Source organism: Microbulbifer agarilyticus S89, assembly GCF_000220505.1.
GTDB lineage: Bacteria > Pseudomonadota > Gammaproteobacteria > Pseudomonadales > Cellvibrionaceae > Microbulbifer > Microbulbifer agarilyticus_B.
On sequence record NZ_AFPJ01000030.1, the window covers coordinates 57,672 to 107,439 of the forward strand.

Below are 49,768 nucleotides of genomic sequence, written 5' to 3' on the forward strand. Positions count from 1 at the left end.
CCCCTGCGGTTTCGCCCACGGCCTGCCCGTCGGCCTGCAGATCATTGGCAACTACCTAGACGAGGCGCGCATGCTGAACGTGGCGCACCAGTTCCAGCAAGCCAGTGACTGGCATCAACAAACCGCCCCGGCAGCAGAATAAGTAGGAACAAGGAGAAGCGACGTGGAATGGGAAGTCGTAATCGGGCTGGAAGTGCATGTGCAGCTGGCCACCCAATCAAAAATTTTCTCCGGTGCCAGCACCGCATTTGGTGCCGCCCCCAACACCCAGGCCTGCGCGGTAGATCTGGCCATGCCCGGCACCTTGCCGGTGCCCAATGAAGAAGCCTTCCGCTTCGCGGTCATGTTCGGCCTGGCGATGAATGCGGAAATCGGCAAGCGCTCCGTATTCGAGCGCAAAAACTATTTTTATCCGGACCTGCCCAAGGGCTACCAGACCACCCAGCTGGAACAACCGATCGTTGGCGAAGGCCAGATCGAGATCCACCTGGAAGATGGCAGCAGCAAGACCGTGCGCCTGCACCACGCGCACCTGGAAGAAGATGCGGGTAAATCCCTGCACGAAGACTTTCATGGCATGTCCGGTATCGACCTGAATCGTGCCGGCACCCCGCTGATCGAGATCGTGTCCGAGCCGGACATGCGCAGTGCCGCCGAGGCCGTGGCCTACCTGAAAAAGATCCACAGCATCGTGACTTACCTGGGCATTTCCGACGGCGATATGTCTCAGGGCTCCCTGCGCTGTGACGCCAACGTTTCCGTGCGTCTCAAGGGCGAGGAAGAACTGGGCACCCGCACCGAGATCAAAAACCTGAATTCCTTCCGCTTTATCGAGAAGGCCATCAAGGTAGAGGCCCAGCGCCAGATCGACCTGATCGAGGATGGCGGCAAGGTGGTACAGGAAACCCGCCTGTACGATGCGGACAAGAACGAAACCCGCTCCATGCGCAGCAAGGAAGTGGCCAACGACTACCGCTACTTCCCCTGCCCGGACCTGTTGCCGGTGGTACTGTCGGACGAATATATCGAACAGGTGCGCGGCGACCTGCCGGAACTGCCCGACGCCAAGTGCGCACGCTTTGAAAAGGAATACGGCCTGTCTGCCTACGACGCAGACCAGCTAACCCAGGAGCGCTCCACGGCAAACTACTTTGAGCAGGTTGCGGCAAAAAGTGGCGAAGCCAAACTGGCGGCCAACTGGGTGATGGGCGAGCTCGCGGCTCTGCTCAACCGCGAAGAAAAATCCATCGAGCAGTCCCCGGTAAACGCCGAGCATTTGGCGGGCCTGATCGCGCGCATCAAAGACGGCACCATTTCCTCCAAGATCGCCAAGCAGGTGTTTGAGGCTATGGCGAACGGTGACGGCGATGCGGATACCGTGATTGAGGCCAAGGGCCTGAAGCAGGTTTCTGACACCGGCGCGATTGAGAAGCTGGTTGACGACGTGATCGCGGCCTCTTCTGCTCAGGTAGAAAACTACCGCAATGCCGACCCCGACAAGCGCCCAAAAATGATGGGCTTCTTTGTCGGTCAGATCATGAAGGCCTCCAAAGGCCAGGCGAACCCGCAGATGATCAACAAGGTCCTGAAAGAGAAGCTGGACGCCCTACTCTGAGGTTGAGACTGGGGTTGAGACTGGGGCTGAGACCGGAGGCATTGGTGGTATCACCCCACCTCCGGTGGCGCCCGGACAAGAGCTACAACAGACCACGCAAGGAATTAACAAGTGAGCCTGAAAAAAGACAAGCAAAAAGTTCTCGGTGAAGTGTTCGACGATGCACGTATCGCCGGCTTTCTCGAAGGTGAAGCCCCGGAAGGGTTTAACCGCGACTTCTACCTGCTGGAGCGCGCATACCGCGGCATGAAAGCAGAAAACTTTGCAACCTTCGTGCGCCTGTTCAAGGAACAGGGCCTCGACCTGAACAGCCAGAGCCCGGAAGGCCAGACTCTGCTGGCGCGAATTGGCGAGCACGAACAAGGTGCCGAGTATGCCGACATCCTGAAGGCCGCGGGAGCGCAGTAAGTCATGGCTTCCAACCCGGCACATGGCGTACACGCACTGATCCGGGGGGCGCAGCTGCTTACCCGGAAAGAGCTGCGCCCGTTCATCATTATTCCCCTGCTCATCAACCTGGTGCTGTTTATCGCGCTGGGCGCCCTGATGATCAGCCAGTTCGACGACCTGGGCCGTTATATCGGCAGCCTGCTGTCCGACACCCCGGTAGACACCTCCAATATGTCCTGGTGGCGTGCCATTCTCGCTACTGGCGCAGACTGGGCAGCGAGTGTTTTCCAGTGGCTGGCCTGGTTGATCGCCATCGTGGTCGTACTGCTGTTCTTCTTCGTCTACGGCTACCTGTTCGGCATTATCACCAACATCATTGCCGCCCCATTTAACGGCCTGCTGGCAGAGAAAGTCGAAGAACTGCTGACCGGCCACCCGCCACCCCCGGAAGCCTTGCACAGCATGATCTTCCGCACCCTCGGTCGGGAGCTGCGCAAGCTGATGTACTTTATTGGCTGGGGTATCGTGATCTTTGTAATCGCCCTGCTCACCAGCTGGACCGTATTTATCCCCGCCCTGCTCGGCGCGCTCTGGGGTGCCTGGTGTATGGCGATTCAGTATGTGGATTACCCGCTGGATAACCATCAGCGCTCCTTCAGCGAACTGAAGAGCGTGCTGATGCGCAAGAAATTCACCACCCTCGGTTTCGGGGGCAGTGTAATGCTGGCGAAGATGGTGCCGATCCTGAATATCTTTGTGATGCCGGCGGCGGTTGCCGGTGGCACGGCGTTATGGGTGGAGCGCATCTGGTCCGATGGCGATCCCGGCAAGGGGCCAAACGGGCGGAGTTTCCCCGTCGATCAGCCAGCGGTCGCCGCAACGAAGAAATGGCCGAAAGGTATTGAAGGGCCGAAAGACAGCAAGTAAGCAGGCATAAAAAAAACGCGGGTATCACCCGCGTTTTTTATGAGCAAAGCGCCGCTGAAAGATCAACGACGCGAGCGGTGTCCACCACCACCGCGACGACCACCGCGGTGGCCACCACGGTCATTGCGATCGCCACCACTGCTGCGCTTCACTTCCACCTTGGGCGGCGCAACCAGCAGCTCTTCCGGCGGCACTTCGCACTTCAGCTTGTTGCCGAGCAAGGTCTCGATCGGCTCCAGACGCATCGCATCGTCTTCACAGGCAAAGCTGATGGAGGTGCCCTTCTTGCCCGCACGCCCGGTACGCCCGATACGGTGTACGTAATCTTCCGGCTCTTCCGGCAGGGTGTAATTCACTACGTGACTGATACCGTCGATGTGAATGCCCCGGCCGGCCACATCGGTGGCCACCAGCACTTTGGATTTACCGGTTTTGAAGTCTTCCAGGGTGCGCACGCGCTTGTTCTGCGCCACTTCACCAGACAACAGCCCGGCCTTGATGCCGTGCGCAATCAGGTGGTCGTGCAGGCGACGGCACTGGTCGCGGCGGTTGGCAAAGACGATCAGGCTGTCCACATCATCCTGCTGCACGATGTTGTACAGCAGCGGGTATTTTTCGTCACCGGACACCAGGTACACATGCTGGGTAACCGTATCGGTTGCCACGCGCTCCGGCTCAATTTCCACGATGGTCGGCTCGGTGGTCCACTGCTCCACCAGGTCATCTACCTCGGGGGTAAATGTGGCGGAGAAGAACATGGTCTGGCGATGGGTCTTGCGCGGGGTCTGACGCACAATACGACGGACATCGGGGATAAAGCCCATATCCAGCATGCGGTCCGCTTCGTCGATCACCAGGATTTCGGTCTGGTCGAGGTAACAGTCGCGCTTGTTAACGAAATCCAGCAGGCGGCCCGGTGTGGCCACCAGAATGTCTACCAGGCGTTCGTTCAGCGCCCGCTGCTGTTTCTCGTAATCCATGCCGCCGACCAAGGTGTGAATTTCCAGGTCGGTGTACTTACACAGGTTCTTGGCATCGTCGGCGATCTGCATCACCAGTTCACGGGTCGGCGCGATGATCAGTGCGCGGGCTTCACCGGCGTAGCGCTCGCCATCGAACGGATGCTTGAGCAGGTCGTCAATCACGGTAATCAGGAAGGCGGCCGTTTTCCCGGTACCGGTCTGTGCCTTGCCCACCAGGTCGTGGCCGTTGAGCGTGTGCGGGAGAGACTGTCCCTGAATCGGCGAAGCGTACTGGAAGCCGAGGTCCGCGATTGCGTGCATTAACGGCAGCGGCAGATCCAGATCGTGGAAGCGCACTTTGCCTTCCTGCTCCGGCACCGGGAAATCGTCCAGCGTCCACGGCTTCTGCGGAACCTTAGCGCGAGTATCCTTGCGACTATCTGTGCGCTGATCACGGCGGCGGTTGCGCTGACGCCCGCGGGAACGGCCATCCTTTCCGGAAGTGGACTTGCCCTCCGCTGAGCGCTTGTCGGCACCCGGGCCGGCCTTCTGGCCCTTAGCCTGCTCTTGGGATGCATTTTCAGATTTGTCGGAGGAACGACGGAAAAACTTGCCTATCAAAAGATTGCTCGCTCAATTGCCCCGGTACGGCCGCAGACCGGCTGTTCCGGGTAGCTCCTGTGACCAACAAGCCACAGGAACGGGTTAAATAATCGGCGAGTATATCATTTATGTGTGAACGGCGCGGGAAGCAGCGAGCAAGCGCCGTAAATCGTGCGTTCGGTGCCTGGCGCGCGCTTAATCCTGCAGCAAGCCGCGGCGACGCGCGATCCAGTAGTCGAGGCTTACAAAGCGCCCGCCACCGGTAAACAACAGTGCCAGCAGCATAATGAAGTAAGTGGCCGCAAACTCGATGCCATTCTTCAACACGGTGAAGTTGCCGGCTTCGGTCAACCACTCGTAATGCCCGTATTCCTTGAGCAACTCCACCGCCTTTTCCTTGCGCACTGCGGCTTCCGCAATCAGGTCCTTGCGCCACTCCCACGGCATAGTGAGCGTTTGCTCCGGCAGCGCGTGCCAGCCATATTGCCAGTGGGCCGCCACCGCGGCGACCACCATGGTGAACATCAGCGGGATTGCGGCAAGGCGCACCCCCAGGCCCAGCACCAGGGCAATACCGCCGAAAAACTCGGTGAGTGCGGCCAACCAGGCCAACAGCGTGGGCGCGGGCAACCCCAGGCCCCAGTCCGGGTTACCGAACCAGGCCGCAACATCACCGATCCCCATCAACTTGTTCCAGCCGGCGAGAATAAAGATCGGCCCTAAAAATAGCCGCAACGCCAGTGGCCCCAAGCCATCCAGCGGCCGCAGAAAGCGCAAAAAACCCTCATAGAATCGATTGAACCCGCTGTGCGCCCCATCCATAATCCGCTCCCGTTTTGGTGTATTGCGACTGAACCCGTTTGATCCAACCTGTTTAGTAGTCGCTGAGGGCGTGGAATGCTTACATTTCGCCCGCCAATTTGGTCCCGAACAGTTTAGCCCCCAACGCATTTGCCGAGCAGACTTCGCTTACACCCATGCTTCGAATCTATAAACGCGCCACAGCCACCGAGCTACGCCACCTCACCAATCTCGGTGGGCCGCTAGTAGTGAGCAACCTCGCGGTGGTGAGCATGGGGGTTACCGACACCATCGTCGCCGGACGCTCCGGCGAAGTGGATCTGGCTGGTCTCGCCCTCGGTTCGAGCATCTGGGCGGTATGCGCGGTGACCCTGATCGGTATGCTGGCGGCAGTGTCACCGGTGGTGGCCAATCTGCGCGGCGCCCGTGACGAACAGGGGTGCGCGCAGCAGATGAGCCAGTCGGTGTGGATTGCGCTGGTAGGCGGTTTGCTGGTGGCCGGCGCTTTACTCGCCGCGCCGCTGTGGAGCCACTGGATCCAAACCGAGGAACCGGTGCGCAAAATCATGGTGCAGTACCTGCTGGCCCTGGCCACCGGGGTACTGCCGTTTGCCTTTGGCAGCGCCCTGCGCGGGTATTGTGAAGGCATGGCGCAGGTGCGCCCGGTGATGCGTATTTATCTTGCTGCGGCGGTCCTCAATGTGCCGCTGGATATCCTGTTTGTGTTTGGCTGGGGACCGATTCCCGCCATGGGTGGTGCAGGATGTGGCTGGGCCACCAGTCTGGTTTGCTGGGCGATTGCCATCGCGCTGTACTGGCATGCGGGTAACGATCCCGCATACCGGGCGTTGAAGTTGCGCCTGTTGCCAGAGCGGCCGCACTGGCCCACCCTGAAGCACCTGTTGGCAGTGGGCATGCCAATCTGTGTTGGCGCCGCCGGTGAAGTAACCTTCTTTGCCAGCCTTACCCTGCTGCTCGCCTCCTATGGCGCCACCATCGTATCCGCACACCAGATTGGCATGAGCATCGGCTCCGTTTTTTATCTGGTGGCACTGGCGCTGGCGCAGGCCGTCAGTATCCGCACCGCCCAGGTACTGGGCCAGGAACGCCCGAAACGTGCGCGCTTTGTCAGTATGGTGGGCGTGGGCAGCGGCCTGATTTACGCTCTCGGTACCGGCGTGGTGCTCATTAGCCTGCGTAATTTGTTGGTACTCGCTTACACGAGCAACGCGGAAATCATTGCGGTAGCCACCAATCTGCTGCTGCTCGCGGCGGCGTTCCAGCTGGTGGATGTGGCCCAGGCCATGGCTTGGGGAGCGCTGCGCGGATACAAGGACACGCGGGTGCCCATGTACATCCAGCTCTTCTCCTACTGGTTAATTGGGCTGCCCTCCGCTTACTGGCTGGGCGAGCAGTTCTGGGGGGTTTACGGCTACTGGGTCGGGATCTGCATCGGTCTGGGCACCGCATCGGTGCTGTTGCTCTGGCGACTCCAGCGGACCAGCAACAAGGCACTGCCTGCCGCCCACCTCACCCCTCTATAACCTAGCAACAGGCGGGCGCGCTGACCGGCCAGAATCGCAGAATCGCCAAGTGCCGCGCAATTCGCCGGGAACCGATTAGCTATACTCGCGCTCTCAGTTTCCAGACATCCGAATCATCGCGCGCGGCCACCTCGCCCTGGCCGCCGCGGTATTTCCAGTAAAACGGAGCTTTTCATGCGTCATCGCGCTCTGCGCCCCTCCCTCCTGCTTGCCCTGTACTGCCTGGCGGCACCCTCGCTGGCCCTGGACGAATCAAACCAAAGCGACAAGACCCCAGAGCCGGAGACATCCGCCCAGCAAGCCCTGCCGGTTGAGCCCTCACCGGAGACCAGCGCGCTACAGGAAAGCGACCAGCGCAGTGCGGGCGACCAGGCGGAAAAGCCGATCCCCAAGGCAAAAAGCGTCGAGCTCGACAAGCCCGTGAGCGAGAGCGAGCTGGTCGTACCGCCGGCGGCCAATAAAGAGTCTGCTCCCGCCGAAGAAACCGCTGCGCCCGAAGCGCCAATTGAAGCTCCAGTTATTGAGCAAGAGGAGCCCGTCGGTCGCCCACTGCAATTACTGGGCGCGGAAGTGCCTCCAGCAACCACCACGCGTCTGGCCTGGTCGCCGCGCCAGCATTTCGAGGGCGTGTACAGTGCCACGCCTGTGCTGGTGGTAAACGGTGCGGAAACGGGGCCAACCCTGTGTTTGTTTGCCGCGATTCACGGTGACGAACTGAACGGTATCGAGACCGTGCGCCGGGTGATGTACAACCTGGACGAGGACACTCTGAAGGGCGCGGTTATCGGTGTACCCATCGTGAACCTGCAGGGGTTTCACCGCAGCTCGCGCTATCTCACCGACCGCCGCGATCTGAATCGCCACTTCCCAGGCGATAACCGCGGTTCCTCGGCCTCACGCATTGCGCGCTCGTTTTTTGATGAAGTGGTGGTGCACTGTAACGCCATCGTCGACCTGCATACCGGTTCGTTTTACCGCACCAACTTGCCGCAGCTGCGTGGCGATCTGAAGGACCCTAAAGTCGTCAAACTGACCAAAGGCTTTGGCTCCACCGTGGTGCTGCACAGCGACGGCGCCAAGGGCACCCTGCGACGGGCCGCGGTGGAAGCGGGCATCCCGACTGTCACCCTGGAAGCGGGCGCCCCCATGGTGCTGGATGAGCTGTCGGTCAGCCACAGTGTGAAAGGTATTCGCACCCTGCTCAATCAGCTCGGCATGATGAGCAAATTCAGCCTGTGGGGTGACCCGGAGCCGGTGTACTACAACTCCACCTGGCAGCGTGCGACCACCGGCGGCATTATTTTCAGCAACGTAAAGCTGGGCTCGACCGTGCGCAAAGGTGACCTGCTCGGCACCGTCACCAACCCGATCACCAACGTGCGCAAAGAAATTCGCTCCCAGTACAACGGGCGCATTCTCGGCATGGCCATGAACCAGGTGGTGCAACCGGGCTTTGCCGCTTACCACATTGGTATTCAGGCCCCGGAAGAGCAAATTTCCGCACCACAGGAAGTGACCGTAGAAGCTGAGCCTGCGCCCACCGCACCTGAAACGGCTACCAAGAAGCAGCCGCAGCAAGACTCTGGGGCAGCCAAAGATCAGCCAATATCAGGCGCGGAGTCCAAACCTTCCGGCGATCCTGAGGAGCAAAGCGAAGAGGACGAGTGAAGAAAGCAGAGGCTAAGGCAGCAGTAGAAAAGGCAGTAAAAAAGAAAGCTTTCTGCGAAACAAAGATCAGGAAGGCGGTGTATTACTCACCCGGTCGATTACCGGTGTGGGGTCAAGGTGTAATGGCTCGGGTTGCAAGGTGATGTGTTGAATCCCGAATCGCTTGTTCAAGGTATTGCTCAGCCTTTCCAGCACCCGCGGCCAGGCCACCAGATCATCGACAATGATGTGCGCAGACAGCAGAATCGTGCTGCTGTCGAAACGCCAGATATGCAGGTCGTGCACGGACCGCACACCCTCCTCTAATGCCATGGCTTCCGCCACACTGGGTAAACTCAATTCACGGGGCACACGTGCCATCAATACATCGACCGCATCCCTGATTAGCCGCGCGCTGGCTATCAGGATCAGGATGCAAATCAACATGGAAAGCAACGGGTCGATCGGTGTCCAGCCGGTGAAATAAATCACGCCCCCTGCCACCAGCGCCGCCACCGAGCCCAGCAGGTCGCCCATAACATGCAGTAACGCGCCGCGAATATTCAGGGTTTGCTCGCCGCGGTGCAGCACCCAGGCCACGGCCACATTCACCAGCAAGCCAATCGCGGCGATCAGCATCACCACGCCACCGGCAACCGGCTGCGGGTTTCGCAGGCGATCAAACGCGGCCATTGAAATACCCACCACGATCAACAGCATCAGTAGCGCATTGACCATCGCGGCGAGTACTTCCGCACGCCCCCACCCAAATGACATCACCCGGCTTGCGGGTTTGCGCGCAATCAATGCCGCCACCGCGCCGAGAGCGAGAGAGAACGAATCGGTAATCATATGGCCGGCGTCCCCCAATAACGCGAGGGAGCCGGAAAGCCAGCCGCCGATGGCCTCAACGATGGCGAACAGAAAGGTAATAACAAGCCCCCAGACGAGGGGCTTCAGGCGTCCGCTACCGTGTTGCTGGTGGGCATGGTCATGCATGCGTAATGTCCTAGCCGGTTTCCTTACTGGCCACCCCCACTGCGATCACATCGGGGGCATATTGCTGTGACTATATACGTCCCAGCGTAATACGGTCCCGCCCAGCATAATCGCGGCGAGTTTCGACGTTGTTGTATCCATACTCGGAAAACAGTTCGCGCACAGCCTTGCCCTGCTCCCAGCCATGCTCAACCAGCAGCAGGCCATTTTCAGAGAGGTGACCGCTTGCCTGAGCGGCGATCGTACGAATATCGGCGAGCCCCTTTTCACCCGCCACCAGTGCTGACACAGGTTCAAAGCGCACATCCCCTTCGCGCAAGTGCGGATCCTGCGTATCGATATAGGGAGGATTGCTGACGATAACGTCAAAGGTGGCATCAGCCAGAGCAGAAAACCAGTCGCTCTGCAGGATGTGTACGTTGCCAAGGCCGAGCGCATCGCGGTTTTCTTCCGCCAGCGCAACTGCTGCGGGCATGGTATCCACCGCGGTAATTTGCCAGTGCTTTTTTTCACTCGCCAGGGCCAGGGCGATGGCGCCGGTACCGGTACCGAGATCGAGTAGCCGCGCCGATTCCTGCGGACAGAGGGAAAGCACGGTTTCCACAAGCACTTCCGTGTCGGGACGGGGGATCAGGGTAGAGCGATTCACCTTGAACGGCAGCGACCAGAATTCCCGGCTACCGGTCAGGTGGGCTACCGGCTCACCGGCCACACGCCGCTTGAGGAGCTGCTCAAATTCCGCTTGCTGGTCGTCGTTTAGCAACTGTTCCGGCCAGGTATACAGCCAGGCGCGCGACTTGCCCAACAGGTGACACAACAGCACCTCGAGATCCAGCCGCGGGGTGTCGCTGTCGATCAGTTCTATCGCGCGTTGCAGGTTTTCCTTAACCGTTGCCATACCGATTAGCTCTGCCCCAACGCCGCCAGCTGATCCGCCTGATACTCGGTGCGCAACGGGCCGATCACCTCATCCACAGCGCCCTGCATCACTTCATCAAGCTTGTACAGGGTCAGGCCAATGCGGTGATCGGTCACGCGCCCCTGCGGGAAGTTATAGGTGCGAATACGCTCGGAGCGATCACCACTGCCCACCAGGTTGCGGCGCGCATCGGAGATTTCCTGGGCGGCGGCAGATTCCTGGGCGCTGTTGAGTTTTGCCTGCAGCAGCGCCATCGCTTTGGCCCGGTTCTTGTGCTGGGAACGTTCATCCTGACACTCCACCACAATACCGGTGGGGATATGGGTAAGGCGCACCGCGGAATCCGTCTTGTTCACGTGCTGACCACCGGCACCGGAGGCGCGGTAGGTATCCACACGCAGGTCCGCTTTGTTAATTTCGATCGCGTCGCGCTCGTCCGGCTCCGGCATCACCGCCACGGTACACGCGGAAGTGTGAATACGCCCCTGGGATTCTGTTTCCGGCACCCGCTGCACGCGATGCGCGCCGGATTCGAATTTCAGTTTTGCATAGACATCTTCACCGGCAACACGGGTGATGATTTCCTTGTAGCCGCCGTGTTCACCGGCGTTCTCACTGATAATTTCAATGCGCCAGCCCTGCTTCTCCGCATAGCGCGAATACATACGGAACAGGTCACCAGAGAAAATCGCCGCTTCGTCGCCACCTGTACCGGCACGAATTTCCAGGTAAACATTCTTGCGATCGTTGGGGTCGCGAGGTAGCAGCAGTGTCTGCAGTTCTTTTTCCAGCGGCTCCAGTTGCGCTTCCGCTTCGCGCAGCTCTTCCTGAGCCATCTCGCGCATTTCCGGGTCGTTCTCCTCCAGCATTTCACGCGCGCCGGCCATATCGTCCAACAGGGTCTTGTAGCGCCCATAGCAGCCGACGACTTCTTCGAGCTCGGAATACTCCCGCGAAAGGTCACGGAATTTATCCTGGTCACTGATGATTTCCGCATCGCCCAACAGGGCGGACACTTCCTCGTGGCGCTCCACCAGGTTGTCGAGTTTGCTTTGTACCGAAGCTTTCATTACTTGAGTTTCTTCTTGTCCTGCTTGTCCGGGGAATTTTCGCTTCCCGCGGACGCGTCCATGCCCGTTTCGTCCGCGCTCAACCCGATGATCTGTCGGGCCAAGCGCAAGCGTTCCAGGTCACCCTCCGCGGTGGCCTGCCGCAAAGCCACGGTGGGGGCATGAATCAGTTTGTTGGTTAATGTGCGTGCGAGCTGTTCCAGCAATTGCTCTGGTTCACTGCCCGCGCGCAATTGAATCAGTGCTTTTTCCAGTTCATCTTTGCTGATTGCCTGGGCCTGCTGACGGTAACTGCGAATGGAATCCACGGCGCGCAGGCTGCGGTGCTCGCGCATAAAAGCCGAAGCAGCCACATTCACAATCTCATCCGCGGCCTGTGCCGCCTGCTCGCGCAGACGCTTGCCTTCATCAATCACACCGCGCAAGTCGTCCACGGTGTAGAGGTAGATATCGTCGAGCTCGCCGACTTGCGGCTCGATGTCCCGCGGCACCGCAATATCCACCATAAACACGGGGCGGTGGCGACGGGCTTTGAGCGCGGTCTCCACTGCACCCTTGCCAAGGATCGGCAACTGACTGGCGGTCGAACTGATAACGATGTCCGCGCGCGGCAAATGCTCGGGGATATCTGCCAGCAGAATCGCCTCCGCACCAAAGTCTTCCGCGAGAGATTGGGCCCGGTTCAGGGTCCGGTTTGCCACGATCAGTCGCTTTACGCCTTTATCAAGCAAGTGGCGGGCCACCAGCTCGATGGTCTCACCGGCACCGATCAGCAGGGCGGTCTGTTCAGCCAGGTCGGTAAAGATACGCGAGGCGAGCGACACCGCAGCAAAGGCAACCGATACCGGGTTCTCACCAATGGCGGTCTCGGTACGCACCTTTTTGGCCACCGAGAACACCTGCTGAAACACACTGTGCAATGTGGGGCCGACACTGCCGGACTCACGGGCCACCGCATACGCAGACTTGATCTGTCCGAGGATTTGCGGCTCGCCCAGTACCAGGGAGTCCAGCCCGCAGGCCACCCGCATCATATGCCGCACCGCCGCTTCATCAGTGAACTGGTAATAGCAGCTGGTGAGTTCCTCCAGGGAGACCGAGTGGTACTCGGCGACCCAGGCCAATACGGCCTCCGGAGCGACCTCCCCGTAGATTTCGGTGCGGTTACAGGTGGAAAGAATGGCCAATTCTGGGCATTCCAGAGCGATGCGCGCCTCAGCAAGGGCACTGGGCATCACTTCGGGAGCAAACGCCACCCGCTCGCGCACGGCGACCGGCGCGCTGTCATGATTGATTCCCAGGGCAAGGATTGGCATAGATTCTCGTCACTACTGCCGCACGCCAGCACCACAAGCGGGCACGCGGGGCAAAAAATGGCCGCATATTGTCCGGGCCCACCGCAGCTGGTGCAAGCGGAATCCGGCGACGCACAAAATCTTCCTAGTTTAAATAGATGCTGACTTTGTCACTGGACCCGGCCTGCCGGCTACGGGGGGCAAATTCAGAACTAGAATTATACGGCGATAACCCGGAAAAATACGCCAATAGGCGCCTTCTTAGCCAAATTGCCACGGTTTCCCGCGTATCTGGCCAAATGCCCGCTGCGCGCCCCGCTTACCACGCGCGGCCCGACTGACCTCGAGAGAAACACGCAATTGATGAGGCGCGAACGTACGGACACGTTTCTATGCAGCTGCTCCTTCCCTTTTTGCTCGCCTGCCGCCAACCCCACAAGGCCCTGAAAACCGCGCTGGCGCACGGCCACCCGGCAAACTTCAGGCCCCACATGCGCGGGGTGCGCAGGACCGCCATGGTCTCCTCGCTTGCCATTCTCTGTGCCTGCGCACAGCAACCAGAGGTCGCCAACGGAGATCAGGGCGATTGGCGTGACCAGTGGGAGGCGGAAGCCGTCAGTGAGGCCGACAACCAGACGCGCGCGCCGGGCAACAAGGACGACCGTGCGCCCGAAACTACAGAGCCCGCAGAGCCCCCGGCAACAGCCGACGCACCCGACCAACCAGACACAGCTCCTGCCACGGCAGAGGCGAAGGCCAAACCCTTCCCCATCGAAACGCTCTACACACTGCTGGTCGCCGAGGTTGCGGGCAATAGAGAGCAATACGATTTGGCCCTGGCCAACTACTACTTTCAGGCCGAGCGCACCAAAGATGCAGGCATTGCTGCCCGCGCCACTCGCATAGCCCGCTATCTCAATGCCCGTCGTGCCGCGCTGCGCTCGGCGCAGTTGTGGGTAAAACTGGCACCGAACAGCGCCGACGCACAGTTGGCAGTCACCGCCGAACTCACCCTCGCCGGCAAATTGGATGAGGCCCTGCACCACGCGGAGCTCGCGCTGGCACTGGGCGGCAATGCCCCCCTGCAATCGGTGGCCGCCACGGCGGTAGACAATGAAGAACTCGCGGCAAAAGTGCTGCCCGAATTTGAGCGCCTCCACCTAAAGCACCCGAGAAACTCGGAAGTCGCTCTGGCCTACGCCATGTTGCTGCGCGCAAACAAGCGCCCCCAGGAGGCACTCAAGATCACCCGCCAGGTACAGGAGCGCGACCCATCCAACCTGGATGCACCCCTGCTGGAGTCCCACGCGCTCATCGACATGGGCCGTGAGAACGAGGCCCGGCGCCTGCTGGAAAACCTGGTAGAGCTGTATCCCAAGGAGAGCCGGCTGCGTCTGCAATACGCCCGGCTACTGATTCGGCAGGACCTGGATATGGCGCAGCAACAGTTTGCCGAGCTGGTGAAACAGCGCCCCAATGACGGCAACCTCATCCTGTCTCTGGCACTTATCCACTACGAAACCAAGCAGTTCGATAAGGCCATACCGCTACTCAACCAACTGCTCAAGCAGGAAGATCACGAATCCATCGCGCACTTTTATCTGGGCGGAATCGCCGAGCAAACAAATAATCCACAGCAGGCAGTTATCCACTACCGTCTGGTACGCCCGGGTAGCGACTATGTGCAGGCCATCACCCGCGGTACAAGTTTGCTCGGCAAGCTCGGAGAAACCGAAGAGGTGCACAAATGGTTCTCCGAACTACGCCAGCGCCACCCCAACCAGCAGGAACAGTTTTATCTAATGCAGACCGACCTGCTGACAAAAAATGGCTACTTGGAAGAAGCGCAGAGCCTGCTGGCTGACGCGATAAAAGTAAACGAGGACAGCAATCGGCTGATCTATGCCTATGCCATGGCCAGCGAGCAAATAGGCGATGTGGAAAACTTTGAACAGGGTTTACGCAAGCTATTGTCCCGCGACCCGGATAATGCGAACCTGCTAAATACGTTGGGTTACAAACTGCTTTCTTACGACGAGCGCGTGGAGGAAGCCATGGAGCTCATCGCCAAGGCCATTGAACTGAGCCCCGATGATCCCGCGATCATCGACAGTATGGGCTGGGCACACTATCGCCTTGGCAATTACAGCGAAGCGGTCACCTACTTACGCAAAGCATTGAGCCTGCTGCAAGACCACGAAATTGCTGCACACCTGGGAGAGGCCCTGTGGGCACTGGGTGAGCGACAACAGGCTATGCAGGTTTGGGAGCAGGGATTGCAGCAAAACCCGGAAAGTAAACTTATCCCGGAAGCCATGCAGCGGCTACAGGATCAACAAAGACTGGAACAGCATGTTACGGAAAGCTGACGTTCTCTCTTTCACCTCTTATCAAGCAACCACGCGCTGTGCCCTGAGAATTTTGGGCGCAGCTTTACTGTTTACTCTGGCCGCGTGTAGCGCGCAGAAACCGCAACCACAACACCCCCCCTCCCACACCGCGCAGCAGCAGTCGGCGGCGGCGCTTCAGCGCTGGGAAGTGAAAGGGAAACTGGGCGTGCGCTCACCGAGGGAAAACGGCAGCGCCAACCTGGTTTGGCAGCAGGCCAACGCCAACTATCGCATTCACCTGAGCGGCCCTCTCGGTGCCGGCTCCACCACCATCACCGGCGCACCGAATGGTGTCAGCCTGCAGAAAGGCAGCGACCCCGCCGTTTTTGCATCCAACCCGGCGCAACTCACCGAGCAGATTATGGGCTGGCCGCTGCCGGTCTCGGAAATGTTTTACTGGGTGCGCGGCCTGGCCGCGCCCGGCGCGGTGAGTGGCCAGCGAAAGAATGCCGAAGGGTTACTGCAAAGCCTGCAGCAGGCTGGCTGGCAGTTGAACTTCAGCGATTACCAGGTAGTAGGCCCGTACAAGTTGCCAAGCCGTATCAAAGCGGCGAGCTCGAACCCCGCCGGCCCGGTGAGCGTTACCGTTGTGGTCAAGGAGTGGATTCCGAAGTAATCGCCGGTACCGGCCTTTGAGGCCCTGCTAAAAAAACCGGCGGCTGGTAAACTGGCCGCCGGTTTCTACATCCCCTCTAGCGCAATGAATACGCCTCCTGTCACTCTGACTCTCACCGCACCCGCAAAGCTGAATTTGATGCTGCGCATCCTGGGGCGCCGCGAAGACGGTTATCACGAACTGCAGACGGTATTCCAATTGCTGGATGTGGGTGACACCCTGAGCTTTACCCCCACTCATGACGGGCAAATTCATCTCCACTGCCCCGGCGTCGACGTTCCGCCGGAGCAAAATCTGATTGTGCGCGCCGCCCGGTTAATTCGAGAGGCAGCCTTGCGAAAGAACAACCGTTCGCAAAACGCTGGGGTGAAGATATCGGTCGACAAGGTACTGCCCGCTGGCGGTGGTATCGGCGGGGGCAGTAGCGATGCCGCCACTACCCTGCTCGCACTGAATCAATTGTGGCAGTGCGAACTCAACCTCGACGCGCTGGCGGAGCTGGGGCGGCAACTGGGCGCAGACGTTCCCGTCTTCGTGCGCGGTACTTCCGCGTTTGCCGAAGGCGTTGGCGAAAAACTCACCGCCGTATCCATCGAGCCGCGCTGGTACCTGATACTCAAACCCGCCTGCCATGTCAGCACCGCAGCGCTTTTTTCCAATCCACGTTTGACAAGAGATTCCGCCGCAATTACATTAGCGGCCCTTCGCGACAGGCAGCTGAACAGCGACTGGCTAAACCAATATGCCGGTAACGATTTTCAGCCGCTCGTTGAAGACCTCTACCCAGAGGTGCGTGAAGCTAGAGAGTGGCTTGCGCAATATGCAGACGCATTTTTGACCGGAACCGGCGCTTGTGTTTTTGCCGGATTTGAGTCGGAAACCGCTGCCCGGGAAGTGCTAGCAGCACGGCCGGATGGGTGGGAAGGTTTTGTTGCCAAAGGTGCTGATGAATCACTCACACACCGGCAACTCGCGAATTTTGCAGCAACTGTCTAAATTGACTAACTGCAACATTGCTGGGGTGTAGCCAAGCGGTAAGGCAGCGGGTTTTGATCCCGTCATGCGAAGGTTCGAATCCTTCCACCCCAGCCATTTCCTTATTTATAGGTATCCCTACCACCTTGGGGTACAGACGGAGCCTCCGGCGCAGCCGGAAAAATTGGCAGCCACGCCACAACACTTGCACAACGGTCGCCCAATGAATCGGCAATACAACACCCTGCAAGCAGTTCCCGCTCCGCATTCCACCTAATTTTTACTACTATCTTCTATCCCGACGAAAAAGGTACTCGCAGTGGCTGACTTAATGGTCTTCACCGGCAACGCAAACCCGGAACTGGCACAAAAGATTGTTGAGCATATGGCGATACCACTGGGGGAAGCCGTGGTTAAGCGCTTCTCCGATGGTGAGATTGCCGTGGAGATCACCGATAACGTGCGCGGTCGCGACGTATTCGTTGTTCAGTCCACCTGCCAGCCGACCAACCGCAACATCATGGAACTGATCCTGCTGGTTGACGCACTGCGCCGCGCCTCCGCCGGCCGGATTACCGCGGTAGTCCCCTACTTCGGTTACGCCCGTCAGGATCGTCGCGTTCGCTCCCAGCGTGTACCGATTTCCGCCAAGGTTGTTGCCGACATGATGGTGAGCGTGGGCATCGACCGCGTTCTGACCGTTGACCTGCACGCAGAGCAGATTCAGGGCTTCTTCGACGTACCGGTGGATAACGTGTACGGCTCCTCCGTGCTGCTCGACGATATCGAGCGCCAGAAGTATGAAGACCTGGTGGTTGTTTCCCCGGATATCGGTGGCGTAGTACGCGCGCGTGCGGTAGCCAAGAGCCTCGACTGCGAGCTGGCGATCATCGACAAACGTCGCCCGGCAGCCAATGTGGCGGAAGTGATGAACATCATCGGTGAAGTCAGCGGCCGTACCTGCCTGCTGGTGGACGACATGGTCGATACCGCTGGCACCCTGTGTAACGCGGCCAAGGCCCTGAAAGATCATGGCGCCAAGAAGGTTGTTGCCTACTGTACCCACCCGGTACTTTCCGGCAAGGCCATCGACAACCTGAACAACTCGGTAATGGATGAACTGGTAGTCACCGACTCCATCCCGCTGGGTGACAAAATGGAACAGGCCCCCAAGATCCGCCAGCTCACCCTGTCTGCCATGCTGGCCGAATCCATGCGCCGCATCAGCAACGAAGAATCGCTGTCGGCGATGTTTAGATCTTAAGGCCTCCACTCTTAAGGGCTTCCCGCTCAAGCACCTATTAAGAGTCGCCCCGACCCCCCGCGATCTTCTCTCCATAAGCGCTGGCATTCACCGGCGCTTACACTTAGAATACGCGCCCGCCCGGCACTGCCGGGCGTTTACTATTGGGCGTGTCAATAGATTTCGCCTGACTTATAGCAACGCCAGAAGGTTCCGGTCGCAGGTCCCTTCTGGACAGACAACCTGAGGTTTACCCCATGTCTGATTTCAAACTGAATGCCAGCCTCCGCTCCGACGAAGGGAAAGGTGCGAGCCGCCGCCTGCGTCGCCTGGAAGCAAAAGTGCCGGCCATCATCTACGGTGGCAAAGCTGAGCCGCAGTCCGTTTCTCTGCTGCAGAAAGACCTGTTCAAGGCTCTGGAAAGCGAATCCTTCTACTCTTCCGTAATCACCCTGAGTGTTGAAGGCAAAGACGAAACCGTGATCCTGCGTGACCTGCAACGTCACCCGGCCAAAGCGATCCTGCTGCACGCTGACTTCCAGCGCGTATCTGCCAACACCAAAGTACACGTAAAAGTACCGCTGCACTTCCTGAACGAAGAAAGCAGCAAAGGCGTTAAGGCCGGCGGTATCGTATCCCACACCCTGAACGAGCTGGACATTACTGCACCGGCTTCCAAGCTGCCTGAGTTCATCGAAGTTGACCTGGCGGACCTGGAACTGGACGGCACTATCCACATTTCCGACATCAAACTGCCGGCGGGCGTTGAGTCTGTGGATCTGGCCCACGGTGAATCCCACGACCTGGTTGTTGCCTCTGTACACAAGCCGCGTGGCGCTGTTGAAGCCGACGCTGAAGCTGCAGAAGGCGAAGAGTCCGGCGAAGAATAAGCCGACTCTCCAAGTCGACTTCTTCTCAGGATAAGCACCTTGAGCAAGGCTCCGGACACGCCCATCCAGTTGATTGTTGGCCTGGGTAACCCAGGCCCGGAATACGACCGGACGCGACACAACGCCGGAGCCGACTTTGTCTCCGAGCTGGCCCGTATTCACGGTACCCAGCTCGCGCCAGACAGCAAGTATCACGGCCACTCCGGCCGTGTGCGGATCGGCGGGCAGGATATCCGCCTGCTGATTCCCACCACCTATATGAATCGCAGTGGCCAAGCAGTGGGCCCACTGGCGAACTTCTTCAAGATTCCCGCCGAAGCTATTCTGGTCGCTCATGACGAGCTGGACCTGCCCTGCGGTACCGCGCGCCTGAAAAAAGGTGGCGGCCACGGAGGCCACAATGGCTTGCGCGATATCATCGCGGCACTGGGAAACAACCGTGAATTCATGCGCCTGCGCCTCGGCATTGACCACCCGGGTAACGCCCGCGATGTGGCCAAGTACGTGTTGCAGCGCGCGCCCCGCACCGAGCAGGACCAGCTGGCGGAAGCCATCGATCGCGCGGTGGACGTACTGCCCACCGCCGCCACTGGCGACTGGAACGGGGCCATGAAAACACTGCACACCAACTCCAAGTAGCAGCCCCGTGCTGCGAAACGTATTCAACGAAAGGCGGCACGCGCAGACGTACCAGCCATACCAACAGGATTCAGACCATGGGTTTTACTTGCGGCATCGTCGGCCTGCCCAATGTGGGCAAATCCACCCTGTTCAATGCCCTGACCAAAGCGGGCATCGACGCAGAGAACTTCCCCTTCTGCACCATCGAACCCAACGCGGGTATCGTGCCGGTACCGGACACGCGCCTGGACAAGCTGGCGGAAATCGTTAAGCCGCAGAAGCTGATTCCCACCACCATGGAATTCACCGATATCGCAGGCCTCGTGGCTGGCGCCTCCAAGGGTGAAGGCCTGGGTAACAAGTTCCTCGCCAACATTCGTGAGACCGACGCCATCGCCCACGTGGTGCGCTGCTTCGACAACGACAATGTTATCCACGTAGCCAATCAGGTAAATCCGGTGGCTGACATCGAGGTGATCAACACCGAACTGGCGCTGGCCGACCTGGATACCGTGGAAAAAGCGCTGCAGCGCTACACCCGCGCCGCCAAAGGTCAGGACAAGCACGCAATCAAAATGAAAGCGCTGCTGGAAAAGATCCAGCCGCACCTGGATGAAGCCAAGCCGCTGCGTTCCTTCGGCCTCAGCGAAGACGAACTGGCAGACCTGCGCGAGCTGAGCCTGCTGACCGTTAAGCCCACCATGTACATCGCCAACGTGGATGAAGACGGGTTTGAAGGTAACGCACATCTGGATGCTGTTGCGAAAATCGCCGAGGAAGAAAACGCAGTTCTGGTACCCATCTGCAACAAGCTGGAATCCGAGATCGCCGAACTCGACGACGATGAAAAGCTGGAATTCCTGGAAGAACTGGGCATGGAAGAGCCCGGCCTGAACCGCGTAATCCGCGCCGGTTACGAACTGCTGGGCCTACACACCTACTTCACCGCTGGAGTAAAAGAAGTGCGCGCCTGGACTATTCCACTCGGTGCAACCGCACCGCAAGCCGCCGGCAAGATCCATACCGACTTCGAAAAGGGCTTTATCCGCGCGGAAGTCGTCAGCTACACCGATTTCGTGGATAACAACGGTGAAGCCGGTGCCAAGGAAGCGGGCAAGTGGCGTCTTGAGGGCAAGGAATATATCGTTGCCGACGGCGACGTCGTTCACTTCCGCTTCAACGTTTAATTCCCGTCTCTCCGGCTAATCCCACTAGCCGATTTCCGGCGGGCGCTGAGCGACCAAGCGCGAGCGCCTGTCGGGATTACCCGCCACCCGCAGCCCCGACGGCAATAGCCGCAGCATAACCAACACCGAAGGTTGCCATGCACCAATCCAACTGGAGAGTTGGCCTTCCACTCGCCCTCACCACCGCCTTCCTCTGGGGCCTATTACCCATCGCCATGAAGGGGCTGATCGAGGACATGGATTCCACCACGGTCACCTGGTACCGGTTTTTCGGCGCCGCGCTGTTTGCCGGGGTCTGGTATGGATGGCGCCAGGAGCTAGAACTAAAAACCCTGTTTAGCGGCAAGCTGCTGCCTTATACAGTGCTGGCGGTGGGCGGCCTGCTGGCCAACTATATCGCCTATGCCACCGGCCTCAATTACATTACGCCGGGCGCACTCCAGGTGCTGATTCAGCTGGCGCCACTACTCCTGGTGATATTCAGCGTATTCTGGCTCGGCGAGCGCTTCTCGCCGCGCCAGTGGCTGGGGGTCGTGCTGGTCTGCAGTGGCCTGCTCATGTTCTTCAACCAGCGCCTGGGTGAGCTCTGGGCCGGCGAGGATCGTGAATACCTGATTGGCGTGGGACTGGTGGTGATCGCGGCAATTACCTGGGCGGTGTATGGGCTGTTCCAGAAAAAGATCGTCGCGCAGTCACGTCCGCAGAACCTCCTGATGCTGATCTACGTAGCTGGGACCCTGTGCTTCCTGCCGGTCTCCCACCCGGGTGCAGCCCTGCAGCTGGACTGGCTAGGCTGGGGGCTGCTGCTGTTCCTCACCGCCAACACCCTCATCGCCTATGGCGCCTTCGCCAAGGCCATGGAGGTGTGGGAGGCCTCCAGAGTCAGCGCAACCCTGGCCCTGGTACCGCTGATGACGCTCGGGCTGAGCGCGGTTATTGGCGCAATATGGCCGGGATACATCGACATGGAGCCAATGAACTGGATCAGCTGGGTTGGCGCGATAACCGTCGTGCTGGGCTCGCTACTGGCCGCCATTGGCCGTGGCCGCTGATCCACCCCAGAGAATCTGCGGCAAAAGCGCATTGCGCGCTAAGCTACTGATTAATTTACTAAAAAGGTGTTGACAGCCCCCCTAGGTCGCCCGATAATGCGCGCCCTCGGTTAGCCGAGATTGTTTGTGGCAAGGTAGCTCAGCTGGTTAGAGCGCAGCACTCATAATGCTGAGGTCGGGAGTTCAAGTCTCCCCCTTGCTACCATTTTCTTCTCGTGGTTCCAGCATCACGAAAGCACCACTGGGGTGTAGCCAAGCGGTAAGGCAGCGGGTTTTGATCCCGTCATGCGAAGGTTCGAACCCTTCCACCCCAGCCATATTTGTAAAAAAGGCGATTCCCTCGGGAATCGCCTTTTTTATTTGCCGCCCACCTAGCCGACCCTCAGCCCTGCCCGCTGCTCATCCGGACCCGCCAGGTTCACCTCTATCAACTTGCAGCCACAACACCCTCAGCCTCGGAAGAAGCGGCAACATCGCGCTTGCGCAACTGCTCCCTGCGCAGCCCGAGGGACCTGAGCGCCTCGAAGCCGGCCAGGCACGCAACCATGCCGAGGAGCGCCAACGCCACCCCAGATGTGCCCAAAGAGCCCCATTCGGACACGCAGGTCCAAACAAACTGCACCACACACAGCAGCGCCACTACCAGCAGCGTGGGCGTGCGACCTATCAAGCCCACCACAAACACTCCCAGCGGCGCGCCAAGGGCCACCACAGGGGCTGCAGCGAGCCAATTGCCCAGCACCCCCGGCTGCCAGTCGCCGGCAACGCTCTTTACCGCCACACCGACCACAGAAGAAAACGCCATGATGACCACAGAAGTGGGAATGGCCACCTTCAGGTCCACGCGAGACAGCAACACCAGCGCCGCATACACCACCATATCAATACCAACACCGGTTACCGACACCGCGACAAATCCGGATGTGGCACCAAGTAGCACGCCGATGCGGAAGTCCTTGGGACAGCGGGGATCGCCATGATGGTCATGGGCGGTAATCTCGCGCAGGCGGTAGAGATGCAGAAGACCAAAGCTTCCCCAGATCACCGCAAAGGTCAGCTTTACCCACAGATCCGGCACCAGTGGCGCAAAAAACAATATGCCGAGCGGCGTGGCGATCAGACTGCCAAGCAAGGCACCACGCAACATCGCCCAGGCAAGTGCCTGCCGACGACAAAATATATAGATACTGGCGCTGACCATGCCGATGGACTGCACCGCAAAACTGAAATCTCGCCCGAGACTCGCGGGCATATCAAACAGCAGCACCAGCACCGGAAATCCCACCGTACCGCCCCCCATGGGGGTAGAACCGGCAGCATAGCTACCAACGGCCATCGAGAGAGCCATGGGCCAGTGCTCGGTGACGAGAGGCCAGAAATTTTGAGACAGCACCACAAGCCCCCACAGGGCATAAAACAACCCAAGAAATACGAGCCAGGGGAAATAGCGCTTGAAGAACATCATAAAGAAAGGAATGTGTAGAGCCCCAAAACCGGGGCTCTAGCAGGCCGGGCGGCAACACCGCCCAGCGCAAACCAGCTTAGGCGCCAGCCTGCATCTTCGCCAGACGGGAGAACTGGTGCATAGAGCCCAGCTGCGCGTACAGCGGCGGCAGGAAGCCACGCTTGCGGAAGTCTGCAAAGTCTTCTTCGCTCAGCTCGTTCAGTTTCTTCTCGTCGATCATGTAAATACCGGTCAGGTTGATCTTCTCACCACCCGCGTTAACCGCAACGTTCTGAGTGGTCAGCAGGTCCTTCTCGGCCAGAATGGCAACGAACGCCTTAGTCATCTGATCGCTTTCCAGGTAGCCCACCAGGGACTCTTTCTTGGCTTTCAGGTACTCGGATTCTTCACCAGACTCCTCGAACAGGGCATTACCCTCTTCTTCACCAACTACCGGGCTGTTCTCAACCAGGCCAACCATCAGCTTCTCTTTGTCTTCGCCGGCAGGCGCCAAAACGAAAGGATGGTTGCGCACAGCGCCCGGAACGAAAACGCCTTTCCAGTTTTCGCCGTCAACAAACAGGTTTTCGCCTACTTTCAGGCTCAGCAGTGCAACAGACTGGAATTGTTCGGTATCGGAATTCTTCACGAATACGATCGGGTATTCGGCACCCAGGCGGGAAAATTCATGGGCAGTTACCGGCACCATGTGAGCTTCTTTCACGTGCTCAAAGGTCCCCAACTCACGGACTTTCAGCTTACCGTGAACGTCACTGCGCAGTGGTACGATTTTTGGGGCTTCTACAGTGGCCATACAACACCTTATTCAAATTGAAGTTATTCTAAAAAAACCCGCTTAGTATATTTTTTATACTTGAAAAGGGAAGCGAAAAGTTACCTCAGGAAGCCTAAAGATTCCAGCATTTATATGCCTATGAAGCCATTTTTCCGATAATAACCAGCCCGGCGTTAGTGAGAATCTAAAACCGACCGTTACTCAACTGGACTCCGAGAGCTGCTTGATAAGCCAAGCCTTAACAGTTTTGACTTGCTCCTCGTCAATATCACCGAGAAGCCCCTTGCTTGCATTGGGGATATGCTCGCCTACATCGCCATTCTGCTCAAACACGTAGTGGTCAAACAACGCCTTCCAGGCTTCTTTCACAGGCCCAGATCGACTTTTTAGGGCAATCATGCCAAACAGCATCGCATCCAGGGCGCTGGGGCCAACTTCACCGCCGATCGCACCCCCCTGCCAATAATTGACCAGCACATTTACAGCCTCAAGTGACTCTACGTGATGCCACCAAAGAGCAGGGATATAAATAACGTCGCCCGGCCCCAGCTCTGCTACCCAGGCATGCCTCAGCGCCTGCTCAAACTTAGGAAACCTATCGAAATCAGGGTTTGCCAACGACACCATACTCACCGGGGCACCTGCGGGTGTATTATCAATCGGACCAATATACAAGTTCCCCACTTGCTCAGGTGGAAACAGCACAAAGCGGCGTCTTCCGGCGACACAACACGCCAAATTCTCAGCGTCATCGTAATGGGTCGCAACGATCGACTTACCACCGATCCAGATCCTAGGGCGAACAGTATCCCCCATCAATTCAAGCGTGTTCTCTTCGTGAACGCCTGAAAAATACTCGTCGACGTAAGCGCTTTGCAGAGATAGGACCGGGGCATCCTCCTGCCTTTTGGTTCTCAATAACTTATCTGAAAAATCAAAAAATGTGGTCTGGATGCGTCTGAAATTAAACCCAGACATCGCATCATCGTAGAAAAAATAGCCCTTGGACTCCTTCGACCCCTCCACGATTTTCACTGGGCCTGGTATCACTCTCTTGTTGAGATATTTAATCAATAGTTCATCCGACTGCTTTGCCAGCTTAACCAATTCCCAGTCAGCGACTCCTCCACGAAAGATAACCGGGGTATGCCCGGCAACGACCTCATCCTGAAACCTTCGCCTATCGACCATCTTTACGGATGGAATTTTCTTCATGTTCTCAAACAAATCGGTATCCAATTCAAACCTCCAGGCCAAGGGAGACATGTACGATAAAACTCAAAGTAAAAAGCGCTCGTGTGGCGGCATCGATTCTACAGAGCTAAAAATCAAAGACTTCATTCCCTGCATGAATGCCCGCAATTGTTTACTCGTCATGTTACCCGCTGCAGGGTGATAATCTCCCGGATACACCCCTTGACCAATCAGCACCTGCAACCAGGCAGTTTCAGAAAACAAACTGCCAGGCTCGCTCACCATTTTCCCCGACACCCGGAACAACTCGACCTTTTTATGTAGTGACTCTGGCACATCCATGGCCGCACAGTCACGCCAAAATTTGCTATCAACGCGCTCGTTAAGCTTGTAATGCAAAATAATAAAGTCGCGCACAGCTTCAAGTTCGAGACGGCTCAACCGATTAAATTCTGCTACTTCTTCCTCGCATATCTTTTGATGCGGAAAGAAATTAATCAGCCGGGTCACACCCGTTTGAATCAGATGGATTGAAGTAGACTCCAACGGTTCGAGAAAACCACTTGAAAGGCCAATACTCACTACATTGCCGTGCCACTGTTTTTCTCGACACCCTGTTTCAAACGAGATAATTCGCGGCTCAGCCAATTGCTCACCAGGAAGGTTTTCAGTTAATGATGAGAGGGCCTGAGCATCATCCCAATAAGCACTGGAAAACACCAAGCCATTACCAGTTCGATGCTGCAGCGGAATCTGCCATTGCCACCCCACGTCATGTGCAATTGAGCGGGTATACGGAGGGATTGGAGCGATACCTTTACTAGGGACGGCTATCGCGCGATCACATGGAAGCCATTTACTCCAACTTGAATACTTAACTCCCAATGCCTTTTCTATCAATACTCCTGCAAAGCCCGAACAGTCAACAAAGAGATCGCCTTGGATCTCGCGCCCATCTTCTAGCCGTAAACTATCTAGGAAATCACTACGCTCGGCTTTACGCACCACTCCGACTTTACCCTCAACCCGCTGCACACCGTTGGCTTCAGCACGACGTCGTAGCAACTTTGCATACAGTCCTGCATCGAAGTGATATGCATAGGAAACACCAGGAAGATTAGTGGCTGCGACTCTTTTCAGTGGTGAAAACTTGCCGGCAATCGCGGCTTGATAGTTCAAAGAATAATCCCAATAGTCACTGGTATCACCCTCGACTCGCGCGCGAGACCAGTAATGATGAAAATCGCAAAATGGGAAATTTTTACCGACAGGACCAAAGGCATGCATATAGCCCTCACCCTGAACTCGCCAGCCCTCAAACATTATCCCGAGCTTTGCAGTGCCTTGAGTTTCCCGCAAGAAATCCTGCTCATTGATACCAAGCACTTGGTTCAACTGCTGTATCGGGGGGATCGTCGCTTCACCCACGCCAACAGTGCCGATCTGATCCGACTCGACCAAAGTGATAGAGATGTTTTCAGGAAGCGCCCGCTTCAATAACGCGGCAGTCATCCATCCCGCAGTTCCCCCACCCAGAATCACAACTTTGTTCACGCTGCCTGCTTTCAACGTTGCCTCCTATCGCGAAACACGCCAGACACCCCGAGTCATCCATAGTTCAAGATAACCCTCAGACAATCCTGCGTCCATACACCTTTCCAAAGGCAAAAAAAAACCGGGTCAAAGACCCGGTTTTCTCAGCCACTATGCCTTAGAAGCTCATACGAGCGCCCAAAACAAAACGGCGACCGTTTTCGTAAGCAGACATAATACGTCCACTATCGGTATTGAACTCAACCAACTCTTCGTCAGTCAGGTTCACCGCTTCGAAAACAAGATCAATGTTGTCGGTAACAGCAGCAGAGATGCTGGCGTCCCACTGACCGTAAGAATCGTTCCAAAGCTCATCACCGTTGAAGTGGAGACCTTTGTACCACTCGGTACGGTAGTTATACATCAGGCGAGCACCCACCCAGTCGTTTTCATAGTAACCGGTCAGGTTGTACATGTGCTCGGATGCACCTTCAACAAGACCAGAGCCTACTTTGTCCGCCTCACGCTTCTGGTCAGACTTGGCATCGGTGTAGGTATAGTTCGCCTGAACACCAAAGCCATCGAAGTCGTGCTGCCAGCTCACTTCCAAACCAGTGGTAGTACCACCTTCACCAGCAATTTGCTGAGTAAAGGTTACATCAACCATCTCATCGGTCTGCTCGTTGTAACGTGCATCAACGGTTTCTTCACCGTAAATGTAGCTGTCAATATCCTTGTAGAAGAAGGTAGCGGCCAGCAAGGAAGCGTCCTGGTAGTACCACTCATAAGATGCGTCAAACTGGTTTGCCAGCATCGGCGGCAACATCGGGTTGCCCTTCTGACCAGTCGGGTTAGCCTGGTTCAAGGAGCCGTAGGTCTCGAAAGGAGACAGTGTGCTCTGGTTACGACGCGCCATTACACGGGCAGCACCCAGTTTCAGCTGAGTCTCATCGTCCAATTCGTAGATGAAGTTAGCGCTAGGAAGTACCTCGCTGTAGTTGTTATCCACAACTACCCAGTCCAGCTCAGCTGGTGCCAGCCAGTCGCGATCAACAGTGTAGAAGCCCCAGGAAGGAGAGGCACCGTCCAGCCACTGGTAACCGCCAGAAGCCTGCTTGGTATCAACGTAGCGCAGACCGACGTTACCGCGGAAGCTTTCACCTTCGAAATCACCCTGAACATAGAATGCAGTAATTTCTTCGCCAACCGCCCAGTTCTGAGCCAGCTCCAGAGAGCGAGCGTAATCAGCAGGCACACCGTTCAGACCAACAAATGCCATTTCTTCCATTGCAGCACGGTTCTGCTCAATTTGACTCAGCAGGCTGCCGGAAGCAGGAGCATCAACGTTAACAGTGCCATTCGCATTCAGACCACAATCTGCCAGAGTCGGGCATGTATCGAAGATGTACTGCAGGTATACAGGCCAGCCCGGTGCAAGACTCGCATCGTCCAGAGTATTAGGACCATGCCAGCTATACACGGTACGCTCTTGCGCACGCTCTGCGTCGCGGAACTTCAGACCAGTTTTGATGTTGGTAAATACGGACAGCTCGACCGGAATATCGAGATCCAGCTGTGCGTAGGACTCTTCGTCGGTAGTCGGACGCTCACCACCCCAAATCCAACCAGCACCAAAGGCGGCCGCATCGGTGGTTTCTGGAGAAGTATTTACTTCACGGCTGTTCAGGTCGTAAGTGTAGTTAGCGGTACCGGTCACGTATTCCCAAGAGGTCTCACGGTAAGTACCACCAGACGCTTCTGTCTTACCGATAACACCAGTAAGGGAGAATGCGTCAGTTTCGTAGTCCACGGACAAGTCGTAGGATTCAGTCTTGGTGCTGGATACGCGGTTAATGAAATCCAGGAAAATTGCACCAGTGTTGTCAGTTACCGCGGAAGAAGTAACGTTGCCACCGGCAATTCCACTGTTGGCGATGATCGCGTCGCGCGTGTTGTTCGGCAGCAACAGGAAGTTCTGGTTCTGGTTATCCGCGTCCATTTCAGAGGACAGCGCATTAAAGGTGAAGGTCAGCTCTTCAGTCGGAGCGGCTTGCGCGGACAGGAAGAAGGTTTCACGCTCACGCGCCTGTTCGAACTTAGCGATACCAATATGGCTAGGTACGCTGTAGTCATCTGCGTCAGACTCGTTCCAGCCGAGTACCTCTAGGCCTTCACGCTGCATGGTGCGGTCTTGCTTCACAGCAGATACCAAAACACCAAAGGTTTCAGAATCATTCTTCCAAGAGTACTGTGCAGCCAGCTGCGGATCATTTTCGCCGGACTTGTCGGAGTACTGACTCTCGACCGCAAGATTGATGGTGTTTGCCTCAAGATCCAGCGGACGGCGAGTCTTAACAATAACGGTACCACCGATAGAACCTTCATCGATGGAAGCTACCGGAGATTTATATACTTCCACTCCGCCAATCAGGGTAGAAGGCAACAGCGTGTAGTTAAAGCTACGAGCGGGATCATCTAGAATGAACCAGTCTGCGGTAGCAACTGTTTGACCGTTGAGCAGGGTGCGGTTCAGGTCGGGGCCCGCACCACGAATGCTGATTTTTTCGCCTTCACCAAACTCGCGACTTACCGCCAGACCTGGTACACGAGACAGAGATTCTGCGACGTTTTTGTCGGGGAACTTACCGACATCTTCCGCAGAGATAGCATCAACGATGGCATTAGCATCGCGTTTGGTGCTCAGAGCATCCTGCAAAGATGCACGAATACCCGTAACAGTTACTTCTTCGAGAGCTTCAGTTTGCTGAGCTACTGCCAGAGGAGCCATCAGGCCTCCGCTGAGTACAGCCGCACTGATAGAGATAGCGAGTTTATTGCGCTTAAGCATCGATTTCCCCTTCCTTTTTTATTTATATAAAGGTTTGGTTAGAAATTTTTTATTCACCTTGTACCGCCAAATGATAGCGCTGTCATTTGATAGCTGTGATAGCGCTGTCATTCTCACGATCGACAATACACACTCTGTGAAGAAAAAGCTACTGCCCTGAAGGGAAAAAATCTGGGTAATTGCTGTATTTCTGTACTCCCAATCTGCCACTTGGTACAGATCAAAGAGCCATTTACTCAAGCTCCGGCCCAGAACAGTACAAAATTCATACAACTGCAGGCAAAAACCTACATACAAAAAACCCCGGCAAGGCCGGGGTTTCCAAACATCAGCGTGATCTCAACTCTACTCGATTTCCTTAATGCGCATAGAGCTGGTTCCGCCGCCCATGTTCAGGCGCTCGCCCTGGGTAATCAGGATACGCTGGCCTTTTTCCAGATCGATCCGCGAGCTCAGCACCTCAACGATCGCGTCGGTCAGATGGCCGAGCGGCACCGAAGCTGGGTCAAACTCGATCGGCTCGACACCACGTAGCAGTACCAGCTGACGGGCAACACGCGAGTGACGGGTCATGGCAAAGATTGGCAGCTGGCTGGTGGCACGCGACATAATCCGCGGTGTACGACCGGACTCGGTCAGCGCCGCAACTGCACACAGGTTCTCAACCCGCGCCGCAGACTCAATTGCCGCCTGCGCAATCACGGTATCGATAGTCTCGGAGGAAGAGCGATCTGCAGCTGGCCTGGAGGTAGTACCCAGATACTGCTCCGCGCCCACAACCACTTCCGCCATGGATTCGACGGCCGCTACCGGGAAGTCGCCTGCTGCGGTTTCCGCAGACAGCATTACCGCGTCGGTGCCGTCCAGAACCGCATTGGCCACATCCATTACCTCGGCGCGGGTCGGGGTCGGATTGGTAATCATGGACTCCATCATTTGAGTCGCGGTAATGACGCCGCGATTCAGTTCGTTGGCGCGGTTGATCAGTTTCTTCTGCACACCAACCAGGGCCGCATCACCAATCTCCACACCCAGGTCACCACGGGCCACCATGATCACATCCGATGCCAGGATGATACCGTCCATCTGCTCGTCATTGTTGACCGCTTCGGCACGTTCCACCTTGGCGACGATCGCGGCATTGCTACCCGCTTCACGCATCGCCTTGCGGGCAATCTCCAGGTCTTCGCCACTCCGCGGGAAGCTCACAGCGAGGAAATCCACATCCAACTCAGCGGCGAGCTTGATATCACCGTAGTCTTTTTCGGTAAGGGCTGGTGCGGACAGACCACCACCAAGCAGGTTGATGCCCTTGTTATTGGACAATTTACCGCCCTGCAGCACTCGACAGAAAAGCTTGCTATTGGTGCCACCGGTCACTTCCAGGCGGATCTTGCCGTCATCCAGCAACAGGATATTACCGGGCTTACAGTCTGCGATCAGTGAGGGGTAGTCCACGCCAACGCGCTGCTGGTTGCCACCCTCTTTCGGGCAGTCGGCGTCCAGCGTAAATTCCGCGTTGTTTTCAAGAAAGATGCTGCCTTCCGCAAAACGCGCAATTCGAATCTTGGGGCCCTGCAAGTCGCCCAGTACGGCAACCAGTTTGTTTTGCTCTGCAGCGGCGCGACGCACCTCTTCCACACGCTTGCGATGGTCATCGGCACTACCGTGGGAAAAGTTCAGGCGCACGACGTTGACTCCAGCGCGGATAATCTCGTCAATTACGCGCGGCTTGTCAGTGCCCGGGCCGAGTGTGGCAACAATTTTTGTATGGCGAATCATAGTGGTGATTTTTGTGTTTGAGTGTGAAGTGAGACCAATTCATTGAAGTCGCAGTCGCCGTTGACTGCGCACCCTGCTAAATAACCGCTAGCAGGGTCAAAATAAGCCCGGGCGAGTCTTGCACGCACCCGGGCTGGATAACGAAACGTTATCAGGCTGTTATTACAGACCTTGCGCTTTGGCCATGGCCAGGCTGGTGTCGAGCATACGGTGAGAGAAACCCCACTCGTTGTCATACCAGGACATCACCTTCACCAGATTTCCGTTCACACGGGTATGGTTGGCGTCGAAGTGGCTGGAAGCTGCAGTGTGGTTAAAATCCACTGAAACCAGCGGCTTATCGCAGTAAGACAGCACACCACCTTTCATGGTGCCGGCAGCATCCTGCAGAATCGCGTTGATTTCGTCTGCGGTCGTTTCGCGGCTAGCAATAAACTGGCAGTCGACCAGGGACACATTGTTCACCGGTACACGCACTGCCATACCATCCAGTTTGCCCTGTAGTTCCGGCAGCACCAGACCTACCGCGGCGGCCGCGCCAGTCTTGGTCGGAATCATGTTGTCTGCAGCGGCGCGTGCACGATAGATATCTTTGTGCACCGCGTCCTGGGTATTCTGGTCGTTGGTGTAGGCATGTACGGTGGTCATAAAGCCACGCTCAATACCAATCGCTTCGTTCAGTACCTTGGCAACAGGTGCCAGGCAATTGGTGGTACAGGAAGCGTTGGACACAACTTTGTGCTCCGCGGTCAACTTGTCGTCGTTTACGCCGTACACCACGGTCAGGTCCGCGTCCTTGGAAGGAGCCGAGATCAACACCGCTTTTGCGCCCGCTTCCATGTGCTTGGAGGCGGCGGCTTTGTCGGTGAACAGGCCGGTACACTCGAGTACCAGATCCACTTCCAGCTCTGCCCATGGTAAGGCAGCAGGATCACGCTCCTGGCAAACTTTTACCGTATCACCACCAATAACCAGGTTCTCACCATCAACGACAACTTCGGTATTAAAGCGGCCATGCACGGTATCGAAACGCGTCAGGTGGGCGTTGGCTTCCACCGGTGCCAGGTCGTTAATCGCGACCAGTTGAACACGGTCGTTATAGCCAGACTCGTAAATTGCACGAGTGACATTACGGCCAATACGTCCGTATCCGTTAATAGCAATTCTGAGTTTCATATCGCTACACCCTTTGTCTTGTAAAGTTTATGAATTTTCTATCGCGACGCTGAGTGCAAATCCCCCCCAGCGCTTTACCTCAATGCAGGACTTCTCAAGTCCGCTCAGGCTAAATCAGCCTTTTAACTGGGAGGCCTCTTTCGCGAGACGCGTGATCTCGGCCCAGTTCTTTTCAGCTACCAGTTTCGGGGCTGCCATCCAGGAGCCACCAACACAAACGACGTTGGACAGGTTCAGGTAGTCCATTGCATTCTTTGGCCCAATGCCGCCGGTGGGGCAAAACTTAACCTGGCCCAACGGGCCACCGATGGACTTCAACATCGGCACACCACCGGCCGCTTCCGCCGGGAAGAATTTCTGGTAGCCATAGCCACGCTCCAGCAAGCGCATCACGTCTGAAGGATTAGCGGCGCCCGGCAACATAGGCACGGGGACATCGGCAGCGGCATCCAGTAAAGACTCAGTGGCACCCGGGCTCACCATAAAGGTCGCGCCAGCGTCCACGGAGCGACGAATGTCCCCTGCATTCAATACGGTGCCGGTTCCCACGTGGGCATCCGGCAGATGCTTGGCGATTTCTTCTACCGCCGCCAGTGCCGCTTCCGTACGCAGAGTAACTTCCAGCACGTTCAAGCCGCCCTCTACAAGCGCCTGAGCAAGCGGCAGTGCATCGCTCACCTTGTCGATCACGATTACCGGCACTACGCCAGCCTGTTCCAGTACGGGTACAAGAGTCTCTTGCATGGTCAATTCCTAAAACTCGCCTAATTCGTTGTTATTTAAATGGCCAGAGGCCCGCTACATTAAGGTGCCCAGTACACAGTGACCGGTTTCGATCCCTGCTTGAGAATGCTGCGCACTGGCATTTCCAGCACGTCATCGCCCAGCAGTGCCTGGCGATATACTTTCAGCTTCTCTTCCCCCGAAATCAGCAGCTTGATTTCCTTTGCCTGCAGAATTGCCGCAAGGGTCAGTGTCATCCGCTCGGTGTGCACCCCCGTGACTGCGCTTTGCTTGGCCGTGATGGCTTTACACAGCTTGTCGCTTTGCGGGTCGAGCGCCTCTTCCAGGCCCTGCGCATAGGGAAAGAAAGAGGCGGTGTGCCCATCATTCCCCATCCCCAGCACACACACGTCAAAAGGACGCGGCAACTCTTGGAAGGTGCGTTCACAATCTGCCTCGCCCTCCGCAGGCGTGGCCGCGGCATTTTTCATGCCCAGGCACGGGGCCTTGGCGGCTTCGTTCTGCAGCAAGGTATTTGAGATAAAAGCCAGGTTGCTGCCCGCTTCATCTTTTTCGACCCAGCGCTCATCCACCAGCGCGACATTGACCTGCTCCCACGGCAGTGGGCGACGGGACAGTTCGCGGTAGACCGGCTCGGGCGAGCTACCGCCACTCACCAGGAAGGTCGCCTGACCATTCGCTTTAATGCCTTCATGCAGCGCCGCTGCACACTCATTGGCAAGCGCCAATGTCAGGCGCTCTCTATCTGCAAAAAACTTTTCTTCAACCATGTCTTGTGACCGATTTTGAAATGAATACTTTCACTGAAGATGTTGATTAAGGGTTAAACCAGTGGTGACCGCTCTCAGCCAACAATTGGTTGGACGCTTGCGGCCCCCAGGTACCGGCACGATACAGCTGCGGCTGGTTGTTGGTTTCGCGCCAGCGATCCATGATTGGATCAACCCACGCCCATGCCGCGGCAACTTCGTCGCGGTGAATAAACAGCGCTGAGTTATTCGCCGCTGCATCCAGCATGAGGCGCTTGTACGCATCACTTTTGAAACTGTCGTAGGTGTCAGACAAAGTCAGGTTCAACTCAACCGGTTGCAGCTCCATGGTGAGGCTATCCATTTTCTTCGCCATTAACACCAGCTTGATGCTCTCTTCCGGTTGCAGGCGAATCACCAGGCGGTTTGGCAGTACCTCACCCGCTTCTGGCTGATACACACTGTGGGAAACGTTCTTGTACTGAATGACAATTTCCGCACAGCGCTTTTCCATACGCTTGCCGGTGCGCAAATAGAACGGCACACCGGTCCAGCGCCAGTTGTCGATATGTGCACGAATTGCGACGAACGTTTCTGTTGTGCTATTCGGCGCTTTCAATTCTTCCAAATAACCCGGCACCAGCTCTGTACCCAAACCGCCGGCGACATATTGGCCACGTACGATATTCTGATCGACGGCATCGTCAGTCAGGGGGCGCAACGCTTCCAGCACCTTGATCTTTTCGGAACGGATGTTTCGCGCCGACATACTGTTGGGCGACTCCATCGCGATCAGGCACAGGAGCTGCAACAAATGGTTCTGTACCATATCCCGCATTGCACCAGTGTCATCGTAAAAACCGGCACGGCCTTCGAGCCCCACCGTTTCGTTGATACTGATCTGGATATGGTCAATCGTCTTGGCATCCCACAGGTGCTCGAACAGCACATTGCTGAAGCGCAGCGCCAGCAGGTTCTGGACTGTTTCCTTACCCAGGTAATGGTCAATCCGGAAAATACTTTCTTCGCGGAAGTACTCAGCGATTTTGCTATTAATTTCGTCGGAGGTTTTCGCGTTGTAGCCCAGCGGCTTCTCTACAACAACGCGGGAATTTTCGTGAATCAGACCTTTTACAGACAGGTTTTCACAGCATGGGCCAAACACGGCCGGCGGGATCGCCAGATAAAACAGGCGGGTGCGCTCGATGTCGTTACCCAACAGGTCGACCAGTAGATCCCATTGCTCATCGGGCTTGGAGATATCCAGAGCCACTGCGCGCAGCATCGGGCTGAAGGCTTTCCAGTTTTTGTCGGAGTACTCACCATCGCGCAGGTGGGTTTTCAACGCCTGCTGTGCGGTTTCCATGTAAGCATCGGCATCTTCCGGACGTCGACATACCGGGAGAATGCGGGTGCCTTCGTCGAGACCACCTTCGATAAACGCGCGGTACAGCGCGGGGATCAATTTGCGCAGCGACAGGTCTCCGCCGCCGCCAAACAGTACCATGTCGAATGCTTTTGCCATTGTTCTGCTCTCAAACAAAGACGCGGGTACCTGCATTGGCAGACCCCGCGTAAATTTCAGTTAAAAAAGAATGCTGCCGCCGGTTTCCGCGCCGCTCGCAAGCTTGCGCATATTGACAAACAGGTCGCGGCCCATGCCGGTATCGTTGCCGGACAAGTCGCATTCCGCTGGCGACCTTGCCGCCAGCTCTTCATCACCTACATGTACTTTGAGAACACCAGCTTCCGCATCGAGCTCGATGAGGTCGCCGTCTTGGATCTTGGCAACCATGCCCCCTTCCAGAGCTTCCGGAGAGAGATGGATTGCCGCTGGCACCTTGCCGGAGGCACCAGACATACGGCCGTCGGTAACTAGCGCTACCTTGAAACCACGATCTTGCAGAACGCCGAGCGACGGCGTCAGTTTATGCAGCTCCGGCATACCGTTCGCTTGTGGGCCCTGGAAACGCACCACCGCAACAAAGTCTTTTTCCAGCTCGCCCGCTTTGAACGCATCCAGAAGGTCATCCTGGCTATTGAATACCACTGCTGGCGCGGTCACTTTCAGTTGCGGGGATTTCAGTGCAGACACCTTGATCACACTGTTGCCGAGGTTGCCCTTCAGCAACTGCAGGCCACCGTGGCTTGAGAAGGGATCGCTCGCCGGACGAATAATCTCCGGATCGCCGGACTCCTCTGCGGTCGGTCGCCATACCAAACCAGTCTTGTCGTCATTCAAGAATGGATCGTAGGTATAAGACTCCATACCCGAGTCACCGAGCACAGTGCTGACGTCATTGTGTAACAGCCCGGCGCCCAGCAATTCACGAATCAGGAATTGCATACCACCCGCAGCCGCAAAGTGGTTGATGTCGGCGGTACCGTTCGGATACACATGACACAGCAACGGCACTACTTCGGACAATTCCGCCATATCCTGCCAGGTGATCTGAATGCCGGCGGCACGCGCCATCGCAATCAAATGCATGGTGTGGTTGGTGGAACCACCAGTGGCGTGCAGGCCGACAATGCCGTTCACAAACGCCTTCTCGGTAAGGATCTTGGCAATCGGGGTGTAGTTGCTGGGCTCAGAGATCTGCACCAGCTGCTTCACGGCGGTGTGATTGAGCGCGTCGCGCAGTTCCGTACCCGGATTAACAAAGGAACTGCCCGGAAGCTGCAGCCCCATGATTTCCACCAGCATCTGGTTACTGTTGGCGGTGCCGTAGAAGGTGCAGGTACCGGCACTGTGATAAGAAGCACTCTCTGCTTCCAGCAGTTCCTTGCGGCCGACTTTGCCTTCGGCATACAGCTGGCGCACGCGCACTTTTTCCGAATTTGACAGCCCGGTGGGCATTGGGCCAGCGGGAACAAATACCGCAGGCAAGTGGCCAAATGACAAGGCACCAATAACCAGGCCCGGAACGATCTTGTCGCAGATACCGAGATACAGGCCGCCATCGAACATATCGTGGGACAGGGAAATGGCCGTAGCCATGGCAATCACGTCGCGGGAAAACAGTGACAGCTCCATGCCGGGCTGGCCTTGGGTCACGCCGTCACACATTGCCGGCACACCGCCAGCAACCTGTGCGGTGGCACCATTGCGCAGCGCCTCCGCCTTCAGCATTTCCGGGTAGGCGCCGTATGGCTGGTGCGCAGACAACATATCGTTGTAAGCGTTAATGATGGCCAGATTTGGGCCCTGTCCGGACGCGATCAGGTTTTTGTCGTGATCGCTGGAGGCCGCCATTGCGTGCGCCAGGTTGCCGCAGGCCAGATTGTGCCGCGCCCGGCCTTTGCCCTGCGCGCGCTCAACCTGGGCCAGATACTTGGCCCGGGTTTCTTCACTGCGGCGAATGATCCTGTCGGTCACCGCCTGTATGCGACTGTTTACCACTGTTTGGTTTGCCATTTTTGATCAACTCTTCGTTTTTTTATCGGCCCGCCGCACGTTGTTGTTAAGCCTGTTCTCCAGCAGACTCAGCCACCGCAACTTCCGGTAGCTCCGTGGACATAACCGCGCCGTTCTTTTTTCGGCGGTAGTATTCGATCAGTTGAGTCGTGGAGCTGTCTTCGCCCGACAAATCTCCCGCAGCCAGTTTTGGCTCCAGTTTGTTCGCCAGACCCTTACCCAGTTCCACTCCCCACTGATCAAAAGAATAAATTTGCAAAATCACACCCTGCACAAAAATTTTGTGCTCATAGAGTGCAATCAGCGCTCCCAGTGATCGGGGGTCCAACTCCTTTAAGAGTATTGTGTTACTTGGCTTTCCACCCCTGTGCACTTTGAATGGGGTGAGCCTTTTTATCTCTTCTTGCGACAGCCCCTTGGCTGTCAGCTCGTCAGTCACTGACTTGGCATCCACGCCATTCATCAGTGCCTGGCTCTGGGCAAACATGTTTGCCAGCAAAATCTCGTGATGGCCGTCGAGGTCGTGCCCGGGTGCCACGCTGCCAATAAAGTCGGCTGGCACCACTTCCGGGCTCTGGTGCAGATACTGGTAAAACGCATGCTGCCCATTGATCCCCGTTTGCCCCCAGATCAGAGGGCCGGTGGGGTAATCCACCGCCACCCCGGCGCGGGTGGTGGATTTGCCGTTACTCTCCATATCCGCCTGTTGCAGATACGCAGGCAACATATGCAGTGATTGCTCGTAGGGCAGCACGGCGTGTGCCGGATAACCCATAAAGGTGCAATACCAGACACTCAGCAGCGCCATGATCACCGGCGCATTGGCTTCCAGCGGTGCCTCGCGGAAGTGCTTATCCATGCTCGCAGCGCCATCTAACAGCGCGCGGAAATGCTCAAATCCGCAGGCGATCGCAATTGGCAAGCCGATGGAGGACCAGAGTGAAAAGCGCCCCCCAACCCAATCCCAGAAGCGGAAGGTCCGCTCCGGCAACACCCCAAACTGTTGCGCCTTATCGGGGCTTGAAGTCACGGCGGCAAAGTGCTGCTGCAACAGCGCCGCGTCAACTACCCCCGGCATTGCCCGCCGCAGCCACTCGAGCGCGCTGCGGGCATTGGTCATTGTCTCGCTGGTCGTAAACGTCTTCGACGAGACAATGAACAGGGTCGAATCGGCATCCAGGCCGGCCAGCACATCCGTGAGCTGGGTTCCATCCACATTGGAAACAAAATGCACTGCGACATCGCCCTTCCGGTGGGCTCGCAGCGCTTCGATCGTGGTCTGTGGCCCGAGATGGGAGCCGCCTACCCCGAGATTGACTACATCGGTAAACCTTTTACCCCGGTAGCCAGTCAGGTCGCCATTATGTAGTAAAACTACAAACTTTTTCAAGCGCTCTAATTCCGCCTCAACCTGGGCCGTGACCGAGCACCCACCTATTTGGATGTCGGCCTGTAAGCCGCCGCGCAGTGCGGGATGCAGCACTGCCCGGCCCTCTGTCGCGTTGATCGGCTTACCGGCAAAGAAATCTGCGCACCAGCGGGGTAACTCGGCCTCTTCTGCCAAGCGTAATAAATTTACAAAAACCTCTTGGTCGAGCAGGTTTTTCGAGAAATCCAGTAAGAATTCCGGCAGTTCGAGTGAAAACCGCGCGGCCCGCTGTGGATCAGCGGCAAACAGGTCCTTCAGCGACGTCTGCTTGAACTCTGCAGCCTGCGCCTGCAGCGCCTGCCAGACAGGAGAATGTGAAAGAGGTTGGGAGGAAGAGGTGTCAGAGTGCATAGCGATCCCCGGAAAGTGGCGCCACCTGTGGGGCTGCGGGCGCCGGTTATTGTTTTTTACCCGTGCGGCTCGCGCCTCTCACCCACCCTGGACGAGAATCAGCAAGCCAAATGACAACGCTGTCAAATTGGCGAGAGAGTCACATAGTTGATGAGAGCTGTCAATTGAGTTTGTAGTTTTTTTCCACAACAACTAACCCGTGAACGGATCTTGGCCAGCCAGCACTAGCGCGCCCCTTACCCTGTACTTACGCGATAGTTGCGCGGTATTTGCACAGAGGTGCCCCAGAAATCGCGCCGGTACAACTCGGGCAGAGCAGCAGCAGACCAACAGCAGAACAATAAGAGCAGGAAAACGAAAGCGTGAATGAATGTTAGGCCATCGTCGCGCAGCGCGGAACCGGTTAAACTTGCGGGTTAGGCAAAGACAAGGAAATCGCCCGACATGAAAAGCACCATCAATGACGTGGCCGCACGAGCCGGGGTGTCAATCAAGACCGTCTCCAGGGTAATCAACAATGAGCCCTCGGTACGGCCCGCCACCCGCAAGAAAGTGATGGATGCGGTTGAGGAGCTGCACTACCAACCAAACCTGGCAGCCCGCAACCTGGCGGGCACTCGCAGTTACACCATTGCACTGATCTACGACAACCCGAACGCCTACTACGTCATCGACATGCAGAACGGTATTCTCGAGGCGTGTAAGGCGCGTGGCTACGAGCTGCTGATCCACCCGAGCAACTCTAAGTCCGACACGGTTTACGACGAGTTGCGCGCCCTGGTAGAGCATTCCAAGGTTGCCGGCGTGGTGCTTACCCCGCCCTTCTCCGAAACACAGTCGGTCATTGATCAAGTGAGAAAGCTCGGCCTCGACTATGTGCGCATTGTTTCCAGCGGTGCGGCCGAGGGGGACGAAGAGAACTGTATTCAGGTCGACGATACGGCAGCAGCCTTCGATATCACCAAGCACCTGATCGAACACGGCCACAAGCGCATCGGCTTCCTGTCCGGTGGCGAGGAGCACGTTTCCACCCACGGCCGTCTGGACGGCTACAAGCAGGCGCTACAACAGGCCGGTATCAGCCTGGCCCCGGAACTGGTGGTCCCCGGTGAATACTCTTTTGATTCGGGTGTCGCCGGCGCCAAAGCGCTACTGGAAAGTGACAACCCGCCCACCGCCATCTTCGCCAGTAACGACGAGATGGCTGCAGGCGCACTATTTGCCGCGCGCCTGATGCATATCGAGATCCCGGAGCAACTCTCTATTGTCGGCTTCGAGGACAGCCCCTTCTCCCGCCAGACCTGGCCCAAGCTGACCACAGCCCACCAGCCCAATAATGAAATCGCCAAGTGCGCAGCCGCGCTGGTACTAAATAAAGCACGCAGCAAAGGTGCGGCAGAAAGCGCAGCGGCTAACAAGGAAGCGGGCATTACCAAGAAGTTTGTCCCGGAGCTGCTGGTGCGCGACTCTACCGGTGACTCCCCCAGCTAATCCCCCTCCCTCTCGATTACTAGTTCGCGCAAAAGCGCAATAGCTTTTGCGCGAATCCAGGCAAAAAAAAGCCCTCACTAGGAGGGCAAAGATGACGAGAACCAAAGAGAAAACATAAAACTGACTGTTGCGATGGCAACAGCGGGAAGGATTACTTCCAGCTGCGCATCTTGTGCCCTTTCAGAGCGTAGAAAAGAATAAACAGGTAAGCCGGGATGGCGATGGCGTACGCCAGCTGGCCGTCACCGGTATCGGCAAAGTGGCCGTACAGCGGCGGCAGAATCGCACCACCGGAAATACCCATAATCAGCAGCGCGGCACCCTTGGAGGTGAATTTGCCCAGACCATCCAGCGCCAGCGGCCAGATTGCCGGCCAGCACATGGCGTTGGCAAAGCCCAGCAGCGCTACAAAGTAGACCGCGTTGGGAATCTCCGGCAGGCCGAAGATCGCCAGGGTTGCAGAAGACATCACGGTGCTCTCGAGAGAGCCGGTCATTACCGCAAGGGTGAACAGGATGCCCAGCACGGCAGAGATCAACAGCGCTGTCTGCTGGCTAATAAAGCGCGGGATCGCCACGGTGCCCCACAGGTAACCCAACACCATAAACACCATGGTGTAGGACGTGAGGACGGCAGCCACCGCAGTATCCAGCCCCGCCTGCTTACCCAGCAGACCGATAGCATCACCGGCAATCACCTCAACGCCCACGTAGAAGAACAGCGCGATAGAGCCCAGGATCAGCTGCGGGAACTTCAGCAGCGCAGGCAGGTTTACCGCCATCTCTTCCTGGCCTTCGATGGCTTCATCTTCGATATCTGGCAGCGGCGCAAACATCATCGCAATCGCCAGTACAAATCCAAGTACTGCCATGCCGATATACGGGGAAACCAGCTGACCTGCCAGCTCATCCAGCTTGGCATCTTTTGCAGTGGCGGTAAGCGCGGCCAGTTCTGCATCGCTTACCCCACTGATGCCGGACATTACCAGCGCCGCAAAAACCAGCGGCGCAACGATACCGGCACCCTTGTTCAGCAGGCCCATGATGCAAATGCGCACCGCCGCCGTTTCCGGAGAGCCAACCTTCACCACGTAAGGGTTGGATGCGGTTTGCAGGATGGTAAGACCCGAGCCCACCACGAACTGCGCGAGCAGGAAAATGCCGAACATGCGGCTGTATGCCGCCGGGATAAAGATCAGGGCACCCACCGCAACCAGGGCAAGGCCCAGTGCCATACCGGTTTTGTAGCCGGTACGCTCGATGATCGCGGCCATGGGCAACGCCATCACGGTATAGGCAATATAAAAGGCGGAAGCCACGAGCATGGCCTCAAAGGCACTCAGCTCACAGATGGTTTGCAGGAACGGAATCAGTGCCCCATTCAGCCAGGTAACAAAACCAAAAATGAAAAATAGCAGGCCGATGATTACCATCGGCAAAACGCTGCTACGCGTCTCGCTCTGGCTAATAACTGCGGTATTCATAGAGTCACCTTTAATTATCGTTATCTAGCGTTAAAAAAATCGTCATCAACTTTGTATACAGGCAGATGGTCAGTCTGCGGAAAACACTTCCTGTCCCCTGATCCAGGTTTTGCGTACCTGATGATCATCGTCCAGCAAAATCATATCGGCCGCGTGCCCCTCGGCAATACGCCCACCATCAAAACCGAGGAACTGGGCGGGATACAAGCCCGCCATGCGCAAGGCTTCGCTCAGCTCGACCCCGCACCAGTCGCAAATATTACGCACCGCACCAATCATATCCAGGTGCGAACCGGCCAGCTCGCCGGTCGTCGAGGTCAGCTTGTCGCCATCGCGCGTCACCACACGATCGAACAACGGAAAGCTCATTTCGTCACTGCCAACCAGTGACATCGCATCGGTCACCAGCATAATCTTGCCGCGCGGCTTGGCTTTCAATGCCAGCGTCATGGCTTCTGCACTTACGTGGTGGCCATCGGCAATCAAGCCACACCAGCAGCCGTCGCTAATCAGGGCAGTGCCAACCATGCCCGGATCACGGGAGTGCAACGGGGACATGGCGTTGTATAAATGGGTGAACCCGGTCGCGCCAGCAGCAACCGCTGCCGCAGCGGTCTTGCCATCGGCATTGGAGTGCCCGAGGCAAACCTTCACGCCCAATGACACCAGCTTGGCGATATCTTCCGGGGCCACATTTTCCGGCGCCAGGGTCACCACCTTCAGGCCGAGATCGTCGCGGGCGTAGATCGCCAGCTCCTCGTCACTGAGTGGACGGATAAACCGCTCCTCGTGCGTACCCTTCTTCGGCGCACTCAAATGCGGCCCCTCAAAGTGCACACCCAGCACACCGGGTACGCCCTCTTTCAGCGCAGCACTCACCGCATCCGCGGCCTTCTGCATTACGTCCACCTGATCGGTAATCAGGGTGGGCACAAAGCCCGTGGTGCCGAAACGCGCGTGCGCGGCCGACATCTTGCCCAGGGCATTCACGGTGGTGTCGTTGTTAAACAGGGCACCGCCGCCACCGTTCACCTGAACATCAACCAGGCCCGGCGCCAGCAATCCGTGCAAACGTGTGGCATCGGCAACGGGCGCTCCCCCCAGAGAAACAATCTTGCCGCCGTCGATGGTAAGCGCCACATCCTTGCGCAGCTGTTCGCCATCAAAAAGCTGTTCGGCGATATATGCCTGTGCCACTGTCGTGCCCCGTGTCCTGGATTGCTGCAATTAAACGGTAAAATTAAACGGTCTGAGTCACTTTCTTCAGACCCGCCGGCTCGTCCGGGTTGATACCACGGCTTACCGCCACATGCGCGACATCAATATAGAAGCGCTGCAGCAACGCTAACGGCGCAACACGCGGGTGCACGCCTTTGCTCGGCACATGCAGGTTAATCAGGGTGCCGCCGCGACGGATAATGTCAGCGATCTGCTCGCTGTGCGCCTGGTAGGATTCATCTTCAATCGGCACATTCACCACGGTGAGCTTTTGCTCCACCAGGGTTACCGGGCCGTGCAGGAATTCCGCGCTGGAGAAAGACTCGGCGTGCACACTGCACACTTCTTTCAGCTTCAGTGCCAGTTCGCGAGTGATGCCATAGCCGGGGCCGCGGCCCAGTACAACCAGGTTCTTCACCGCAGCCAGGTCCTCGGGGCGCAGCTGCACATCGGATTCAACCGCATCGGTAAGGGTCTGTGGCAGCATCTCCACGCCGGCCAGCAGCTCGGCATCCTGCGTCCAGTTGGCAACCAGCTGCAGCACTGCAGACAGGGTGCACAGGTAGCTCTTGGTGGCGGCAACCGCCAACTCCGGGCCAGCCTTCAGCGGCACAACCCGGTCAACAATATCTTTGATCGGCGCAGACTCATCATTTACCAGCGCAATGGTGTAGGCACCGGCGTCTTTCGCCATTTGTGCCTGCGCGAGGATGTCCGGGCTGCGGCCGGACTGGGAGATGACGATCACCAGCGCATCTTCCAGCTTCAGTTTCTTGCCATACACGCTGGACACGGAGGGCGCTGCAGCGAACGTCGGGGTGCCGGTCTCAATTTCGATCAGGTACTTGGCAAATACACCCGCGTGATCAGAAGAGCCACGGCCGACGATCATCACGAAACGCGGCGGCTTGCTGCGCAAGCGTTCACCCAGCGCCTGCATGATCGGCGCATTGTTTTTCAGTTGCTCTGCAACACGGCTCGGGGCTTCACGGGCCTCGGTTTCCATTACAGTCATTGCCATAGAAGCGTCCACCTTTTTGGCCTCACCAGAGGTCACTGCACTCATAAAATCTATCCGTAACTTTTATCTGACCGTGCCTTCAGGCTCTCTTGGGCCTGCCGACAACCTGTGTGTTCTAACGACTGGCGGCGCTCATCCAAAGAGCGCTTTGTTCTCAACCTCATCCGCCGGGCCGGATTCGCTGTTGCCCAGGGCTGCCAGAGAGTGCTGCGCAAAGTACACGCAACCCAGCTCAGGTGGATCCAGCGGGTCGGAAACCTGTTCCGCAACGTGCGGCTTCAACCACGGCTTAAGGCGCGGTGCCAGGCCGCCAATCATGGCCAGACGAGGAGACTTGCCTTCCATCAACTTGTCTGCAAGATCACTGATGTAGGCCGCACCATCACGCATGATCGACACAGCAACCGGGCAGTCTGCCTCGGCACACTCCACCACGGGCACGGCGAGTTTGGCGTACTGGCTGGATGGCTTGCCGGCCATCATTTCGATGACGTCGTAGGGATCGCTGGTGTCGAGCGCTGATTCCAGCTCGCGCTTGAGCATGGAGTCTTCGGCGAGCCCTTCCATTGCCATCAGCAGGTACTTCACGGCCTCCATACCCAGCCAGGCACCACTGCCCTTGTCGCCGTGGGGAAAGCCGTGACCACCGATAATTTCACTGCGGCCGTTGACCCAGGAGTAACCGACAGAACCGGTGCCAGCAATAATGACCGCGCCGTCGCCGCCACGATGGGCGCCCAGGCACGCGGAGTGCTGATCGGTGGTGAGGAACATTTGTTTGAACGGATGCGCCCAGGCATTCATCTCGTTGTAGAGACGCGGCATATTAAGCCCGGCAAGGCCAACACCCGCCACCAGCTCACCGAGGGTTTCTGCCGGCAGGCCGGCATCGGTCACCGCCAGGGCGGCAGAGCGCACGATTGAATCAATGGTTTGAGCGTAACCATGAAGGGGGTTTGCAGGCCCGGAGACCCCGGTACCAAGCAGGCGATTGTCGGCATCGAAGATGGATGCGCGGCATTTGCTGCCACCGCCATCGACCCCAATAAAGAGTATGTCCCTGCTGTCTCTCAAAGCAACCATCTAACCGGCCCCTAAGATTTCTATTGTTATGTTTCCTGACCGGACCTCCCCACTGCATGTTCTGCACCCCAGGGGATTCCGGTGAGACGCCAGTGACGCCTGTACCAATTTGTCTATGGAAATAGTACTAGACAAATGACAGCGTTGTCATGCCTTTTTTAAAAAAAACCCAAAGATCTCTTTCATTATATCCCCGCCTATCTCGCTGCTTGACGATAAATCCGTCGATCTCACCCAAAAGGGTTAGGCAAAACAGCCCCTCGCCACAGGAAACACCAACCGCTATATCGCGTGCGCACTCGGCAAAGCCAGCAAAACTGTGCACTAGCGCAAGTTACTTGCAATAAATCGGTCACACTTTTTTGCGATAAAGCGCGCGCCCGTCATCCGTTACGCGCAAGTGTTGGCCGTGCGGGTCGAATTCCGAACAGCAGAATGAAGTGATAGGAAACAGAATGGAACTCGGTCAGACACACAAGGAGAATTTTTCCGCAGCAGCTTTGTTGTTTATGGCGGCGCTGGCCAGCCTGCTGCCCACCTGCTGCGCAGAAGCCGCCGATAACGAGTCGCGAGTCCTGTTCCGTATGACCGGCTCGAATACCGTCGGCGCAGACCTGGCTCCGGCGCTGGTGAAGCGATACCTGCATTCCCTGGGCGCCACCGACATCAATCAACGCACCCGGGGAGAAAAGCACTGGATCGACGCCCGCCTGCAAAACGAGCCGGTCGTGGTGCCGATTATTGCACTGGGCTCCAGTACGGGCTTCAAGGCACTGAATGGGGATACCGCCGACATCGGCATGGCCTCACGCCGCGTCAAAGCGAAAGAAGTCGCCATGCTGGCCCGCTTCGGCGATTTTACCGGCCCCCAAGCGGAGCACGTGATCGGGCTGGATGCGCTGGTGATCGCGGTGCACAGGGACAACCCCATCAAGCGACTGAGCCTGGCGCAACTGGCACAAATATACCGTGGTGAGATCCGCAACTGGGCCCAACTGGTCGGCAAGGACTTGCCCATCCGCCCACTGCACCGAGACATTGAATCCGGCACCCGCGCCACGTTCGACACAGAAGTGTTTGGCGGCAGCCGCCCGGCCAAACCCTTTGTCTACGAAGTGTCTGGCAACCATGAGACGCGCGGACTGGTGTTACGCGACCCCGCCGCGATCGGCTACCTGCCATTTGCCGATGCGACAGGCTTGCATAAGGTTGCGATCAAGTCCGGCGAACTTGCGGCCGTCGTTCCCGACCGCGGCATCATCGCAACCGAAGACTTTCCCCTCACCCGCCGGCTGTACCTCTACCGCAATCCCGGTCGCTATAACCCGCAGGTGGACGCCTTCCTGCACTTCGCAGAGTCTCACGCCGGCCAGCAAATCGTCGAAGACATTGGCTTTATCAATTTGACGCCGGTTGCCCTGCAGATGGCGCCATTTGCGAACGCTCCGGCGAATTATCGCGCGCTGATGGAAAATGGGTCACGCCTCAGCATCTCGTTCCGCTTTGCCAATGGCAGTACCGAGCTCGACAACCGCGCCCTGCGCGACCTGCAGAGATTGCAGGATTTTATGACGGAAGAGGAAAATCGCGACCTATCGCTGACGCTGGTGGGTTTTTCTGATCGCAAATCCAATGAAACCATTTCCGACCTGATTTCCCGCTTCCGCGCTCTCAAGGTCCAGGGCGCCCTACTGCGTGATCACCAGATGGGAGACAGCAAGATCATGGCGGTGGGTGCGTTCGCGCCGCTGACCGCAGACCGCCAACAGGGGCCGGTAAAAAACAGCCGTGTGGAAGTTTGGATTAATTAGGCGGCCCTTTAGCACATAGCCGATGCGGTGGCGCGGCACAGCAACTATATTTAACGCCATGACCACCGCAATCCAGCCGAACAGAACCAACACCTGTGCACGCATCACCACCTTGTTGCTTGCCCTGCTTCTGTTGTCGTTAGCGGGATGTTCCAGTGTGCGCCTGGTGTACGGTCATCTCGACTGGTGGATGGACCGCACGCTGAATAAATACCTGGACCTGGATGGCCCACAAAAAGAGCTCCTGTCCCGACGGGTCGACGAATTCCACCGCTGGCACCGCCAGACGCAACTACCGCGCTACGCCGACTATATGGAACAGCTGGCGACTCAGGTAGATTCTCCCGACGTCAGCCCGAAGAACCTGAAAAAAATCGAAAAGCAGGTGGATGACTTCTGGCACTCTTCGGTAGTGATGCTAAGCGACCTGCTACTGCCAATCCTAGTGGAACTGGACGACAACCAAATCAACCAACTTGCGGAAAACGCGCGCAAGGAACGGGAAAAATCGCTAAAGAAATGGGATAAGTCTCAGCGCAAGCGTGAGAAGCAGTTTCGCAAACAGGCGGAACGCTGGCTCGGTGACCTCACCGCGGAGCAGCAGGCCATGATCGATAAACAGGTGGCCGAGACCTCATTTAATCCCGCCAGCCGTATCGCGCAGCGCGAGCTCTGGACCAATACGTTTCTCGACACCTTGCGCAACAAACCGCAAGGCTACGAAAGCAAGCTCCGCAAATTATTGATCGACCCACAAACCCTGTGGCCCGATGATTACCGGCAGATGCAGGATGCATTGCGCGACCAGGGGAGAACGCTGGCCACCGGTATTTTGGAAAGCACCACCCCCGAGCAGCGCGCCCACATGCAAGAGACCCTGCTGGAATTTGCTTCCGACTTCCGCCACCTGGCGGCACAACAACACTGAACTGCAACAGCCCCGAGCCCCGCCAAATAGCACTGAACAGACATTGCTACAGTCCGTTTCAGCTGCAACAAATTTTCTGCCGAATACCCGCATATTTTGGCGTTTTTCCTGTAAATAATTTACAGAAAACATGACGGCTTCCACCCACTGCTGATAAGCTCCCGCTCCGAATTAAATCGCCAAATATTTTGGATAGAGAAGAGGAAAGTCCGTGCGTATCGAAACCGCCCATCTCGACCAGCTGCAACAGTGGGAAAAAGACCTGGAGCAACAGTACCAGCGAATTTGCCAGCACAACCTGAGCCTGGACCTGACCCGCGGTAAACCGGCGGCAGACCAGCTTTCCCTTTCCGACAGCCTCGACGGTATTCTGACCGGTGATTACCGCGCCCCCGATGGTACCGATACCCGCAATTACGGCGGTCTCGAAGGCATCGCGGCAGCCCGTGAGCTGGGAGCGGATATCCTGCAGGTCCCGTTTGACGAAGTACTCGCCGGCGGCAACAGCTCACTGACCCTGATGTACCACGCGGTACTCACTGGCTACCTGTTCGGCTTTGCCGGCAACCAGCCGTGGAAAGACATGCGCGCGCCCAAGTTCCTGTGCCCGGTGCCCGGCTACGACCGCCACTTCACTATTTGTGAGCAGCTGGGTATCACCATGGACACCGTGCCCATGACCGCCACCGGTCCGGATATGGATGTACTGGAACAGAAGATTCGCGAAGACGACCAGGTCATTGGCCTGTGGTGTGTACCCAAATTCTCCAACCCCACCGGCGTCACCTACGACGAAGACACCGTGAACCGCCTCGCGCAGCTGGCCAAGATTGCCAACCCGGGCTTCCGAATCTTCTGGGACAACGCCTACGCGATCCACGACCTGGACCATCAGGTAACCTTGCCGAATATCCGCGAAGCCGCACTGAGCAATGACACCGCCGATTCGGTGCTGCAGTTCGCCTCTACCTCCAAGGTGACCCACGCCGGCGCAGGTGTGGCCTTTGTCAGCGCAAGCCCCGCTAACCTGGCCTCCATTAAGCACCAGATGTCCGCCATGACCATTGGCCCCGACAAGGTAAACCAGCTGCGCCATTCGCGCCTGTTCCCGGAGCTGACCCAGCTGAAAGAACACATGCAGAAACACGCAGAAATCCTGCGGCCGAAGTTTGCCTGTGTGCTCGAGCATCTGGACAAAAACTTCACCGATACCGATCTCGGCGAATGGGAAAAACCACAGGGCGGCTACTTTGTCTCCTTCAATACCCGCCCGGGGGTTGCCTCTGAAGTGATTCGCCTGTCCGCAGAAGCGGGGGTCAAGCTGACCCCGGCCGGCGCCACCTTCCCGTACGGCAAAGATCCGGAAAATACCAATATCCGCATCGCCCCGAGCTTCCCGCCGCTGGAAGAGCTGGACACGGCCATGTCGGTTTTCACCCTGTGCGTGAAACTGGCCACTGTACGCAAGGCGCTGGCCGACATCTGATCGCCCAACGCATGCCCATAAAAAACACGACAATACG

The 49,768-nt window shown here is 57.3% G+C and carries 40 protein-coding genes and 3 tRNA genes (1 of these 43 running past the window's edge); 21 read left to right on the forward strand and 22 right to left on the reverse strand.

Annotation, left to right across the window (positions count from 1 at the left end; genetic code table 11):
• From gatA to cysZ, 4 genes are all read left to right on the forward strand, one after another.
• Window positions 1–142, forward strand: the final stretch of a protein-coding gene (gene gatA, locus AS89_RS0109010; protein ID WP_010132219.1) for an Asp-tRNA(Asn)/Glu-tRNA(Gln) amidotransferase subunit GatA. It extends 1,313 nt beyond the left edge of the window; only the last 142 of its 1,455 coding nucleotides appear in the window; the start codon falls outside the window, past its left edge; its stop codon occupies window positions 140–142.
• A gap of 21 nt (window positions 143–163) precedes the next feature.
• Window positions 164–1,615, forward strand: coding sequence for an Asp-tRNA(Asn)/Glu-tRNA(Gln) amidotransferase subunit GatB (gatB, locus tag AS89_RS0109015; protein WP_010132220.1), 1,452 nt, complete (start codon window positions 164–166; stop codon window positions 1,613–1,615).
• 111 nt (window positions 1,616–1,726) lie between these two features.
• Window positions 1,727–2,023 (forward strand): PA4642 family protein, encoded by a 297-nt coding sequence (locus AS89_RS0109020; protein ID WP_010132221.1) that lies wholly within the window; start codon window positions 1,727–1,729, stop codon window positions 2,021–2,023.
• Window positions 2,024–2,026: 3 nt separating this feature from the next.
• Complete coding sequence (gene cysZ, locus AS89_RS0109025) at window positions 2,027–2,932, forward strand: sulfate transporter CysZ (RefSeq protein ID WP_010132222.1); 906 nt, start codon at window positions 2,027–2,029, stop codon at window positions 2,930–2,932.
• Window positions 2,933–2,994: 62 nt separating this feature from the next.
• Here the strand turns inward: cysZ and rhlB are convergent, their stop codons facing one another.
• Window positions 2,995–4,515: an ATP-dependent RNA helicase RhlB gene (gene rhlB, locus AS89_RS0109030; RefSeq protein WP_010132225.1), complete on the reverse strand. Its 1,521-nt coding sequence runs from the start codon at window positions 4,513–4,515 to the stop codon at window positions 2,995–2,997.
• Between the two features lie 177 nt (window positions 4,516–4,692).
• Entirely contained in the window at window positions 4,693–5,319 is a 627-nt protein-coding gene (locus AS89_RS0109035; RefSeq protein WP_010132226.1) for an HvfX family Cu-binding RiPP maturation protein, read from the reverse strand.
• 155 nt (window positions 5,320–5,474) lie between these two features.
• Here AS89_RS0109035 and AS89_RS0109040 point away from each other — a divergent pair, with 155 nt between their 5' ends.
• Window positions 5,475–6,842 (forward strand): MATE family efflux transporter, encoded by a 1,368-nt coding sequence (locus tag AS89_RS0109040; RefSeq protein ID WP_010132227.1) that lies wholly within the window; start codon window positions 5,475–5,477, stop codon window positions 6,840–6,842.
• Between the two features lie 174 nt (window positions 6,843–7,016).
• The gene (locus AS89_RS17260) at window positions 7,017–8,510 is read left to right on the forward strand and encodes a succinylglutamate desuccinylase/aspartoacylase domain-containing protein (RefSeq protein WP_010132228.1); all 1,494 of its coding nucleotides are present in this window, start codon (window positions 7,017–7,019) and stop codon (window positions 8,508–8,510) included.
• 66 nt (window positions 8,511–8,576) lie between these two features.
• Here AS89_RS17260 and AS89_RS0109050 read toward each other — a convergent pair whose 3' ends face one another.
• The 4 genes from AS89_RS0109050 to hemA all read right to left on the reverse strand — a co-directional run bounded on the left by AS89_RS0109050 (window position 8,577) and on the right by hemA (window position 12,793).
• A complete protein-coding gene (locus tag AS89_RS0109050; RefSeq protein ID WP_010132229.1) occupies window positions 8,577–9,488 on the reverse strand; it encodes a cation diffusion facilitator family transporter in 912 nt (303 codons plus the stop codon).
• 70 nt (window positions 9,489–9,558) lie between these two features.
• Entirely contained in the window at window positions 9,559–10,386 is an 828-nt protein-coding gene (gene prmC, locus AS89_RS0109055) for a peptide chain release factor N(5)-glutamine methyltransferase (RefSeq protein ID WP_010132230.1), read from the reverse strand.
• 5 nt (window positions 10,387–10,391) lie between these two features.
• Window positions 10,392–11,477, reverse strand: coding sequence for a peptide chain release factor 1 (prfA, locus tag AS89_RS0109060; protein WP_010132231.1), 1,086 nt, complete (start codon window positions 11,475–11,477; stop codon window positions 10,392–10,394).
• Window positions 11,477–12,793 (reverse strand): glutamyl-tRNA reductase, encoded by a 1,317-nt coding sequence (gene hemA / locus AS89_RS0109065; RefSeq protein ID WP_010132232.1) that lies wholly within the window; start codon window positions 12,791–12,793, stop codon window positions 11,477–11,479. Before hemA ends, prfA begins: the two co-directional genes overlap by 1 nt.
• A gap of 371 nt (window positions 12,794–13,164) precedes the next feature.
• On the opposite strand from hemA, the gene AS89_RS0109070 reads away from it, so the two are divergent.
• From AS89_RS0109070 to AS89_RS0109120, 11 genes are all read left to right on the forward strand, one after another.
• Complete coding sequence (locus AS89_RS0109070; protein ID WP_010132233.1) at window positions 13,165–15,141, forward strand: tetratricopeptide repeat protein; 1,977 nt, start codon at window positions 13,165–13,167, stop codon at window positions 15,139–15,141.
• Entirely contained in the window at window positions 15,125–15,778 is a 654-nt protein-coding gene (gene lolB / locus AS89_RS0109075; protein ID WP_081475710.1) for a lipoprotein insertase outer membrane protein LolB, read from the forward strand. The genes AS89_RS0109070 and lolB overlap by 17 nt, the downstream gene beginning before the upstream one ends.
• An 84-nt stretch (window positions 15,779–15,862) precedes the next feature.
• Window positions 15,863–16,774, forward strand: a complete 912-nt coding sequence (gene ispE, locus AS89_RS0109080) for a 4-(cytidine 5'-diphospho)-2-C-methyl-D-erythritol kinase (RefSeq protein WP_029249909.1) — start codon at window positions 15,863–15,865, stop codon at window positions 16,772–16,774.
• 21 nt (window positions 16,775–16,795) lie between these two features.
• Window positions 16,796–16,870 (forward strand) — tRNA-Gln (locus tag AS89_RS0109085).
• Between the two features lie 214 nt (window positions 16,871–17,084).
• Window positions 17,085–18,017 (forward strand): ribose-phosphate pyrophosphokinase, encoded by a 933-nt coding sequence (locus tag AS89_RS0109090; protein ID WP_033230230.1) that lies wholly within the window; start codon window positions 17,085–17,087, stop codon window positions 18,015–18,017.
• Window positions 18,018–18,253: 236 nt separating this feature from the next.
• Window positions 18,254–18,886, forward strand: coding sequence for a 50S ribosomal protein L25/general stress protein Ctc (locus AS89_RS0109095; protein WP_010132237.1), 633 nt, complete (start codon window positions 18,254–18,256; stop codon window positions 18,884–18,886).
• Window positions 18,887–18,925: 39 nt separating this feature from the next.
• Window positions 18,926–19,525, forward strand: a complete 600-nt coding sequence (pth, locus tag AS89_RS0109100) for an aminoacyl-tRNA hydrolase (RefSeq protein WP_010132238.1) — start codon at window positions 18,926–18,928, stop codon at window positions 19,523–19,525.
• A gap of 77 nt (window positions 19,526–19,602) precedes the next feature.
• Window positions 19,603–20,694: a redox-regulated ATPase YchF gene (ychF, locus tag AS89_RS0109105; protein WP_010132239.1), complete on the forward strand. Its 1,092-nt coding sequence runs from the start codon at window positions 19,603–19,605 to the stop codon at window positions 20,692–20,694.
• A 137-nt stretch (window positions 20,695–20,831) separates the two neighbouring features.
• Window positions 20,832–21,746 carry a DMT family transporter gene (locus tag AS89_RS0109110; RefSeq protein WP_010132241.1) on the forward strand — a complete coding sequence of 305 codons (915 nt, stop codon included), beginning with the start codon at window positions 20,832–20,834 and terminating at the stop codon, window positions 21,744–21,746.
• Between the two features lie 128 nt (window positions 21,747–21,874).
• A tRNA-Met gene (locus AS89_RS0109115) sits at window positions 21,875–21,951 on the forward strand.
• A gap of 37 nt (window positions 21,952–21,988) precedes the next feature.
• Window positions 21,989–22,063 (forward strand) — tRNA-Gln (locus AS89_RS0109120).
• A gap of 110 nt (window positions 22,064–22,173) precedes the next feature.
• Here AS89_RS0109120 and AS89_RS0109125 read toward each other — a convergent pair.
• The 12 genes from AS89_RS0109125 to pgi form a co-directional block, all read right to left on the reverse strand.
• A complete protein-coding gene (locus tag AS89_RS0109125) occupies window positions 22,174–23,211 on the reverse strand; it encodes a sulfite exporter TauE/SafE family protein (protein ID WP_010132242.1) in 1,038 nt (345 codons plus the stop codon).
• 76 nt (window positions 23,212–23,287) lie between these two features.
• Window positions 23,288–24,004: a SapC family protein gene (locus AS89_RS0109130; RefSeq protein WP_010132243.1), complete on the reverse strand. Its 717-nt coding sequence runs from the start codon at window positions 24,002–24,004 to the stop codon at window positions 23,288–23,290.
• A gap of 183 nt (window positions 24,005–24,187) precedes the next feature.
• Window positions 24,188–25,225, reverse strand: a complete 1,038-nt coding sequence (locus AS89_RS0109135) for a cupin-like domain-containing protein (RefSeq protein ID WP_237709660.1) — start codon at window positions 25,223–25,225, stop codon at window positions 24,188–24,190.
• 39 nt (window positions 25,226–25,264) lie between these two features.
• On the reverse strand, window positions 25,265–26,749 hold the full coding sequence (locus tag AS89_RS0109140; protein ID WP_029249910.1) for a tryptophan halogenase family protein: 1,485 nt from the start codon (window positions 26,747–26,749) through the stop codon (window positions 25,265–25,267).
• Between the two features lie 142 nt (window positions 26,750–26,891).
• On the reverse strand, window positions 26,892–29,561 hold the full coding sequence (locus tag AS89_RS0109145) for a TonB-dependent receptor (RefSeq protein ID WP_010132246.1): 2,670 nt from the start codon (window positions 29,559–29,561) through the stop codon (window positions 26,892–26,894).
• Window positions 29,562–29,906: 345 nt separating this feature from the next.
• Window positions 29,907–31,343 (reverse strand): pyruvate kinase, encoded by a 1,437-nt coding sequence (pyk, locus tag AS89_RS0109150; protein WP_010132247.1) that lies wholly within the window; start codon window positions 31,341–31,343, stop codon window positions 29,907–29,909.
• A gap of 162 nt (window positions 31,344–31,505) precedes the next feature.
• Window positions 31,506–32,519: a type I glyceraldehyde-3-phosphate dehydrogenase gene (gene gap, locus AS89_RS0109155; protein ID WP_010132249.1), complete on the reverse strand. Its 1,014-nt coding sequence runs from the start codon at window positions 32,517–32,519 to the stop codon at window positions 31,506–31,508.
• A gap of 114 nt (window positions 32,520–32,633) precedes the next feature.
• Window positions 32,634–33,263: a bifunctional 4-hydroxy-2-oxoglutarate aldolase/2-dehydro-3-deoxy-phosphogluconate aldolase gene (locus AS89_RS0109160; protein ID WP_010132250.1), complete on the reverse strand. Its 630-nt coding sequence runs from the start codon at window positions 33,261–33,263 to the stop codon at window positions 32,634–32,636.
• A gap of 59 nt (window positions 33,264–33,322) precedes the next feature.
• Window positions 33,323–34,033 carry a 6-phosphogluconolactonase gene (gene pgl / locus AS89_RS0109165; protein ID WP_010132251.1) on the reverse strand — a complete coding sequence of 237 codons (711 nt, stop codon included), beginning with the start codon at window positions 34,031–34,033 and terminating at the stop codon, window positions 33,323–33,325.
• 46 nt (window positions 34,034–34,079) lie between these two features.
• Entirely contained in the window at window positions 34,080–35,537 is a 1,458-nt protein-coding gene (zwf, locus tag AS89_RS0109170) for a glucose-6-phosphate dehydrogenase (RefSeq protein ID WP_010132252.1), read from the reverse strand.
• A 60-nt stretch (window positions 35,538–35,597) separates the two neighbouring features.
• On the reverse strand, window positions 35,598–37,430 hold the full coding sequence (gene edd / locus AS89_RS0109175; protein WP_010132253.1) for a phosphogluconate dehydratase: 1,833 nt from the start codon (window positions 37,428–37,430) through the stop codon (window positions 35,598–35,600).
• Between the two features lie 46 nt (window positions 37,431–37,476).
• On the reverse strand, window positions 37,477–39,210 hold the full coding sequence (gene pgi / locus AS89_RS0109180) for a glucose-6-phosphate isomerase (RefSeq protein ID WP_010132254.1): 1,734 nt from the start codon (window positions 39,208–39,210) through the stop codon (window positions 37,477–37,479).
• Window positions 39,211–39,654: 444 nt separating this feature from the next.
• On the opposite strand from pgi, the gene AS89_RS0109185 reads away from it, so the two are divergent.
• Window positions 39,655–40,701, forward strand: a complete 1,047-nt coding sequence (locus tag AS89_RS0109185; protein WP_010132255.1) for a LacI family DNA-binding transcriptional regulator — start codon at window positions 39,655–39,657, stop codon at window positions 40,699–40,701.
• A gap of 151 nt (window positions 40,702–40,852) precedes the next feature.
• Here the strand turns inward: AS89_RS0109185 and AS89_RS0109190 are convergent, their stop codons facing one another.
• From AS89_RS0109190 to nagK, 4 genes are all read right to left on the reverse strand, one after another.
• Window positions 40,853–42,184, reverse strand: coding sequence for a sugar MFS transporter (locus AS89_RS0109190; RefSeq protein ID WP_010132256.1), 1,332 nt, complete (start codon window positions 42,182–42,184; stop codon window positions 40,853–40,855).
• A 69-nt stretch (window positions 42,185–42,253) separates the two neighbouring features.
• On the reverse strand, window positions 42,254–43,381 hold the full coding sequence (nagA, locus tag AS89_RS0109195; RefSeq protein ID WP_010132257.1) for an N-acetylglucosamine-6-phosphate deacetylase: 1,128 nt from the start codon (window positions 43,379–43,381) through the stop codon (window positions 42,254–42,256).
• 43 nt (window positions 43,382–43,424) lie between these two features.
• Window positions 43,425–44,468 carry a glucosamine-6-phosphate deaminase NagB-II gene (nagB-II, locus tag AS89_RS0109200; protein ID WP_237709661.1) on the reverse strand — a complete coding sequence of 348 codons (1,044 nt, stop codon included), beginning with the start codon at window positions 44,466–44,468 and terminating at the stop codon, window positions 43,425–43,427.
• Between the two features lie 87 nt (window positions 44,469–44,555).
• Complete coding sequence (nagK, locus tag AS89_RS0109205; RefSeq protein WP_010132259.1) at window positions 44,556–45,506, reverse strand: N-acetylglucosamine kinase; 951 nt, start codon at window positions 45,504–45,506, stop codon at window positions 44,556–44,558.
• A 455-nt stretch (window positions 45,507–45,961) separates the two neighbouring features.
• Here nagK and AS89_RS17265 point away from each other — a divergent pair, with 455 nt between their 5' ends.
• The 3 genes from AS89_RS17265 to AS89_RS0109220 all read left to right on the forward strand — a co-directional run bounded on the left by AS89_RS17265 (window position 45,962) and on the right by AS89_RS0109220 (window position 49,731).
• Window positions 45,962–47,317 (forward strand): substrate-binding domain-containing protein, encoded by a 1,356-nt coding sequence (locus AS89_RS17265; RefSeq protein WP_010132260.1) that lies wholly within the window; start codon window positions 45,962–45,964, stop codon window positions 47,315–47,317.
• A 58-nt stretch (window positions 47,318–47,375) separates the two neighbouring features.
• Complete coding sequence (locus tag AS89_RS0109215; RefSeq protein WP_010132261.1) at window positions 47,376–48,245, forward strand: DUF6279 family lipoprotein; 870 nt, start codon at window positions 47,376–47,378, stop codon at window positions 48,243–48,245.
• 211 nt (window positions 48,246–48,456) lie between these two features.
• Entirely contained in the window at window positions 48,457–49,731 is a 1,275-nt protein-coding gene (locus tag AS89_RS0109220; protein WP_010132263.1) for an aminotransferase class I/II-fold pyridoxal phosphate-dependent enzyme, read from the forward strand.
• The last annotated feature ends 37 nt before the right edge of the window (window positions 49,732–49,768 follow it).

What these genes read in the sequence shown, in the direction of transcription:
- cysZ (WP_010132222.1), top strand. Translation starts at nt 2,027, where the DNA reads ATGGCTTCCAACCCGGCACATGGCGTACACGCACTGATCCGGGGGGCG.
- AS89_RS0109035 (WP_010132226.1), bottom strand. Translation starts at nt 5,319, where the DNA reads ATGGATGGGGCGCACAGCGGGTTCAATCGATTCTATGAGGGTTTTTTG.
- AS89_RS0109040 (WP_010132227.1), top strand. Translation starts at nt 5,475, where the DNA reads ATGCTTCGAATCTATAAACGCGCCACAGCCACCGAGCTACGCCACCTC.
- AS89_RS17260 (WP_010132228.1), top strand. Translation starts at nt 7,017, where the DNA reads ATGCGTCATCGCGCTCTGCGCCCCTCCCTCCTGCTTGCCCTGTACTGC.
- AS89_RS0109050 (WP_010132229.1), bottom strand. Translation starts at nt 9,488, where the DNA reads ATGCATGACCATGCCCACCAGCAACACGGTAGCGGACGCCTGAAGCCC.
- prmC (WP_010132230.1), bottom strand. Translation starts at nt 10,386, where the DNA reads ATGGCAACGGTTAAGGAAAACCTGCAACGCGCGATAGAACTGATCGAC.
- prfA (WP_010132231.1), bottom strand. Translation starts at nt 11,477, where the DNA reads ATGAAAGCTTCGGTACAAAGCAAACTCGACAACCTGGTGGAGCGCCAC.
- hemA (WP_010132232.1), bottom strand. Translation starts at nt 12,793, where the DNA reads ATGCCAATCCTTGCCCTGGGAATCAATCATGACAGCGCGCCGGTCGCC.
- AS89_RS0109070 (WP_010132233.1), top strand. Translation starts at nt 13,165, where the DNA reads ATGCAGCTGCTCCTTCCCTTTTTGCTCGCCTGCCGCCAACCCCACAAG.
- lolB (WP_081475710.1), top strand. Translation starts at nt 15,125, where the DNA reads ATGTTACGGAAAGCTGACGTTCTCTCTTTCACCTCTTATCAAGCAACC.
- ispE (WP_029249909.1), top strand. Translation starts at nt 15,863, where the DNA reads ATGAATACGCCTCCTGTCACTCTGACTCTCACCGCACCCGCAAAGCTG.
- AS89_RS0109090 (WP_033230230.1), top strand. Translation starts at nt 17,085, where the DNA reads ATGGTCTTCACCGGCAACGCAAACCCGGAACTGGCACAAAAGATTGTT.
- AS89_RS0109095 (WP_010132237.1), top strand. Translation starts at nt 18,254, where the DNA reads ATGTCTGATTTCAAACTGAATGCCAGCCTCCGCTCCGACGAAGGGAAA.
- ychF (WP_010132239.1), top strand. Translation starts at nt 19,603, where the DNA reads ATGGGTTTTACTTGCGGCATCGTCGGCCTGCCCAATGTGGGCAAATCC.
- AS89_RS0109110 (WP_010132241.1), top strand. Translation starts at nt 20,832, where the DNA reads ATGCACCAATCCAACTGGAGAGTTGGCCTTCCACTCGCCCTCACCACC.
- AS89_RS0109125 (WP_010132242.1), bottom strand. Translation starts at nt 23,211, where the DNA reads ATGATGTTCTTCAAGCGCTATTTCCCCTGGCTCGTATTTCTTGGGTTG.
- AS89_RS0109130 (WP_010132243.1), bottom strand. Translation starts at nt 24,004, where the DNA reads ATGGCCACTGTAGAAGCCCCAAAAATCGTACCACTGCGCAGTGACGTT.
- AS89_RS0109145 (WP_010132246.1), bottom strand. Translation starts at nt 29,561, where the DNA reads ATGCTTAAGCGCAATAAACTCGCTATCTCTATCAGTGCGGCTGTACTC.
- pyk (WP_010132247.1), bottom strand. Translation starts at nt 31,343, where the DNA reads ATGATTCGCCATACAAAAATTGTTGCCACACTCGGCCCGGGCACTGAC.
- gap (WP_010132249.1), bottom strand. Translation starts at nt 32,519, where the DNA reads ATGAAACTCAGAATTGCTATTAACGGATACGGACGTATTGGCCGTAAT.
- AS89_RS0109160 (WP_010132250.1), bottom strand. Translation starts at nt 33,263, where the DNA reads ATGCAAGAGACTCTTGTACCCGTACTGGAACAGGCTGGCGTAGTGCCG.
- pgl (WP_010132251.1), bottom strand. Translation starts at nt 34,033, where the DNA reads ATGGTTGAAGAAAAGTTTTTTGCAGATAGAGAGCGCCTGACATTGGCG.
- zwf (WP_010132252.1), bottom strand. Translation starts at nt 35,537, where the DNA reads ATGGCAAAAGCATTCGACATGGTACTGTTTGGCGGCGGCGGAGACCTG.
- edd (WP_010132253.1), bottom strand. Translation starts at nt 37,430, where the DNA reads ATGGCAAACCAAACAGTGGTAAACAGTCGCATACAGGCGGTGACCGAC.
- pgi (WP_010132254.1), bottom strand. Translation starts at nt 39,210, where the DNA reads ATGCACTCTGACACCTCTTCCTCCCAACCTCTTTCACATTCTCCTGTC.
- AS89_RS0109185 (WP_010132255.1), top strand. Translation starts at nt 39,655, where the DNA reads ATGAAAAGCACCATCAATGACGTGGCCGCACGAGCCGGGGTGTCAATC.
- AS89_RS0109190 (WP_010132256.1), bottom strand. Translation starts at nt 42,184, where the DNA reads ATGAATACCGCAGTTATTAGCCAGAGCGAGACGCGTAGCAGCGTTTTG.
- nagB-II (WP_237709661.1), bottom strand. Translation starts at nt 44,468, where the DNA reads ATGAGTGCAGTGACCTCTGGTGAGGCCAAAAAGGTGGACGCTTCTATG.
- nagK (WP_010132259.1), bottom strand. Translation starts at nt 45,506, where the DNA reads ATGGTTGCTTTGAGAGACAGCAGGGACATACTCTTTATTGGGGTCGAT.
- AS89_RS17265 (WP_010132260.1), top strand. Translation starts at nt 45,962, where the DNA reads ATGGAACTCGGTCAGACACACAAGGAGAATTTTTCCGCAGCAGCTTTG.
- AS89_RS0109215 (WP_010132261.1), top strand. Translation starts at nt 47,376, where the DNA reads ATGACCACCGCAATCCAGCCGAACAGAACCAACACCTGTGCACGCATC.